This is a genomic window from Marinobacter sp. B-12 (genome assembly GCF_056857915.1).
In genome coordinates this window covers 171,083-225,775 of record NZ_JBSXOB010000062.1, presented here as the reverse complement: position 1 = coordinate 225,775, position 54,693 = coordinate 171,083, and the positions used below count along the sequence as shown (strand labels likewise).

The following is a 54,693-nucleotide window of genomic DNA, read 5'->3' as shown; positions in this document are numbered from 1 at the left end:
CCGCCATCCGCACGCGGCGGAAGCTGGCAATGGCCGATGAGGCACCAAGCGCGCGCGTCAGCACATTACGGAAAGGCACATGGGGCACGTCATCAGGGCGGATGCTGCCGTCATCCAGCATGTTCTGTACCACGGTGTCGTCGCGGGTCTGGCATGCCAACTCTCGCCCTTGAACGAGATAGCAGCGGGAATCCCCCAGATGTGCAATGTGAGCTTCACCGTCAATCACCCAGGCCATAACCAGCGTGGTCCCCATTTTGGCCAGATCCGCGTCGGCAGCCCTTTGATCGGCAATTCGCTCACTGGCCAGGTTGATCGCAAACTGTATGGCGTCGTCCGGCTCCTCCGGCACTCCCTCGTCCGGCGACAACCAGGGCACCAGCACTTCCATCACTGTGTCCACGGCTATGCGGCTGGCCACTTCCCCGCCGTGGTAACCGCCCATGCCATCGGCAACCACAAGCAGCACCTGCCGGTTGTCCTCACTGACCCGCCAGTCGATGGCGTCCTGATTGGCTTTACGCAACGCCCCTACATCCGTTATGCCAGCCACATGGGGGTTCATCACGATGCTTCCTCCCTTGCCTCACGGCTCGCCTGTCTTCGCAACGCTTCTGCCATGGTGGCGGCACTCAGGAAGCGTTTGTCAGGCTCCCGTTGGATGGCTTTATTAATCAGACGGACAACACCGTTGGGGAGTTCCGGGTTGAACTCGCGGACGCTCCGCGGGCGCTTATTCAGAATCTGGTAGGTCAGGTTGGCCAGGGTGTCACCCTGATAGGGTGTCTCCCCGCACACCAGTTTGTACAGCGTGATTCCCAGACTGTAGGTATCGGTGGCGCCAGTTACTTTCTGCCCCTTGAGCTGTTCCGGAGACATATAAAGTGGGCTGCCCATGACACTCCCGGTGCGAGTCCGCGAGTCGTCCGAGATCTTGGCAATGCCGAAATCGGTAATCTTGATCTCACCGTTGTCCGGGTTGAAGATGATGTTACCCGGTTTGATATCGCGATGGATGATCTTTTGACGATGCGCGTAATCGAGGGCATCCGCCACCCGAGCGACGATATCCAGCACCTTCGCCAGCGGCAGTAACCGCCCCGGCTTGCCAAACTCACTAAGCGGCCTGCCCTTTGCGTAATCCATGGCGATAAACGCAAGGTCGGCCTCTTCCCCGACGTCATACACGGTGACAATTGCCGGATGGCTGAGGCGGCCCGCTGCCTCGGCTTCCCGAAAGAAACGTGATTTCAGGTCCCGCAGCTCGTTGTTCTCAAAGGCCTGGTAACTGAGCGTCTTGATGGCCACGGTACGGGCTATTTTGGGGTCCTTGCCGAGATAGACCACGCCCATGGCGCCTCGCCCTATCTCGCGCTCGATTTCGTAGCGGCCCAGGGTGGGCCGGCTGACGCTTTGCTCGGGCATGACCAGGGTTCGCGTATTGTCATAACCACTCGGGGAAACAACGGTTGCCTCGGCAGTCAGGCTCTCAAGAGCCGCCAGGCGTTTTTCCACGTCCCGGTACTTCCGCTTCTGCTGAAGAATCTGCTGGCAGGTAGCGGACGCCCGGTCGTACTGCCGCTTGCGCTCCTGCTGAATGGCAATGTCATATTGCAGTGCCAAGGTGTCTTCGGTGGGGGGGCATTCGGCCAGCACCTCGAGCGCCTCATCGGACTGCCCCTGTTGTAGCAACAGACGGCCAAGGCGGGTGCGGGCTGCACGAACGTTCTCAGACAACGCGACAATATCACGCCTCGGCTGCAGCCAGAACAGCATGATGACGTAACCGACCATCAGCAGGGTGACCACTTCACCCAAGGGCAACCAGGCGCTCTGATAGAACATGAGCGCCGCTTGTAGAACCACCAGAGCCCCGGCAACGAGCAACAGCACCGGTAGAGCAACCGCGCCTCCCATTTGGGGAACCGCAAGCACCAGGATCAGTGCCGACGCCATCAAACCGGCGCGAATCGCCAGCGCCGACCACTCGGGTTCGACAAGCCCCCGGGCCTGCAGCGCCGTTGCGAATGCGGCCGGTGACATATCCACAACCTTAACGGCGTCCTCAATGCCCGCAGGGTTGCCAAGAGTGCTGAACAATACCCGATCCAACCAACCCAGCAGTGGCAAGGCGTCGCCCACAAACACACAGGCCAACGCCAGCACAACAATAAGCAGGCGCAAACTGAACAGATGGGAACCAATTAGAGCCAGTGAATTCACAAGAATCGTTGTCGTAAATGATTGATACGACAAGTTTAGAAAGTGAATGCCGGCAGCGATAGCTCAAGACGGACCTTTTTTGTAAGTGTTTGTTTAGCTGGGACCAGGATCACGTCGCGATCATTATTAATCCAGGATGACAAGGGTGTAAGGACGACACAGGTTCCGGTGCAGTATAGTTTCGTCTTTGGACTCTTTCCGTCAGGAAGTACGACGATGACAGTGAAGTTACTGATCGGCTTGGTTATTCTGGCCGTTACAACAACCGGCTTTTACCACACATTGAAGCCCCTGCCACCCGGGTTCGGTTACGAGGGCACTTCCCATCCTCTGACAAATGCCAGGCTGCTCACCGACAGAACACTGCACTTCGGCAACGAAGAGCCTCGACTGGACCACGAGATTTTCGACGAGGCCCTCGATATGGTTTCGAACGCCCGCCGCTTCGTACTGGTGGACATGTTCCTCTTCAACGGCACCCGTGCGGAAGGCAGCCGTCAGCGGCCATTGGCACAGGAACTGACTGACGCCCTGCTCAAGCAACGTAAGGCGAATCCGGATGTGCGTATTGTTGTTATTTCCGACCCCATCAACACCGTATACGGCGGCACAGTCTCGCCCTATTTCCAGCAACTCAGGCAGGCAGGCATTCCGGTAATAGAAACCAGGTTGGAGCGCCTTCGTGACAGTAACCCGACCTGGTCCAGCCTGTGGCGCTTCTGTTGTCAGTGGATGGGCAACTCGGCGACCGGTGGCTGGCTACCGAATGCACTCGGTGAACAGCCGGTCACCCTGCGCAGCTACCTGGCACTCCCCAATTTCAAGGCCAACCACCGCAAAGTCCTGATCACCGACAACGCTGAGGGCTTTCACGCCCTGGTGACCTCCGCCAATCCACACGATGGCAGTAGCCGGCACAGCAACATCGGCCTGCGATTCGGAGGGCCAGCCGTGGCCGATTTGCTGCTCAGTGAGCGTGCCGTTCTGGCGATGTCCGGTGCAGACACCGGGGTGGTGGACGAAATGATCAGCAGCTTGCCTCAAGCCGCGGCCGGCATCGACTCGGTCGGTACCATCCAGGTCGTCACAGAGTCGGCCATACGGACAGTCGCCAGCGACCTCATTGGCACCGCAAAAACGGGCGACAGACTGGACCTCGCCATGTTCTACCTGTCACACCGAACGTTGCTGAAGGAATTGAAAAAAGCCCACGAGCGCGGTGTCGAAGTTCGGGTACTGTTGGACGCCAACAACGATGCCTTCGGCATGGAAAAAAGCGGCATACCGAACCGACAGGCGGCCATGGAGCTTAGTGGCGCCGGCATCACGGTACGTTGGTGTAACACCGAAGGTGAACAGTGCCATAGCAAACTACTGATCAGGCGAGACACCCAAGGCAACGCCCAACTGCTGCTCGGCTCGGCCAATTTCACCCGCCGCAACCTCGACGATCTGAATCTTGAAACCAGCGTGCTCGTGCGCTCCGACGTACACTCGGAGGTCGTGCGCAAAGCGAGTGGCTTCTTCAACGAGCAATGGGTCCACGGCCCGGGTGAGACTCCGGTAATGAGTCTGCCCTACAATGCCTGGGCTGATGAATCCCGAATACGGTATTGGCAATACAGATTGATGGAGGCCACGGGGCTGTCCACATTCTAAGCGTACTTGATCATAAGGAACCTGGCCCCCCGAAAACGCGTGCTAGTATTAGGTCAGCTTGAATGTCGGATGTAGCAGTCGGCTACGTCGCAGGCAGCAGCCGGAAAGACCGCTTCTTGAATGAAAAATAACAGGAGAGTGTAATGCAAACCCTGAGAAACCATCTGCGGTACGTATCGTTTGTCATGGCCATCATGATGGCTTTCGGCTCCGTTTGGGCATCCTCCGCCTCAGCGGGGATGGTTGGAACCGATGAGCTGCTGACCGAGCAACGCACCGATCTGGACCGCCAGTCACTGCTCAATATGCTTGAGCGGGATGAAGTAAAGGAAAAGCTGGCAGAAATGGGCGTCAGTCAGGAACAGGTTGAACAGCGCATCCAGAACCTGACGCCGGAAGAACTGTCTTCCTTTGAACAACAATTGGCCGAGGCTCCCGTTGGCGAGGGCGTTGTCGGGATCATCGTTCTGTTCCTGTTGGTGTTCATTATCACAGACATGCTGTGCGCCACCAACATCTTCCCCTTCATCAACTGCATCCGGTAGCGTGACGACGCCTATCCAGCCGCGCCTGCTGCGAACCGTTGTCGGTCTTGTACTGGCAACGATTCTGGCAGGCTGCGCCAGCCGTCCCCAATGGCCCGATACCACCCTGAACACGGCCGGTGCAGACCAGCGAAAAGTGCTGGATCATGTTCCCTTCCATGCTCAGGAGCTCTACCAGTGCGGCCCGGCGTCCCTCGCCATGATGCTCAATAGCCAGGGCCTGAACACCAACCCCACCGTACTGAAGGAGCTGGTATACCTGCCGGCACGCCAGGGCAGCCTGAAAGTTGAAATGGTGTCTGCCGCCCGGTCCCATGGCTTGCTGGTTTACCCGCTGGACGGATCACTCAAGAGCCTGCTGGAGGAGATAGCGTCTGGCCACCCAGTGTTGGTAATGCAGAACCTGCGATTCGACTGGTGGCCACAATGGCATTTCGCCGTGGTGATCGGTTACGACGCCAACGACCGCACCATCATCCTTCATACCGGTACCCAGGAGCGGCACGAGCAGGCACTGGACGTGTTCATGGCCACATGGAACCGCGCAGACAACTGGGCCACGGTCATCCTGCCACCCAACCAACTACCGGCGACAGCGCAGCCTCTTCGCTATCTGACATCCGCCAACGACCTGGAAACCACCGGCAGGACCATCGCCGCCACTATAGCCTATCGAACGGCCGAACAGGCATGGCCGGACCAACCAGCTGCCATCATGGGACAGGGAAATATTGCCTGGCAACAGGGCCAGGTGGACCTGGCCGCGCAACATTTCCTGAGACTGACCACCAAATTCCCGAACCTGGCCGCAGGCTGGAACAACCTGGCCCACGCACTGGCCACGCAAGGCTGCGCCACGGCATCCAGGAACGCAGCCAGCTGTGCCAGTGCCATTGATCCGAAGCGTTTCGGCGGTAATATCCAGAGCGACAGCGATGGACCCCGTCCCATCAAGTGTCCTGTACTGGACTGCCCTACCCCGATTCGCTAACTCTTCTGGAACAGCGCGACGTCCTTGGCCGGAATTTCCAAGTGCCACCCATGCCTCCGGGCCAACCAGGCCATCGTATACTCGCGGTAAAATACAACGTGGGTTGGGTCCCGCCGGTAATGCCAGTTGGCAAATCGTCGGTCGTCTGTCTGGAAGCAGGTCATCACGCCCAACCAGCCACCCGGTTTCATCAGCCTGTTCAACAGACGAAACGTATCCGCCGGGCGATGAAGGTGTTCCACCACCTCTGTGCAGGTTACGAAATCATACTGGTGTTCCAGAACAGACGTGTCCGAATGAAAGAAGGGATCATAGAGCGCCATGTCCATCCCCGCTTCCCGCAGCATCCCGGCCAGCGCCGGGCCGGGGCCACAGCCAAAATCCAGGCCGCGCACACCCGCCTCCAGTCGCTCGAGCAACGGGCTGGTCAGCTTCGAAAGAAAGCGTCGGTAGCCCTCATCTTCCGGATGATTGTCGTGGAGGTTGTAAATCTCCCATTCCCGGCGCTCGTCCAGCCAGCAAGACGAGTCCATGACCGTCGCCTCACAGATTTCACACCGATAATAAGGTATGTCTTTGATTGTCTGGAAGGGCACCAATGAGCGTGCTTCACACACCGGACAGGGCGCTTTCAATGGCAGATCTCCTGCAGAATCTAACGAATGTTTCATTGTCATTTCCGGCCATCACACCAGAACCGTGACCGGTGAGCAAAATCAACCAGGGCAACCCTGCCTATACTGGGCCAAGACAGAGTAAACAACTGTGCGCTGAACGCGGCAGTTCCCCTTAAACAAGGCTACCTCTCATGGAACGAACGGTGGAAACGTCCAGCCCGATGGCGCTCGAAGTGCCGCTGATCTCGGCGCGCTACGCCCGACAGTTTATTCGGTTTATGGAGCGCAAGGGCGTTCGGCGCCACGCCATCCTTGGAGATACCGACATCTCCAGCGACATGCTGGACGATCCCGATGCGAGCCTGTCCATGGGGCAGGTCCGGCAACTGTTGGGCAAAGCGGAGTGGCTGATGGGCGATGAGCGGGCCGCCTTCCAGTTCGGCCAGCAACTGGACCTTCCGGCCCATGGACTACTTGGCTTCGCCGTACTCGGCCAGGAAAACCCCCGCCGACTGATCAGCATGATTGTACAGTACTTGCGCGTAGGCCTGCCGCTGATGGACATGGACCTCAGCTCAACCGGTTCCACCTTCCGGATACAACTGATCGACAATTGGAGTCTTGGTGACCTGCGCCCCTGCCTCACCAAAATCTATATGGGCAGCATCCATCGGATTTCCTCCCAGGTGTGCAAACACTTCTGTTTCGAGTTCGATTTCGACTCCTCACTGGAGCCGGAGCAGTGGCGCAGCATTGCTGCCGACTGTGAGTTTCGCTTCAACGCCCCTGCGAGCCGGGTCACCATGCCTTTGTCCGGCCGCCCTGTTCGCAACGACGACACCGGCCTGGAGTTCATCCTGGCCAACGCCCGCTCGCGAGAGCGGGAACCGTCGGAACAGGCTGATGAAACCGTCATGCAGGTGCGGGAAATGATCATGAGCCAGCCGGGCCGCCCCTGCACCATGGACAATCTTGCCCGTCGGCTCGACATGAGCCCCCGCACCCTGCGACAGCATCTGTCGACCGCAGGCACCTCATTCAGGACGCTCAGAAACGAGATACGTCAGAACTTTGCCACGCTGTACCTCAGCGGCACAGTCATCCCACTCGACTCCATTGCTGAAAAGCTGGGGTTCAGCGACCAGGCCGGCTTTACCAAAGCCTACCGCTCCTGGACGGGCCAGACGCCCGGCGATATCCGCCGCCAGGCCCGCGACCGCAAGTAACTCCAATCCTTAAAGAGCTCTCATCCTTAAAGAGCTCTCGCCCCTGATAGCCCGCACTGAATGACGCTCGGGATTTGAAGGGCGTCACGAAAACGGAATTTCCCCGGCGCTCTCTCCGCTTTGAACAAAAACCTTGCCGGCCTTAGCAATGACCCGAACCGCTCGGCGACGGCCTAATGGCACTGCGTGGAGATAGTAACCTCCGCGCAGTCATAAAGGGACACATTGCAAGACCGATACAGCAGTCCTCATCGGTGATTTCTGCATACCCACACAACAAAGATTGAAACCCTAGAGGACGAACTCATGAAACTCAGGAATCCCAACAAAAGCGTCCGCACGCTCGGTACTGCGATAGCAGCCGCGACGCTTATGTCCGGTGGTGGCAATGCCTTTGCCGAACCGGTGTCACTGGAACTGGAATTCACCTGCCCGTTCCCGTTGATTGGCGAACAGCCCATTCGAGCGCAGATCAGTGCCGATGTACCCAGCCAGGCAACGGTGGGGCAGCCCACACCGGAATTCACGGTGGATGCCCTGACAACGGTGAATGAAGATTCGAGGCTGGGCCTCAAGCTGGTGGGTTCTGCCACCATTGAAGGCACCGCTACCAATGAAACCATTGTTGTCACGCCAAGCCGTGAGATTGATCTGACGGTACCGCTGACCATTCCCCAGTCGCCCATTCCCGATGAAACCGGTGAATTTACCGTTCCGGCTCAAGGCACCTCCCCCGCCATCACCTTCACCGAGGATGATGTTGGTGAGGCGGTCATTACCATCGGTGGCCTTACACTCGACATGATCGCCCGTGTCGAAAACGGCGATATTGCGCCTGCGCCCATTGGTGAGTTCACCTCCGAGTGTGTCCAGAACGCTGGCCAGGACAACATTCTGCAGACCGTGCAGGTAGTCCCCGACGAACAGTTTGAACCCCGTATCGCCGTCAGCCCGGAAAATATCGACTTCGGCAACGTGCAGGCCGGCACCACCGCGGAAGAGGTGGTTACCATCTCCAACACAGGCCAGGCCGAACTTGGTATCAACAACATCAGCCTTGGTGGTGCGGACGCAGCAGCGTTCACCCAGACCAGCAGCTGTACCACCGTCACTGCCGGTGAGAGCTGCGACGTGAATGTCACCTATATCCCCGACGGCGAAGGTGACCAGAGCGCTACTCTGAGCATTGAGTCCGGCGATGCCGGAAACCCTGTGGTCGACGTACCGCTGACGGGCACCAGCGTGCTCGCGCCCGTGCCGGAAATCAGCGTTACGCCCGCTGACGTCAGCTTTGGTTCCGTGATGCTGGGTGAAGCAGCCACCGCACAGGTCACCATTGCCAACGAAGGCAACGCATCGCTGATGATCAACGCCATCGAGATCGCCGGCACCAACAGCAGCGATTTCACCCAGACCAACGACTGTACAACCGTGGTACAGGATGGAAGCTGTACCGTTGAAATCAGCTTCATGCCTTCGGCCGCCGGTGGGCGCAGCGCGACACTCAACATTGCCTCTGACGATCCGGAAATGCCAGGCGTGACCGTGGCACTGAGTGGTCAGGGCAACGATGGCAGCGACGACGTGCTTGAGGTTCTTCTGGATCTGGAAGGCCAAACCGACATCAAGGCGTCTGGCAGCTCACTGCCGCTGTCAGGCAGCATCGCCACCCAGCTCGAACTGGCAACAGGCATGTTCGAAGCAGACCTTGCGCTTGCTCCCACCCAGGGTCAGTTCAAGATTCCCCTGCTGTTCAAGAGTCTGACCGCCAATGCAAAAGTGACATTCGAGCAAGCGGACGTAACCACTGGCACGTTGATCAATGGCAACCTCACGGCCAATTCCTCGCTGTATGTGGAGGTACCGAAGGTAACCGTACGCCTGTTCGGCCTGAAGATTCCGGTGGGTGGTGGCAAGGACTGCCGCACGGCGGATCCGGTCAACATCGAGTTGGCTTCGGTGGAAGGCACCAACTTCTCGCTGTCCGAGGGCGGTGATGTGACAGGCAACTACACACTGCCACCCCTGCAGAACTGCGGTCCGCTGACCGACGTTCTCAACCAGTTCCTCGCTGGCCCGGACAATGGCATTGATCTGACATTGACCCCGAACCTCTGAGGGAAATAAGGGAGGCTCCCAGAGGCCTCCCGGTTTGCCGGTAGCCGCAGCTTCGGGTGCCGGCAAACCACCATAACAACACCAGGAAGGATGATAACAATGAAAAGCCTGAAGCAATCAGCGTTAGTGTTAGCCATCGCGGGCCTGCCCCTGAGCGGGTATGCCGAACTCAAACCACTGCACGACGCCGACATGGGCCAGATTACCGGCCAGGCGGGCGTTACCATTGAACTCGAAACCCAGGTCACCATGGACGAGTTCACCTACACCGATGAGGGCACGCTGGGCATCAGCGACATCTTCATTGGCGGTGCGGATCGCATCGACATGTTCGAGGAATTCACCTCCGGGCGCGATGCCATTTTCGGCACCAGCAGCACGGATCTGATCGACAACATCAAGATTGAACTGGATGTCGCTGACGATGGCGATGCCATTATTAACGTATTCCCGATCACCGCGCGCCCTGTGGACTTTGCCGTGCGCACCGGCGCCTGGGAGCTACGGGGCAATGGCGGCGAAAGCACGTTGCTGGCGGACAACTTCTCTGCGGAAGGTCTTATACTCCAGGCCCAGGCGACCGTGGATACCGACACGGACACCCTCAACCTGACCACCCGGTTTGCCATTGACGAGCTGGAACTGGATGTGCCCTTTATGGCAGTGGGGATTCGTGACATGCGGATTACCGGCGCTGGTTACGACCCCGACACCCCCTCACTGTTGCCACTGTTCACACTGGTGGACATGGACATCTACAAGGATGCCAATGCCGTGGGCACCGACAGCCTGGCTATCGATATCAACACCTTTGAAGCCGATATGTCCATCGGCCAGGTGCTGGTGGGAGGCACGTCCATCGGATCGGTGGGATTGGATGACCTTGCTATCCGCAACACCGCCATGCGGGTTTACGGGCACTGACACCGGGAATCACTCTCCGGGCGCATGCCCGGGGAGCCCCCTATCCCTGACCTGTCGTCACAAAGCGCCAAAGAGCACCACCATCACGACCGCCAGGAACAACAGAAACCAGGTGGCGTAACGGTTCGCCCGATCTTCTCCATGGGCAGAAGCACTCTCGGGGGCATTTGCCGATTCGTATTCAGAGACCAGAGTGCGAGCCAGAACGTAATCTTCATCCTCGACATGGACATTGGTAAATCCAGCGGCACCGATCTCACCCATGGCGCCTTGCAGATAATGACCGCCAACATGGCACTCGATACCTCTGGACTGCAGGAGGCCGGCGACGATATGGGCTTCGGCCAGATCTCGGGCGCGATAAGCTATTTGCATTGGCAAGCTCCTGTCACTTCCAGGGATGTCTTAATTAAACCCTAGCCTGCTTCATGACATTCGTCGATTCCCGCGGGGTTATTTTGGCAGTCGACCGGTTCTCTCCAGCCGCTCACCCACCCAGCGGTGATAAAGCTTTGCGAGTGCAGGGCGAATCACCGGCAAGCCAACCAGCCAGGCCAGTGGCTTCAGCAGCCACACCCGCGACATCAGCAAAATGTAGGCATCCAGTTCCCGATGAATGTTACCCCGGCCATCTTCAACATGCAGTTCCTGAAGCGCTGCAACCGGGTCAATACCCAGCTGTTTCAACTCGTCGTCGCGGCCGGTGATATCGACCCACTCGACAGCGTCTCCGGTTTTGCCCGCCAGCCGTTCATAGAGTTTGCGATCCCTCACACAGCTTGGACAGGCGCCATCATAAAACACGCGAAGCCGATCTTCTGATTCAGTCATAGCCCTCTCCATTTGTTGCATCGCATTCACTTGATTACACGATAAAACAATGATTATTGTTATCAAAACAATCAGAAAATCGCCGCAAGGGACCAGGTGTAGCGACCATGACCATAGCCAGCCGTATCGACACGATTTACCAAACCGAGTCACGCCGGGTGCAGGCCACACTTATTCGCCTGCTTGGCGACTTTGACCTGGCCGAGGAGTCCATGCAGGAGGCCTTCGCCGCTGCCGTGAAACAGTGGCCTGGACAGGGCATTCCCGATAATCCTGCGGCCTGGCTGATCAAAACCGGCCACCGACGCGGCATTGACCACATTCGCCGACGACAGACCGCCAGGGACAACCTTTCACGCGTCGCCGAGGACGAGCCCTACACCCCGGAGCCAAACACCGACCAAATTGATGACGACCTGCTGCGGCTGATTTTCACCTGTTGCCACCCAAGCCTCGCCATCGAGGCGCAACTGGCACTGACGCTACGCGAGATATGCAGCCTGACCACCGAACAGGTCGCCAGCGCCCTGTTGCAAAAACCCACCACTACAGCGCAACGAATTGTCCGTGCCAAGCGCAAGATACGCGAAGCGAATATTCCCTACGAAGTTCCGGAACGAAAGGAGCTCCCTCAGCGCCTGCAGAGCGTCCTGAAAGTCGTATACCTGATCTTCAACGAGGGTTATTCCTCCAGCGAAGGCAACACCATCGTCAACATCAGTCTCGCCTGCGAGGCCATCCGCCTGGCCACGCTACTGGCCGAACTGCTGCCGGATGGGGAAGTCTTCGGCCTGTTGGCGCTGTTGCTCCTGCAAGATTCACGGCGGCATGCTCGACAGGATGCGAAAGGCGAACTGATAACCCTTGAGGACCAGAACCGCTCCCTTTGGGACCAGGAGCAGATTCGCTCCGGACTGACCTGGCTCGCCCGAGCCCTGGAACTGACACCAGCGGCACCCTACACCCTCCAGGCCTCCATCGCGGCTACCCATGCCAAGGCCGCCACCTCATCGGATACCGACTGGGCTCGTATTGCCAGGCTATACCAGGCTCTCTATCAGCGTCAGCCCTCCCCGGTCATCGCCCTGAACCACGCCGTGGCAGTGGCCATGCGAGACACACCGGAGGAAGGCCTGAAGCTGCTCGACCAGTTGGCCGGCCACAAAGCCATTCAGAGTTACTACCTTTATCACGCCGCCCGCGCCGATCTCTTTCGCCGTTCTGGCAATCTCGCAGGTGCCCGCACGGCTTATCAAAGAGCATTGACCCTAACACAGCAGGGGCCGGAACAACGCTACCTGAGCCGGCGGCTGACGGCTCTCGACAGCGCGCGATAAAAAATTATCCCCGGCTGTCGATTCAGCCACCTTCCGGACGACATACAGATAACCAAAGCAAAAAGGGAGATTCACATGAAGTACGTGGCTCTGGTGTACTACCAGGAAAGCATCATCAACAACATGACTGAACAGGAGTGGCACGACCTCAATCAGGAGTGTATTGCCGGCGTGGAGAAGCTCACCAGTCAGGGCAAGTTTGTCACAGGCCAACCTCTGCAGCCTATCGACACGGCTACAACGGTGAGGGTCCGGGATGACGAGGTGCTGATCTCAGACGGCCCGTTTGCCGAAACCAAGGAACAACTGGCTGGCTTCTACCTGCTGGATGCCAACGACCTGAACGAGGCCTTGCAACTCGCAAGCCGTATTCCCCCTGCGCGCTTCGGCAGCATTGAAGTCAGGCCCGCGCGCGAATTGCCTCCCAAGGACTGATACCAGGAGATTCAACATGACGTATGTCGACGGATTTGTAGCAGCGGTCCCCACCGCCAACAAAGAGCAATACATCAAACACGCCAGCGATGCGGCCGTGGTGTTCAAGGATCACGGCGCCCTGAAACTGGTGGAATGCTGGGGTGACGATGTGCCTGACGGTGAGGTTACATCGTTCCCCATGGCGGTGAAGTGCAAGCCCGATGAGACGGTGGTGTTCTCCTGGATACTCTGGCCGTCACGCGAGGTCCGGAACAGGGGCATGCCAAAAGTGATGGAAGACCCCCGTATCCAGGCGGATGTAAATCCCATGCCCTTCGACGGGAAGCGCCTCATTTATGGCGGATTCGAAACGGTTGTGGACGAGTAGTCTACTCCGGGCGTTTCAACGCGTTTTCGATTGCCCCCGCCCAACCATCCGGAGTCTCTTCCCTGAACCCGGACGTGCCAGTAAATGCACTGGAGATAACCACGTCCGGTTTCAGGGTGCCCAGTAACCTCACGCTGCGAGCCAGCTCCTCCCTGTCACCCAGAAATCAGTCTGGGTGCGCCGCACCGTTTGCTCCTGCTGTTATGCGAGGTTCGACAGAAATTTAAAACCTAAAGTATACTTGAGGTCAACAAGCCCGGTGATTGGTGTCGACTATGGCAGGCATAGAAAACGGAGAAATCAGAACCGCCCTGAGCGTTGGCGAGGTTGCTGAACGCAGTGGAGTCGCAGTCTCAGCCATACACTTCTATGAGAAGAAAGGACTGATCGACAGCTGGCGCAATGCCGGAAACCAGCGACGTTTCCATCGGGGCGTGTTGCGTCGAATCGCCGTTATAAAAGTAGCGCAACGGCTTGGCATTCCGTTGTCAGAGATCGGCGAAACCCTGGCAACCCTGCCAACCGACCGCACCGTGACATCCCACGACTGGCAGCGACTCTCCGAGCAATGGAAGTCCGATCTGAATCACCGCATAGAGCTACTGGTCGGACTTCGGGATCAACTCACAAGCTGCATCGGCTGCGGCTGCCTGTCTATCGACGCCTGCCGGCTACGCAATCCCCGGGACGAACTGGGTAATGAAGGGCCAGGTGCGAGATTGCTCGATAAAGACGAGTAGCCGATGGCAGGGGCAGGGCTAAAGAGAAACCTTCCCCCGCAAGGCCTTGGTTTTCCCCTTGCGGGTCTTTTTGTCCACGCGCCGGCGCTGTGATCCCTTGGTGGGGCGTGTCGGCCGGCGGGCTTTCTGCTGCTTTACCGCTTCCTGAATCAGTGCTTTCAGGCGTTCAAGGGCATCTTCCTTGTTCAGCTCCAGGGTGCGAAATTTCTGAGCCTTGATGACAATGACACCTTCCTTGCTGATGCGCTGGTCGGACAGCCGCATCAGCCGTTCTTTATAAAACGGTGGCAAACTGGAATTGAGGACGTCGAAGCGCAGGTGAACGGCGGAGGCCACCTTGTTGACGTTCTGGCCACCGGCGCCCTGGGCCCGGATCTGGGTGAGCTCGATCTCCCAGTCCCCCAGTTCCACCGCATTGGAAATTTTCAGCATGACGGTTCCGTTTTCTCGATGGATTCACGCAAGCTGCCATCCAGTTCGTCGACGTCCAGGCTTTGCTCGCTAATGACCTCGATACGGGACAGTTCTCGTGGCTCGCACTCGGACACCGACAGCGCGCCGTCCGCCATATTGATCGTCCGCCAGCCATCACTGGTTCGAGCCACTGCCTTGAACCGGACAAAACGGCTATCGAGCGACAATGCCAGCAGTGCGGTTTCTGAAAAGACCGTGTCCGGATGGACGCGCCAGCCCACGCTGAAATGCCCCTGCCCCCGGTTGCTGACCCGCTGCCACGGTTCGTCCTGGATATCGGGAATCGGCGCAGCTTCCGAAGAGTCATGGTGATGGTGCGCGTGGGGCGTACTGACCTCGGAGAGCGCAGTCTCCCCATCGAGCCAGCCAATGTCCAGTTGGCCTAGCCGGGTGTGGAAAACGGCCGTCTTTTCCGGCTGCAACTCGGCCACCCAATGATCAAACCGGGCGACCTGCTCCAGTGTGCAAAGGTCCGTTTTATTGGCGATAACAATATCAGCTGCCGCAACCTGATCCTGGAACTGTACGTTTTCCAGAACCTTCTGCTCCTCAAGCCTTCTAGGGTCGACCAGGCAAAGCACGGGGCCCAGCTCAAGCACATCCTGATAATGCTCGCCCGTCAGGGTTTCAATAATCTGGGAGGGATGCCCAAGACCCGTGGGTTCAATCAGTAACCGGTCTGGTCGGGCTTTGTGAATCAACTGGTTGAGTCCGATTTGCATCGGTAACCCGGCCACGCAACACATGCAGCCTCCCGGCACTTCCCGCACGAAAGCACCTTCGGTTTCCAGCAAGGCGCCATCAATACCCACTTCACCAAACTCATTCACGAGAACGGCCCACACCTCACCTTCCGGCTTTTTTTTCAGCAGGTCCAGTATGGCAGTGGTCTTTCCCACGCCCAGAAAGCCGAGCACCAGATTGGTGGGTATTGGTGAAGTCATAGATCGCCCGTGTGGTTCATTGAAAAGGTCGGCATAACACAGTGTTATAACATAACACTGTAGTATTCCCCTAATACCCGCTGCGATTCGCCCGCTGATACTGTAGTCAGGCTACCACCAACAAGCACAAGGAGACGGGTATGAACGGTAAAAAAATACTGATGATCACCGGTGATTTCACCGAGGACTACGAAACCATGGTGCCCTTTCAGGCACTTCAGGCCGTTGGCCACACGGTGCACGCCGTCTGCCCTGACAAAAAGTCAGGAGACACCGTGGCCACGGCCATTCATGACTTTGAGGGCGACCAGACCTACACCGAAAAGCCGGGCCATCGGTTCGCCCTGAACGCCGATTTCGCCGGACTCAACCCCGCGGATTATGACGCGCTTGTCGTACCCGGTGGTCGCGCCCCGGAATACTTACGTCTGAACGACGACGTCAAGAAACTGGTCCGCCACTTCTTTGAAACCGAAAAACCAGTGGCGGCCATTTGTCACGGCGCACAACTGCTGGCCGCGGCCGGTGTGCTCGAAGGCCGCGAATGCTCTGCCTACCCGGCTTGCCAACCGGAAGTGGAACTGGCGGGAGGCCGCTTCGCCGCCATCGACGTTGACGCTGCGGTCACCGATGGTAATCTGGTGACAGCACCGGCATGGCCAGCTCACCCGCAGTGGTTGGCACAGTTTTTCAAACTGCTGGACAAGTGACGGAAACGGGGCTGCCAATGCAGCCCCGGATTCACGAGGATCACACCATGTGTAAACTCTTCGTCCACGCGGATTCCGAACTCTGGATCAGCCGTACCCATTCTCTGCGCATCGACGGCATGGTCACCAGCATTCGCATGGAGAACGCGTTCTGGAACGCACTCACAGAAATTGCTGCCCGGGACGGCATGAACCTGCCCCAGATGATCACCAGGCTTTACCACGAATCTATTGATGCAGGGCATGACCTGGGCAATTTCACCTCGTTTTTGCGTGTATGTGCCATGCGTTACGTCGCCCTGCAGCTAAGCGGCGATATTCCCCGCGACACCCAGATACCCATTGCTTCCCTGGATGCCGACAAAATCCTAGCCAGGAACATGGATCAGAAGCCCGCCAGCGAAACCACGCACTAAAAACGCAAGTATGAGGGCTCTTTTACCAATTTCAGGTAAGATGCCCCTATACACGCTGGTCGACACCCGATGACCCGCCAGGCCCAACCAGCCGACCGAAAGGATCTATGAAGATACCCAAACGATTGCAACCCCTTGTCGATGACGGCATGGTGGATGAAGTGCTCTACCAGTTGATGAGCGGCAAGGAGGCCCAGGTGTTCGTGGTCCGCTGTGGTAACAGTGTTCGCTGCGCCAAAGTGTACAAGGAGGCTCAGAAACGCAGCTTCAAGCAGGCCGTTCAGTACCAGGAAGGCCGCAAGGTTCGTAACAGCCGACGCGCCCGCGCCATGGGCAAGAAAACCCGCTACGGACAAAAGGAACAGGAAGACGCCTGGCTGAACGCCGAAGTGGATGCCCTTTATCGTTTGGCAAGCGCTGGCGTGCGCGTACCGGAACCGTTCGGATTCGTGGATGGCGTGCTGCTGATGGAGATGATTGCCGACGAAGACGGCAAAGCCGCGCCTCGCCTGGACGACGTCACACTTACGCCAGAACAGGCCCGGGATTATCACAGCAAAGTCATTGCTGACGTGGTACGCATGCTCAGTGCCGGCCTGATCCACGGTGACCTTTCAGAGTTCAATGTGCTGGTCGATCCTACTGGCCCGGTCATCATCGACCTGCCACAGGCGGTCAATGCCTCTGGCAACAACAGTGCCGAAAGAATGCTGGAAAGGGACGTGGACAACATGCGCCGATATTTTGGCCGTTTCGCCCCTGAACTGTTGAATACGGATTATGGCAAGGAAATCTGGGCACTCTACGAGTCCGGCGATCTGCACCCTGATAGCCGGCTGACCGGGTGTTTCGAGCACGACACGGAAAGCGCAGATGTGGACGAACTGATGGCGGTTATTGATGCCGCGAAAGAGGAAGAGCGCGAACGCCTGGAACGCCTGAGGGATGCCGAGGCCGGCGACGACTAACCCACTTTCTCCACAAACCGACTTGCCACACGGTCTGACAACATCAGGTGGGCCAACGCCGGGTACGGCAGGTAATGGCTAAGCAGGAACAGTACTCCTGAAGAATCCAGCCCGGCAGACAGACCCACATAAGCACCCCAGGCCACGAACAATGCGCCGAGAAAGCCGCCATAGGCCCACAGCACGCGCCCGCGTTCTTCACTGGTCGGCACCCGTTTCAATACCCGGGCCACCGACCAGCCGATGTAGGCCGCAATCAGTGCTGCGATCACCACGGAAACCACTACCCCTGTCAGCCCGAACAGGAAGCGCGCCAGATAGTTGGTGAGAAAAAACAGCACAACTGCGCTGACGGCGACAATGGTTACCCGCGAACGCTTCAGATCTTCCATACACAGATTCCCGGTCAGTTACATCACAAGGTCTGCACTGTTTTAACATTCCGGGCGCTTAGAAGCGACTTTGCTTCCTGTACCTGTTGTGTGTTTTCTGCGTGCACGGCCAATACGTACTGTCCCTTGCGCAAGGCGGACTGCGCCTTCATCAGGTAAGGGGTATGGTCCGGACGGATCGTTACGCCCCCTGCGAGCAATAGCCCGAGCATCAAACCAAGCGCAGTGAGCGCAAATGCTGAGACCACAGCGTTCTGCGAGATAAAACCAATGCCAAGGGCGTTCAGTATCACATAGACGATAAAACCCGATACGGCACCGCCGACACTCAGGCCCACATGGGAACGAACAAGCGTCTGCCAGATGCCCTGGTCCTCAGATTCAAGTTCTCTTCCCTGGTGCCGGTCTGCAGGGCTCAACACCGATACCTGATCGTCGGTCAGGCTTGTCTCGGCACGCAGTGCTTTTGCCGTTCCGTTGGCGTCTGACTCTGTCTCGAAAACGGCAGCCACTTTGTGGCCTTCGTGCTCACCGGTCAAACTCATTGAGGGTTTCATAACAATACCTCCTGAGTCTTTCAGCGAATGGATGGGGCTTTCGCTCTGGAGCATCGGCCCCCTACCCATAAACATACAATACACATACCTGTATTTCGAATGACCATCCGGCAATAAGGCCCTCGGAGGGATTGCTCTACCAGGCCAGCCAGATGACGTGGCGCGCGCCCTTACCCGGGCGCAGAGCCCTGACCGTCACCGGCTCGACGGAAAAGCCTGCGCGGCGCAGTCTTTCGGTGAATGCGTGCTCAGGGCCGGCGGACCAATAGGCCAGTATGCCGTCGGGGCTCAGTGACTTCTGGGCAGCTGCGATACCCTCTGGAGAGTAGATCCAGTTATTCTCCTTGCGGGTGAGTCCTTCCGGGCCGTTGTCCACATCCAACAGGATGGCATCCCAGTTGCCATCGCCTTCTCTCAGCAACTCTGCCACATCACCCACATGAACACTGGCGCGAGCATCGTTCAGTGGATACCCGGCGGCAGCGCCCAGCGGCCCCCGGTTCCAGTCCTCGACCTCCGGCACCAGCTCCGCCACGGTTACCCTGGCATCCTCTGCCAGAGCCGACAACGCCGCAGCCAACGTGAACCCCATGCCCAGTCCACCAATCAATACCCGGGGCCCAGCCACGCCGCCGATACGCTCGCAGGCAAGCGTGGCCAGCGCGTCCTCCGAGCCATGCAGGCGGCTGTTCATCAGCTCGCCGGTGGTACCGGCAATCTTGATAGAGAACTCATCATTGCGTTGCAGCAGTCGCAACCGCGTCCCGTTGCCGGGAATCGTCGCTGTACCGATTTCCTGGAATCGGCCCATCTATTTTTTAACCCACTGACCATCCTTCAGGATGTACTGCCCCGATGGTGTTTTTTCCAGTGCTTTCTGGCCGGCCACCGTTTCCACCTGGGTGACGGGAATATCGTGTTTCTCCGCAATGCGGGCATATTCATCCCGACGGGCCTGGTTGATGGCGTCGACAATTCCCTGGGCATTTCCGCTTGCCTTGACCACGTCCAGATAACCCGTTGGGGTTTCCCCTACCAGTCCTTGCTGTTTGGCGGTATCCAGCTGGCTTTTGGCCTCCTGCAGCCCCATGGCTGCGGCCGGCACAGCCAGGCAAAGCACAAGGATAAACGCACCGAGTTTGGAAAACCGTTTCATGAGTGACTCCCTGGGTTCAGAATTGACCATCAGAACAACCCCTTCTCGCCGAAGAGTTCATCCACCTCTTCATCCACCTTCACGTAGATTTCATGCTGGATCTTGACGTTCAGGTTCACAGTGATGGGCTCTTTGGGCGCCTCCATCCTGACCGTAGGCGTGCAGGCCGCCATACCCAGGGCCAGTGCCAGCAGCACCAGCGTGTAACCACGTTTTCCGGACAAACCGCCCTGCCCAAATGCGACCATATGCCTGACTCCTGATTGTTTTGCGTCCCGGTGGATTAACGTTGCGATTCCCGCTCCCGTATCAGGTTACGCACTTTTTCTGTCACGGCGTCATTGACCCGTCCACTCAGTTGAAGGCTGGTCAGCAACGCAGGAATGTCCTCTTCCAGGTTGATATTCAGGACAATCGGATGACCATCTTGCACTTCGGGACTACCACCTTCCAACCGCAATCCCAGCATAAGGGTACCATCCTGAGCGTAGTCTATCGTGCTGTTGAGAACGGAGTAGTGAAAGTTTTCCATGGCCTGGACCACCAGTGCCATCGCCTGGTTACCCTGTGCCATACCCTTCAAACGATCGGCGGGTAACTTCAGCGTTCCGCCAGGGGCCACCGCGTGGACCTGCCCGGCATCGATGCTCACACCCTCCGGACCGACCCGGACCGGAATAGCGCCCTGAAGCAAACCACTGCCCGCCAACCCTTCAGCGGGGTATACCTGCATCAGTTGCGACAGCTCAATGCCGCTGAGCTCAAAGGGAACCCGCAGCGGCATGTCAGTGAGTTGCCATTCCCCGGGTGTGATCCGAACCTCGCCTCCCAGAAACTCGGATGAAGCCCGGTCCAGAACCAGGGTACCATTGGCAACCAGATTCCGGGGCGCGCGATAGAAGCCGGCAACCCGCACATCGCGCAAGGCGATGCCTGGATTGAGGGTATCCAGTGTCAGATCGGATGTCCGAACATTTACGTGGTCATTGTCCAGGTTCAGATTCACCCTGCCGTCGAGACCGCTCCAGGCCGTCCGGGCGTACAGTCCACCAAGATAATCGAAATCAATGTCCCCCTGAACGCGGACGCCCTGGGATGGGAAGCGCGCACTCAGGACCGCCTCGACGCGACCGTCACTCACCTCCAGCGCCGCTGGCCAGGCGGTGAACGTATCCGCCAGCGCGCGACCGCCACTCGCGCCCCCAGCATTCATGCTCACCTCAAGCGCCGGCACGCCTTCGAACGGGTAGTTCATGTGCGTATCGGCAACGGCGCCGGCGTCCGACGATAGCCTGCCGTCGATCTTCAATTCGGTAAGGGTGCCGTCCAGTTGCCCATCGAATCGCCAGGGCTGGGGAATCAACTGGGCGTTGTGAATGGTGGCGACGGCCGCTTCAAACGGACCCTCAACCGCAAGACGCTCCAACGCCATGGGGGCCAGCTGATAGTCCCCGACCAGAGTCACACCGGTCAGGTTGAACCCGAGGTCATCCAATCGGGAATCCTCACCGGGTGCGGCAATATCGTCGAACTCGACACGGCTTTGTTCGCCGAGAGTCAGTGTTGCAGACCGCTCGCTGGCTTTACCGCTGACCGTCAGGTTTATCCGGCCTTCACTCATGGCCCAGCCAGCGATGTTCCGTTCGGCCAAGCGCCCTTCGATCTTCATGTCGTTGGTGGTGAGCTGCCGTTTATCGGGTTCCAGGGGACTTGAGATTGTCAGATCGCCCTCGGCATGGAGACCTTGCGGTAGAGTCAGTGCCAATTGATCGATGACAATGGCCTCGGGCACTGGGCCATACCAGTGCCAGCTCCAGGCCAGCGACAGTTGCTTCCCCACCATGTGATAGCGCTGCCCTTCCCGGCTCTGGGTCGCCGACAAACGGTCCAGCCGCAGGCCCGCCCACGAGACGTCACCCCATTGCCATTCAAGATTGCTGATGCCGTTTGCCTTCCGCCAGGTCTCCCACGCCACAAGAGCGTACAGGCCACCCGCCATCGACAACATGACAATAAGGCTCAGAAGCAGCAGCAGGCATCTGCGTAATGTCATGAAAGCAGCCATCAATGGGTCAATGTCCGCGCCAGTTCACCGTGTACAGGTCATGGCGGCGATCCTTGAGGTTTTTCACGGTACCACTGTTGCGGGCGGTAAGAAGCGTTTCTGGCCGTAGATCGGCAAAGGCGACGGTCTCCACATTCGGCGTGGTATCCGCGGCGATGCCATCACGGGCAAACGGAAAATCACAGGGTGTCAGGATGCAACTCTGGCCGTACTGCAACTCCATGTTGGGCACATTGGGCAGGTTGCCGACATTGCCGGACATGATCACGAACAGCTGGTTTTCCACAGCACGGGCCTGACAGCAATACCGTACCCTCAGATAGCTCTGGCGCTCATCGGTACAGAAAGGCACGAACAGGATCTGGATGCCCTGGTCCACCAGGTGACGCGTCAGCTCGGGAAACTCCGCGTCGTAGCAAATCAGCACACCAATGGGCCCGCAGTCGGTTTCAATAGCGGTGACACGGCTACCACCGGTGATATTCCACCAATAGGCTTCATTCGGCGTGGGGTGAATCTTGGGCTGAGAGAACACCTGCCCATCCCTCAGGAAGACGTAGGCAACATTGCGAACCCGGCCGTCCTCTTCCTTGACCGGCGTGGAGCCACCAATAATGTTGATGTTGTGCCTCAGGGCCAGATCTCGCATCAGGTTGCGGAAAGGTTCGGCGTATTCCGTCACCGCTTCGATGGCTTCCGCAGGGGTACCCTCACGGCTTTCAATGGACAGCAACTGCAGCGTGAACAGCTCCGGGAACACGACGAAATCACCTTTGTAGGTGGACACCACATCCACAAAATACCGGACGATGTCGCTGAACTCCTCGAACGATGCCACCCGGCGCTGCTGGTACTGGACAGTGCCGATCCGAACGGTGTCCGGCATTCGCCGACCGTATCGCTTGCGTTTGCCGTTGTCGCCGTTGCGAGCCACCTTGGGATTCCGCCAGGTCAGGTGAATACCGTAGCCCAGGGAAGCGTGGTCAGCATCCAGGTAGTGCGGAATAATGCCGTGAATTTCAAAACCGTTGTGTAACTGGAATGAAAGCACCGGATCCCGCTGCTTTTTCGATTTCACCGCCTCCACGTACTCTTCCACCGATTCAAACTTCTTCAGGCGCTTGGCCAGCGTCGGCAACCTGCCTGCGAACACAACTCCCTGCAACGCCAGCGCCTGGCAAAGCGTTTTACGTTCGTTGTACAGGCGCTCACCAATGCGGTAGCCACGGCAGTCGGGGTCTACACACACCTCCATGCCGTAAAGCCACTCCCCTTCCGGGTCATGGCGCGAGGCGTAGCCGTTGCCGGTGATTTCGGTCCAGTCGTGAGGCGTCAGCGCCACGTCTTCTCCAATGCGAAACGTGGCGCAATACCCCACCACGCGATCACCCAACATGGCGACAAACTGGCCTTCCGGGAAGGTGTTGAGCTGTCCGGTCAGGGGGCCAGCGGTGTAGCCGTACATCCCTGTGCCCGCATACACCCGACGACTCAGGGTAATGATTCCCGGTATATCGCCAAGGGTGGCGTTTCTTACGTACAGGCGCTGTGTCTTGTCCGAAAAGGGAGGACTCATAGAAACCTCGGAAGCTGGAAGCCTAAAGGCATAGTTCGCGAAATGTGCTTGAGCCGTCAAGTGGCCTCTGCAGAAAACAAATCGAAGCAAACTTTAACCTGACAAACCGACACCAGGCCTTTTAGAGTAGGCCCAAATAGAACGATTAGAGGTTTTCCCATGAATCGGCGCCCAGTGCTTCCGATGCTCGCAATCCTGATGGCCCTCGGTCTGGTGGGCTGCGCCAGCAATCAGAGCCTGCCTCCAGCGAGTGGCACCACCTGGCAATCCTCTCACAGCGCCACACCGGAGGATACGGCAACAGCGGATCGGTTATGGCAGGTATTCGAGCGTTACGAAGGTACGCCCTATCGCTATGGCGGCACGTCAGCCAATGGCTTCGATTGCTCTGGTTTCATCGCCACTGCCTTCGATGAAGCCCTCGGCCGCCAGTTACCGCGTACAACCTCGCAGATGCTGGCATCCGGTGACGTGGTCGGGCGTGACCAACTACGTGCAGGCGACCTGGTGTTCTTCCGTATCAAAGGCAAGGACCAGCATGCTGGCATCTACATGGGTGGTGACAGCTTCATTCATTCCTCGACCTCCGTCGGCGTTACCCGCTCGTCCCTCAACGGATACTACTGGCGGGATCGTTTCAGCCAGGCAAGACGGTTTGATTAGCCCGCCAGTAGCAGCACCACGCCTAGCAGATAGAGAACCATGATAACCACGCTTTCTGTACCGATCTGACCGATACCGTGGCGCTCACGGCGGATCAGCCCCATCATCAGCACACCGGACATCAAGAGGGTGAGCGCCGCCCAGAATACCGAATCCTCCGGCATGGCATGGTAGATCGACCCGTCCCGGTAGGCGATATCGGAGGCTGCAGTAAACAGCGTGTCGAACGCGTTGCCGCCAATAATACCGCTTACGGCCAAGGTCAGCGCGCCTCGGCGAACCGCGGCTATGGACGTCACCAGCTCAGGAATCGACGTACTGATCGCCGTCAACATCACGCCAACAATCGTCTGACTCAGGTTAGCCCTGTCAGCAATCACCGTCGCAGCTGGCTCCAGCATCCAACCTGCAATGCCGAGTACCAGCATCAGCGCCAGGAATTCAGTCCAAAGCCGCAGCAGCGGCGGCATGGCTGTTACGTCGTCAGGCTCGTCTTCCCATGTTTCCCTGGTTATTGATGGCCGCCACATGGGCGATTCCGATGCGTCCTTCACCAGGTAAATTCCGAAGATGTAGGCACCCAGCAGAACCGGCGTGACCGGATGAACACCGAAGAACGTCACGTCCGGCAGGTGGGGCGCGAACAGGATCAATGCCAGCAGGCAGATCAGCAAGCCATTCTGCATCATGTTCGGGACCGACGCGGCCGCATGCTCGAGATTGGCGCGACGATAAACCATGTCCGCCACCGCGAGGAAAAACGTCTGGACAGCAATGCCACCCAAAGCGTTGCTCACGGCCAGTTCCGCGTTGCCTTGCCAGGCTGCAGTCACCGATAGCACCGACCCACCCAGGGATGTCGACGCCCCCAGAAGTACCGCACCCGCAGCGGCCTCTCCTATTCCAGTGCGGTCAGCGAGTTGGTCCACAACCCGTGTGATACGCGTGCCGGCCAGCGCGATAATGGCGGCACACACGAAAAACACGAGACTACCCTGAAGAAGGGTCCAGCTTCCGGGAGACGATAGCTCCACGTTAAAAGTCTCCTTGGATAAGAGGGAATGGCGCCTATCTGCGCGAGCGAGGCGGAAACCACCACCAGGTAGCGACGACCAGAAGCCCAAATACCGTATAGGCGGCTATGAACACCCAGGCAGGCGCATCGTAATAGAGAATCTGCTGCAGCCAATGCTCGATAAAGCTGCCGGTGTAGCCATCAACACCGGCTTTTGACCGTAACCATATTTCCAGTGTGGTCAACGGGCAGACAATGCCAAGCCAGGCCTCCGCAACCACGATGGCAATCGCGCCCAGATGAGCCAGCCGGAACCACAAATTGTTCACCCAGCGCCAACCCAGGCCGTTGCCCGCCAACACCAGAATCAACCCGAACAGAACGAAGGCCACCACAAGCACATGAATGGTCAGGACGGTATCGGCGAGAATCTGATAAACGTTGTCCATGACGGTTGTCTACTCTAACAAATTGCCAGAGTCCAATGATCACGCCAGATAACATCGGTTGGCAAACGTGGACGCCCGCACGGAATGCACGATAATATCTGTAGCAAATACCTACAATCTTCTGTGGTTATGTCGGCGCGCCAAGCGCGTTCGCAATAAACGGAATTACAAACGCTATGGACCCAGCACCCGGAAATCACCTCCAAGCCGTCAAAATAGAACTTAACCGCCTTGAGACCTACCGGCGGCGCACCTATCTTGGCGTACTGGCCCTGACCGTGGCTATCATGATGCTCAGTTGGGCCTTCCGGGAACAGGGCGACCCATTTATCACCATCGCCTACCCCGTTTTTTCCGTCATTCTCACCATTCTTGGCTTCGCATTCTGGCGCCGATCCTTGCAGCTCAGAACCATGGAAATCACCCTCGTCGCCATGGTCGGGACGATGATTCTCAGCCGCCTCGCATGGCATTTTGCGGTTGGCGACCCGCTCGGCGAACACCTTCTTCTGCTCACGGGCGGGCACTACTGGGCAGTGGGTATCATGATCGTTGGCGGTTTTATCGCGCTTGGTTTTCGGGGCGGCATGGTGACAGGTGTCGCGACCTTGCTGTTTTCGGGCGCGCTGACCGCTCAGGAAGTCTCTCAATGCTTCCTGGCAGCAAGCGATCACTGTCAAAACTGGGTATACCTGCTGCGCATCCATCTGTTCCTCACCGTTCTGTTGGTGCTTACCAGCGCCGGAACGCTGCTGCGTGAACGCTCCTGGAGTGCCTTTGCGCGAGCCGAAACCCTGCACCATTGGGCGAACACAGATCCGCTATGCGGCCTGGCGAACCGCCGGGGCGCTGACCGCTTCCTGTCAGCCGAAGCTGCCCAGGCAGACCGATACCAGCGCCCTCTGACCATCATTCTGATTGATATTGACGAATTCAAGAGCATCAACGATGACTACGGCCACGAAGTCGGTGATGCGGTGATTCGCGGATTTGCAGACATCCTTTCAAAAACCGTTCGTGAAGTGGACCTCGCCGCACGTTGGGGCGGAGACGAATTCCTCGTAGCCACACCGGGTGTGGACCTTCGCAGCGCCCGCCACGCCGCACAACGCTGCCGCCGCGCCATTGAGAGGGCACCCATCGCGGGTGTCTCCGTGACAGCAACCATCGGTATTGCCGAGTACCTTCCGGGACAGGGCATCGAGGATGCCATCAGCCGGGCCGACGCCATGCTCTACCGCGCCAAGGCCGCTGGCCGGAACCGGGTGATTACCGAAGCCTGCGAACTGACCTGAACGCTACGCGAACATCTCTGCCGTTTTTGGACGACTTGGTGTCGTATTGGATTTACCACACTTGACCAATCCGGGCCACATTGAATCAAGGCCGCGCACGCGGCTGCCATTGTAGGTATAGGGGGATCGAGATGGCACAACTACCGAAACGTGCAAAAGTCGTCATCATTGGCCAGGGCGGTATCGTTGGCTCATCGGTAGCCCACCACCTGATCGAACAGGGCTGGGACGACATCGTAGGGCTGGAGAAGTCGGCCATCCCCTCGGATATCGGCTCTACCTCCCATGCCTCGGACTTCTGCTTCACCACCTCCCACGACAAGCTGAACATCTATACCACCAAGTACAGCCAGGCTTTCTATGAGAAACGTGGCAACTATGTAAAATGCGGTGGCATGGAAGTGGCCCGCGCCGATGACGACGAGCGCATGGACGAACTGCGCCGCAAGGTCGGTTCCGGCAAGGCGTTCGGCACCAACGTCAGTATGATTTCACCGAAACAGGCGAAAGAACTGTTTCCCCTGCTGAACGAAGACTGTATCCAGGGCGCCATGTGGGACCCGGACGCGGGGCTGGTGGTGCCCCGCTCTCAGAGTGTCGCGGGCGATCTGGTTGAAGAAGCGGTAGCTACCGGCAAACTGCAGGCCTTTGCCTACACACCGGCCATCCGCATCGACGTACAGGACGGCCAGGTACGGGGCGTTGAAACCCACAAGGGCTATATCGAAACCGAGTACGTGGTGCTGTCCATGGGCATCTGGGGGCCCCTGATGGCCAATACCGCCAACTCGCCCCTGCCGCTGATGCCGCTGGAGCACCCACTGCTGTTCTTCGGCCCCTACGAGGAGTTAGCCGGCACCGGCAAGCAGATTGTCTATCCCTTGTTCCGCGACCAGGGCAACTCCGCCTATGTGCGTGACACCGGCGACCCCACCACCACCGAAGGCGGGCGCATTGAATGGGGCTACTACGAAGCAGAAGACCCCAGGCTGGTCTACCCGGGCGCTATTGCCGAGCCCGGCGAGGCACGGATGTCGCCCTCCATGCGGGACCTGACGCTGGATCAGGTTATGGACGCCTACGAAAAAGCCATCGAAATGACGCCGATCCTCGGCGAATTGGGTTGGGAGGAAAAGCACTCTTTCAACGGCCTGCTGTCGGTGACACCCGACGGTGGATCACTGATGGGGGAATCCCCGGAAGTGCGCAACCTCTGGTTCTGTGAAGCAGTCTGGGTCAAGGACGGCCCCGGTGCAGGCAAGGTACTGGCGGACTGGATGACCCATGGTTCTCCGGAAATGGACCCCCACAGCATCGACATCGCCCGCCACTATCCGCTGCAGAAAACCCCCGACTACGTGTACAACCGCTGCTACGAGACCGCCAAGAAAATCTACACCCCGGCGGTTCACCCCCGCGAGCCCTACATGACTGGTCGAAAGATGCGCACCAGTCCCTTCTATCTGCGGGAAGTCGAGCTGGGCGCCTATTTCATGGAAGCCGCTGGCTGGGAGCGGGCCCATGGCTACGCTGCCAACGAGTCCAGCCTGCTGGCGAAGTATCGTGACCGCATTCCGGTACGGGAACATGAATGGGATGCCCGGCATTTCTGGGAAGTGTCCAACGCCGAGCAACTGGAAATGAGCGAATCGGTGGGCATGATCAACCTTTCCCACTTCGCCATTTTCGATATCTCCGGTGATGATGCCGAAACCTTGCTTGAGTATCTGTCCGTCGCCAAGGTGGGCGGCACCGTTCCTCATGGCAAGGGTGTCTACACCCACTTCCTTGATGCCCGTGGCGGCATCCGCTCAGATCTGACCATCATCCGGCGGGGCGACAACGATTACCGGGTTATCTGCGGGGGCGACACTGGCCATCGGGACCATTGCTGGATCAAACGCATCGCACGGGAGAAAGGCCTGGATAATATCCGCCTGCAGGATCGCACCGATGAACTGGCCACCCTGGGGCTTTGGGGACCGAAGGCGCGGGAAACGCTGGCACAGTTTGTCACCAACCCGGACGAATTGTCAGCAGAGAATTTCCCATTCGCCACCGCCCGTGAGCTGAACATTCATGGCGTGCCCGTGTGGGCGTTCCGGATATCCTACGTGGGCGAGCAGGGATGGGAACTTTATTTCCCGTTCAGCTACGGCCTGCGCATCTGGGACCTGCTCTACGACGCTGGTGTTACCCCCGTGGGCATCGAAACCTACGCCAACACCCGACGCCTGGAAAAGAGCCTGCGGCTGCAGAACGTGGATCTGGAAACGGAATACAACCTTTACGAAGCTGGGCTGCAACGGCCCAAGGTCAAGGAAGCGGATTTCCACGGCAAGGCCGCCTATCTGGAGCAGCGGGAATGGCCTCAACAGGCCGCCTACCTGTGCACCATGACCATGACAGACCACCGGGACGCCAACGGCGTGCTGCGCTATCCGGTGGGCCAATGGCCCATCCTCGACCCGCAAACCGGCGAGGTACTGATAGACAGACACGGCCGCCGTTCCTACAACACCAGTGCGGTCTGGGGGCCTTCTGTGGGGCGGATTATCCTGCTGGGCTACGTTCCCGTGGAGTACGCCCAGGAAGGGCGGGAACTGATGCTGGAATACTTCCTGGAGCACTACCCTGTCCGCATCGAGGCGGTGGGCTACCGAGCGCTGTTTGATCCGGACAACGAAAGGGTGAAGTCCTGATCAGCGTCAAGTTTCGCTATCTGGCGGTCAGCATTCGATGATGTTGACCGCCAGCCCGCCCCTTGAGGTTTCCTTGTACTTGTCCAGCATATCGTGGCCGGTTTCCCGCATGGTGTGAAGCACCTTGTCGAGGGAAACGAAATGCTTGCCGTCGCCTCGCAGGGCCATAATGGCCGCATCGATGGCTTTCACCGACGCCATGGCGTTGCGCTCTATACACGGAATCTGCACCAGCCCTCCGATGGGGTCACAGGTCATACCCAAATGATGCTCCATACCGATTTCGGCGGCGTTTTCCACCTGCTCAGGTGAGCCACCCGTGGCAGCAGCCAGGCCGGCAGCAGCCATCGCACAGGCCGATCCCACTTCGCCCTGACAGCCCACTTCCGCCCCGGAAATGGACGCATTTTCCTTGAACAGCACACCAATCGCCGCTGCTGTCAGCATAAATCGGATAACACCATCCTCATCCGCCTGGGGGCAAAACTCCCAGTAGTAATGCAGCACCGCAGGAATAATGCCGGCGGCACCGTTGGTCGGTGCGGTCACAATCCGCCCACCGGCCGCGTTCTCTTCATTCACGGCAAGGGCATAGAGATTCACCCAGTCGAGCGCGCTCAATGACGGCGATATCAGGTCCACTCGCGTTTTATCCATCAGCGAGCGATACAGCGACGCCGCCCGGCGCCGAACCTTGAGGCCTCCGGGCAATTCCCCCTCATGGCGAATACCGTTTTGCACACACTCACGCATCACCCGCCAGAGCTCGAGAATGCCCATTCGAATGTCATCAGGCGTACGCCAGGCCTGCTCGTTGGCCAACATAATGTCGGCGATGGTGAGCTTGTGTTCCTGGCAAAGGGCCAACAGGGCTTTCCCGCTGTTGAAGGGATAAGGCATCGGCGTGTCGTCTGCACGGATTTCCAGGCTGCCATCAGCGTTCGCCGCCACCACAAAACCACCGCCTACCGAATAATAGGTATGCTCACACAGGCACTGCCCGTCCTCGTCAAATGCCTGACAGACCATGCCGTTGGGGTGTTCTGGCAGGGATTTCCGCCGGTAATACACGATATCGGTGCTCTCGCGGAAACGAATCAGACGCTGACCGGCAAGACAGAGGGTTTCGGTGCTTCGAATACGCTCAAGCCGACCCGGCATTTGCTCGGGATCAATCCGCGCCGGCCGCTCTCCTTCCAGCCCCATCATCACAGCCGGGCCAGTGCCATGACCCTTTCCTGTAGCACCTAAAGAGCCATACAGGGATATCTTCAGCCGGTGCACGGAAGCTAGCAGGCGTTCATCAGCCAGGCCACCTGCAAACCGGCGCGCGGCCTCCATGGGCCCGACGGTATGGGAACTGGACGGGCCAATGCCTGCCTTGAACAGCTCAAACAGACTGACAGCCACTTTTCAGACTCCTACCTTAGGGTGTGCTTCAAGGATAGCGCCTTCAGCGATCCGCCGCCTGCTTGCTGACGACATTCGAACGATGGTTTACGACAGTTCTGAGCAATCGGAACAATGGCATAAACGTCGCTTCTGGATCATTCTGCAAAGTCCCGTGTCGGTTGTGGACCATTCGCTACCGAACCGCCAGCATAGAATGAGATCACATTGGAACTGATCACTTATTGCACTATCAAAAGGCAACAACTAGTGTTCAGGTTAAGGTAATACAATTGGTGTGACAGCCAGACATTGCCGCGACAGGCCCAGGCGGGGCAAGGGGGTTTACCATGACCGCTGACACAGGCTCACACACAGACAAGCCCGCCCAAGAACCCTATCGGGTCGGCTTCCTGTTGATCGATAATTTCACCCTGATTGCCCTCGCCACGGCCGTTGAGCCACTGCGCATGGCCAACCAATTGGCTGGTACTGAACTCTATTCCTGGAAGCTGCTTACCGCCGAAGGCGAACCCGCTCGTGCCAGCGATGGCATTTCCATGTTGCCGGATGCGTCTATCCAGGAAGAGCATCGTTTTGACCTGGTGATTGTGGTGGCCGGTATTGATGTCACACGGAGTTTCTCCCGCAAGGAGGTGATCTGGCTGAAGCTGATGGCGCGTCGCCATGTCCTCCTTGGAGCCGTCTGCACCGGGCCCTATGTCCTCGCCAGCGCAGGCCTTCTGGACGGGCACGCCTGTAGCGCCCATTGGGAATGCCTGGAGGCCATGCAGGAGGGCTTTCCACGGGTGCAGACCAACAACCGCCTGTTTACTGTCGAGCGGGAACGTATGACCTGTACCGGTGGCACCGTCCCCATGCACATGATGCTCAGTTTTCTGGCACGGCGTCACGGCCAGGAACTCAGTAATGCAGTTTCCCACATGTTTGTGTGCGACCGGGTGCGCGAGGAAAGTGAACAGCAGCCCATGCCCATGCACCCGCGACTGGCGTGCGCCCAACCCAAACTCGCGGAAGCGGCCCAGTTGATGGAGGCCAATATCGAAGAGCCCATCGAACTGAAGGAACTGGCAACACTGGCCGGCATTTCACGGCGGCAACTGGAACGGCTGTTCCTCAAGCACATGGGCTGCACACCGTCGCGCTATTACCTGCGGGTACGCCTTAACCGGGCCCGACGGCTGCTCAAGCAGACGTCCTGCTCGATTGTGGAGATCGCCTCCATGTGCGGGTTCGTATCCGCCACCCACTTCAGCCGATGCTATCGCAAGACCATGGGACGCGCGCCCAAATACGAGCGAATGGAGATTTATTCCCAGGGCTCTGGCTCTCCCAATACGGTTCTTACCGATTCCATGGCCAGCCTGCCGTCCTCCTCCCAGCAGGCATTGAGGCGCGCTCGCGCCGAGCCAACCTATGGTATTTTTGAGGGTACCGGGTCAGGTTAATCCCATCACCAGGCCATTATCATCTAACGCAATGTCCAGCGCCGCGGGATGACGTGGTAAACCGGGCATGGTCATGATGTCACCGCACACCGCCACCACAAAGCCGGCGCCGGCTGCCAGGCGCACCTCCCTTACCGGCAGTGTATGGCCGGATGGCGCTCCCTTCACCGACGAATCCGCTGAGAAGCTGTACTGGGTCTTGGCAATACATACCGGCAGGTGGCCAAATCCCAGGCTTTCGTATTCCTCCAATTGCCGCTTCGCCACCGTGGTGAATTCCACGCTTCCGGCGTAGTAAATGCGCGTGGCGATGGTACGGATTTTATCCGCCAGCGGCAGACTGTCTTCATAGAGAAAGTTCACCTCCGGTGTGCCTTCGTCCATCTGATCAAGCACCGCCTGAGCCAGTTCGGTGGCACCCTCACCACCCAGGGCCCAATGGTCGGCAGGCACTGCACGCACACCCAGCGACTCACTGATGGATTGCACCAGTGACATTTCCTCCACGGTATCGTCCGGGAAACGGTTGATGCACACCACTGGCGTCAGCCCGAACTGCTGCAGATTACGAACGTGCCGTTCCAAATTGGCGGCACCGGCCCTCAAGGCGGCGAGGTCGGGAACGGAGAGTTGGCTGCGAGGGACCCCACCCTGCATCTTGAGCGCCCGAATGGTACAAACCACCACGGCGGCGTCGGGCCGCAGGCCTGTGTGCCTGCATTTGATATCAATGAACTTTTCAGCCCCCAGGTCGGCGCCAAATCCCGCCTCGGTGACCACGACATCGTTCAGGGCCAGGGCCGCGCGGGTGGCAGTGACGGAATTACAGCCGTGGGCGATATTGGCAAACGGCCCACCGTGGATGAACACCGGATTGTGTTCCAGACTCTGAACCAGATTGGGCTGCAGCGCCTCTTTCAGAAGCACCGTCAGCGACCCTTCCACACCCAGGTCTCGAACCGTCACCGGGGTCATATCCGAGCGCCTGCCGACGATGATATTGCCCAACCGCTGTTTCAGGTCCGCCCGGCCATCCGCGAGGCACAGGATTGCCATAATTTCCGATGACACCGTGATATCAAACCCGGTTTCCCTAGGTACGCCGTGAGCAGCCCCGCCCAAACCACAGACCATGTTTCTCAGGGACCGGTCGGTTATATCCATGACTCTGCGCCAGCTTATATAACGCGGGTCCAGCCCGGTTTCGTTACCCCAATGAATATGGTTGTCGATCAGCGATGCCAACAGATTATGGGCCGTGGTGATGGCGTGGAAGTCCCCATTGAAATGCAGGTTTATGTCTTCCATCGGAATTACCTGTGCCCGGCCCCCGCCGGCTGCGCCCCCTTTCATGCCAAAACAGGGGCCCAGAGAGGGCTCCCGCAGGCACACGGACGAACGTACCCCCAGGCGATTGAAGCCGTCGTTTAGCCCCACACTTGTGGTGGTCTTGCCCTCCCCCGCTGGGGTGGGTGTAATGGCGGTCACGAGCACCAGTTTGCCTCGGGGCGCGGTATCGGAGGTATCCACATAGGCCATGTCCAGTTTGGCCTTGTAGTGGCCGAACGGCACCAGGCTCTCCCCCGGCAGACCGAAACGCTGTTGGGCCAGCAGCAGAATGGACTGAGGCTGGACCGAGCGGGCGATTTCAATGTCGGGAGTGCCCGGCGGAGGAAAGTCGGATTCCGGTGGTGTTGCGGGTGTCAGCTTACTGTACTGAAGACTCATGAAACTGGCCTCTCTGGCCCTCAACGGACCCACTGTGTTCTTGAATCCATTGCGCCGATTGGCGCAGGCCACCGAATGGGAAAAGATGAATACCCCGTAGCAAGGTATCCGGGTTGTCCAGGCAATACTGGACCAGCGCGCGCACCATTCCGTCCGGCGTCCACGCACGTAGCAGTTTGGCGCTGCCAGGGCGTCGCAGCATCAGACGGGCCGATGCCCCCACCCCGCATTGAGCCGCATAGCCAATGAGCGTTTTCACTCGCGTCGGGCCGGCCATGCCAATGTATACCGGCACTTCTTCCAGGATGTCGCCCAGGCTTTGCAGCCAGTCGATGACCACGTTGGCGTCAAAGGTGAACTGAGTAACCACCCAGAGCCTTGTGGACGTCGTGCGCGCGTATTCGCGTTTGATGCCAAGGGCCTGGATGAGGGTGGCCCGGTCCGCCATCGGATGCCCGTCCGGATGGGCAGCGACACCGATACCATGGAATTGGAACTGGGCCAGCAGGCCGGACTCCAGAACCGCCAGCGTGTCCGGAAAAGGTCCGGCGATCGCATCGCTGTCGCCGGCAATCAACAGCAACCGGTCAACACCAGCTTCATCCAGTTGCGAGAGCCAGTCCCGCAGTTGCCCGCGGCTCTCGGCCATACGTGCGGGTACGTGAGGAATCGGTTGCATACCGACAGAAAGGAGATGTCGGCAGGCCTGCAGGGTGTCACTGAACTGCCCCTTTGGCAGGAAGGGCACATAAACGCACGTGCCCACAGGCAGCAAATCCGGCAAATGCTCCAGCGCCAGTATCTGGCGGGGCGTTGCCTCAATGGACGCGAATTTCACCAAGGCTCGCAGCCGTACAACGGCTTCCTCTTCGCGGGCACTGAACGGCTGTTTGTCACTCACCAGTTTCATAAACCACGCCCCCATTGCTACTCATGTGCACTCGGCAGGTCAGGCCACACCAGCCACCTGACCTGCCGTTACGCTAGTCGGCGAAATCGATACCTTTCGCCCGGGCCCGCTCGCGGGCATTGGGGTTCACCGAAGGTCGGAAGGGCACTTCCACCACTTCCGCCTCGACAGCCGTTGAACCATCCGCGGCTGCGTATTCCACCGGCAGATGGACCGTCAGGCGGGTGCCAACGGCACGTAGATCAAAGGGTACATAAGCCAACCCGATGTTGGTTTCCAGCTCGGGCGAGTACCAGGGCGAGGTAACATAACCCTCCGGCTCGCCGCCGTCCGGTCCGCTGACCAGCCAGAAGTCGTTGGCATAGTCGGTTACCTGGCCACCGCCAAAACGGATGCCCACCATGATGTGGCTGAACGGCGGTCTGCCTGCGTCCAGTTGCTCGCGGACTTTCTCAAGCTTCTGTTTACCGATGTAATCCGCGTCCTTGTTGCGAGGCACCTGATACGCCAGATTGCACTGGAATGGCAGGGTTTCCTGGTCAACATCCTGCCCCCAGGAAAGGATACCGGCTGCAATTCGGCGGTGATGTGCCGGCGCAATCACCCTCAGGTTGTGGGCTTCACCGGCGGCAAGCACGGTGTACCAGAGGTCTTCGGCGTATTTGGTGGCTTCTTTGAGGTAGATTTCGTAGCCCTTCTCACCGGTAAAACCGGTCTGGGAGACAATCACGTCATGGCCGGCCACCTGGCCCTCCATCAGGCCATAGTACGGAATATCCTTCACTCGCTCACCGAACAGGTCAGCCATGAGCGCCTCAGATCTGGGGCCCTGGATCTGCACCGGCGCTACATCGATTTCCGCGATGGTGACGTTGAAGCCCATCCCGATGTTGACGCCCCGCAACCAGAATTCCAGGTCGCTATCGGAAAGGGAGAACCAGAACTCGTCCTCGGCAACACGAAGCAGAACCGGGTCATTCAGAATACCACCCTCTTCATTGCACAGAATGACGTACTTGCCACGCATGGGTTTTATCTTGGTGGCATCGCGAGTGATCACATAGTTCACGAAGCGTTCCGCATCCGGGCCCTTGACCTGAATCTGGCGTTCTACGGCCACGTTCCACATGGTGACGTCATGAATCAGCGACTCGTATTCCACCATGGCGCCGCCATCTTCCGGACGGACATAACCCCGAGGGTGATACATTCGGTTGTAAACGGTTGCCCGCCAGCATCCGGCTTCGTACGCCAGGTGCCAATAAGGCGACTTGCGCACACGGGTGGAGATCAACATCTCCACCGGCGTTGGGCCGGACTGGCGCAGGTTGATGGGAACCCGACGATCGGACTGATCAACACTGTCAGGCTGGCGGGCGGCGCCCGCCCGTTGTTGCGGATAATCCAGAAGTGCTTGCTCAAATTTAACGGCCATTGCTATCTCCCCCTACCGGGTTGTCGATAGCTCTAATGTGACCCTGTTTTCAGTTATCAGGTTGAACCAATACGACACCGGCACAACCAAAAACGTCAGAGGTAATGGCTATCTGGATTGATACCCACGTATGGCTCTAAACTACGATGGTTTTATCGGTACTGGTGGGAACCCATGAAACACATTGTCGCGGTCTACGGCTCATTGAAGCGCGGTTACAGCAATCACCACCTGCTCGAAAAAGCCTGCTATATTGGTGCGGACACGCTTACCAGCCTGACCCTTTATGATCTCGGCCCTTACCCGGGCGCACTGGCCAAACCGTCTGAGGGCGTAAAGGTGGAAGTGTACGCGGTAAACGACCCACTTCTGGCAACCCTGGATCGCCTTGAGGACTACGATTCAAAGGCCAGAAAGACAAGTCTTTACCTCCGTGAAAAGGTCCACACCTGCCATGGCCAGGCATGGGTTTATCTCTACAACAGGCCGGTTCGAAATGACCAGCGTATTGCCCGTGGCATCTGGTAGTTATTAAGCCCGATTCCCCCGTCTGCACAAATCAAGGAGTCAATGTTGACACTCACCACCCCTGCCCTTCTTTTTCCGGCCATTTCATTGCTACTGCTGGCCTACACTAATCGCTTTCTTGTTCTGGCCCAACTGATCCGCCAGCTTAAGCAAATGGATACGGAAGAAGACCATGCCCTTATCGTCCGCCAGATCGGCATGCTGCGCAAACGCATTGTGCTGACCAAACGGATGCAGGCATACGGCGTGCTCAGCTTTTTTGTCTGCACCATGTCCATGTTTGTTCTGTTTGTGGGGGCTCAGCTTGCTGGGGCCATTGCGTTCGGCATCAGCCTGATATTGCTGTCGGTCTCATTGCTGTATTCGCTGTACGAAATCGTGATTTCGACCAACGCCATCAACGTTGAGCTTGAAAACTTCGAAGCCAGGAAACGAGCGGGGGAGTAACACGCAAACGGTCAGAAAACCGACAAGACTGATCACGAAACACTGCACACTACCTCACCTGTTTTTGGGGCTGACAATGGCCAGTGTCACCGTTGCCTTGGAGACAAGTCGCATGTCGCCAGCCTTGCCACAATACACCTCAGACTCTACAACAGTTAACGTGGAACCTGCCTTGAGCACAGTGGCAACACACTCGATATGTGTCCCGCTGGCTGATCTCAGCAGCTTCAGTGAGAAATCCGATGTCAGGACCATCTGCCCGGATTTAACAGCAGAAGCCCCGGCTGCACCGGCCGTGTGATCCGCGACCGTTGCCTGTACCCCAAAGTGGACGAAACCGTCCTGCTGCAGGTGCCGTTCCGCCAGCACAAGCCGGGAGCGGCATTCACCGGTTTTGACAGACACCAGTTCCAGACCAATATCCGCAACAAACGGTGCCGATGAAAAAATCCGTTCCACTTCGTTATTGTTAAGCTTGTCCACGTTGTCTCCGGAACTGTTGTTGGCTAACCGGCGGCTTACGCCTCGAAAGCGTGCCCTGCAAGCTCGCTACGAATCGCTTCAGGGATTGGGACCGACTTTTGAATCTCATAGTCGAAATGAATCAGCACGGTAACACCGCGCGCAACTAAAGCGCCATTTTGCCGGGCTTCCTGGATAACCTCGAAGGAAGAGTTGCCGATTTTGCCAATGCCGGAGCGAACTTCCACAGGCGTGGACCAGTAACATTGGGCTTTCAGATCTATTTCCATCCGGGCGAGTATCAGGGGCCAGCCTTTCGGCTCCAGGGAAGGATGGAATATACGGAACACCGGTGTTCTCGCCTGCTCAAACCAGACCGGGTAAACCGTGTTATTAATATGGCCAAGTGCGTCGGTGTCGCTGAATCTTGGTTCGGTTTCGTAGTGGAACATAAGGGCACCTTCGTTGTGTGAACGACGGAATCTTACCGGAATTATTCTTGCGGCGGGATTCAATCCCTTCCTGCCCCGGCCAGAGGAACTCTCTCGATGGCCTGATAGACAGACCCTGTGGCACCCGGAGTGCTTTCAAACAGCACAACGCTGCACACTGAAAATGTCCCTATGGGTTGCTGTTCTTGAGACTCAAGCAATTCGGCGACTGACCCGCGCTGCCTCTTGAAACGAGCCAACGTGATATGAGGGCAGAACGGGCGCTTTTCCTGCTCAAACCCGGACATGCAGAGCCTCTGGTTAAGCACCTCGTGAAGCTCTGCCAGTTTATCCGCTGGCTGAACTCCGGCCCACAGATTTTTTGGAGAGTCCGGTCGGCCGAAGCAGCCCAGGCCGCAAACCGTAAGATCAAATCGTTCAACTGGCAGGTTTCGGGCGGCATCACATACATCCGGCAACCGTTGTCTGGCCACACTACCGAGAAATACCAGTGTAAGATGCAGCTGATCCGGTCGCTGCCAGCGCGCCCCAGCGACCGGTTGCTGGATCGCCACCAGACGCCGTTTCACCGAATCGGGGATTTCCAATCCGAAGAACAGACGACGTGTTTCTGGTTTATCCAACCCGCACCCCAAACCATTCTGGAAACCGGCGCAGACAATACAGCGCTATCATGTCATAAACACCATGCCAGACCATCACCAACAACAAACTGTCCGTCAGTGCATAAGCTGCCCCCAACACCACTCCCAGCCCCGTCGCCAATAGAAAGTAGGTGAACGAAAGATAATGCACCATGCCAAACAGCACCGACGCAGCCGCTATCGCAACCGCATCGTGGGTGTGTTGGGCCAGCCAACCCTGGACCGCCCCACGGAACAGCAATTCTTCACCGACTCCGGCGAAGACTGCCAAGGCTACCAGCACCGGCCAGGAATACTCGCAGGCGAAACGGTGCAACCGCTCCAACTGGGATTCCAGAGAGTCGCGAAGCCGGCCCGGAAGCCAGGTCAGCATCATGATCACAACGTACGTTGCCACACTGCCGGCCACTCCCCATAGAACGACCGAGCCAGGACTCAAACCATCGTACTGAACCGGTATACCGAATAGAAAAATCGCCAGCAGCCCCACCACCCCAATGCCCGCCTGGAATCCCAATGCGGCCATGGATGAGATCTGCGGGCGTTTTCGAGCCATGGCCACTCACCTACCTCGCTTGCCAGACGGCATCACTACCCACTCAGGGTCCTCGAACTCGCCAAGCGGCGTAATCTCGCAAAATGGTGCGGCGCTGCGGATGATTCGGGCCACTTCCGGGTTATGCTGCCCTTCCATGGCGTCCCGCTGCTCTTTACTGTCCCAACTGGCGATGGCAATCAACACGTTTGGGTCACCAATTTTCCGGTGCAACTCCGTTCCGCTCGCACCCGGCGCCTGCTGGATAATCTCGCTGGCGCGAACCCAGGCATCCGCGTATTCCTCTGCCGTGTGCCCCTCTCGTATGCGTACCTCGAAGATGTATTTCATGAGTTCACCCTCGTTCCAAACGGCAATTTCCCAAATAACGGGCCTCTGACCCCCAGAGTAATTGTTTTGATTTTGGATCGCATCGGTAAATGCCTACAAATAAACTTGGCAATTTCGGGGACATAGGAGTAAGGTTCGTTTCGTAGGAAAGATTTAGCACAGCATTTCACGAATAAGACGCATCTCTGTTGTTTTGGTAGTTGTCCGTCCTGTTTTTGATTCCGCGCGTTTTTTGTTTCCGCACAACGCTGATCAGTCATCGTTTAAGATGGTCTGGCGGCACATTAAATTATCGATTTCAGGATTATGATTATGTCGACTACTACCGGTACTGTTAAGTTTTTCAACGAAGCAAAAGGCTTTGGTTTCATCACTCGTGAAAGCGGCCCTGACGTATTCGTTCACTACAGCGCTATTCAAGGCGGCGGATTCAAGACTCTGGCAGAAGGCCAGCAGGTTGAGTTCACCGTAACTGACGGCCAGAAAGGTCCTCAGGCAGAGAACGTTGTTGCTGTTTAAATAACAGCCAGCACGTTTGAAAAAGGCAGCTTCGGCTGCCTTTTTTCGTTTTGGTTTTCTCCCCAACACGTCCTTACCAGGGCAATTCCTCACCATTGCTGTGCCAGAACGACCCTGAATTCTCCAGGTTGAGGCCTTCAATTCTCGCTGCCAGCCCCTTTGCTGACTCCTCGGGTGTAATCAGACCGCCGAAGTTCACCATCCGAGTTTGCACATAACCGGGATGGAGCTGAGCTACTGCGATGCCCTTCGGTTTAAGATCCATCGCCAGAGACTTGCCAAAGGCGTTCAGCGCCGCCTTGGACGCACGATAACCATAGCGGCCGCCCGAGTCGTTATCCGAAATGGAGCCCATCCGGCTGGTGATATTGGCAATCTTGCCACCGTACGGTATCTGGGACATGAGCGCTTCCGCCACCCGCAGCGGCGCGTAGGCGTTGATTTCCATCTGGGTACGAATGGAATCGAAATCGATGCTTCCCAGTTTTTCATCCTGCAGCAGGCCGGCGTTGTTGATCAGCAGCTCGATCGACTCGCCCTTCAACCCATCAATCAAAGTCTGAAGTCCGCTTGCCGTGGTGACGTCCACAGATTCAATAACTCGAGTCGCCACTTCCTTGAGTTCCGGGGACGCTTCCCGGCAAACACCAATCACGTCGCAGCCTTCACCCGCGTAGTGACGGGCCAACTCGAGGCCGATGCCGCGATTGGCGCCGGTAATCACAACGGTTCTTTGTTCAGGCATGAAAGCCTCCTGTTGTTTGGGTAAGGGTCCGTTATACCGACTCATCACTGTATGGTTCAACCCGCGAACTGGGAAGTCGTTGCCAGAGCTCCAACAGTTGACTCTTGCGGGCAGCCCTTCCACTATTCGGGAAAACAATAAGGCAAAACCCGTGACTCAGAGTACTTTCAAGGTCGTTATATTTGGCGCCGGCAGTATCGGCTGTTACCTCGGCGGCAGGCTGCTATCTTCTGGCGTTAACGTGGTCATGGTAGGCCGAAAGACCATGCAGGAACGCCTTCGAAGCACGCCGCTGACGGTCACCGACTATGGGGGCTTTCGCTTCCACAGCCAACTGGCCGATCATCAGTATGTGACCTCTGCCGAGGCGGCGGGCAACGCGGATCTTGTGCTGGTAACAGTCAAGTCCGCAGCCACATCAGAAGCCGGTAGACAGCTCGCTCCCTGGGTGGCGGATGGCATACCGGTGGTCAGTCTGCAAAACGGAATCTCCAATGCAGAGCACCTCCAGGCCGGGCGCCCAACAGAAATTGACTGGATCAACGGCGAAGTCGTGAAACTGGCTGAAAAGCTGGGCACCGACGCTCCGATTAATCGGAAACTCGTTCAACTGATGCATGAGCGCGAAAAGATACCGAAGGCCTGGGGCGCCCGAGAGCTGCTGTTGGCACTTATGATCAAATAACAAGGCCACGGCCAAAATGCGTCCTGTAAGGATTAACACCTGGATTTATAATCGGTGAACATTCCGGGAGGGATCATAGCGTGTCGGTTTCTCGGCTACCTGACCATTCAGCGCGACCCTGAAGAACTCCAGCACCTTTTTGTTGTTCAACGGCTTATCCTCGAAATAGGCGTGTGAATCCCCCACATGAGGCTGGCTGGTAAAGTCCATATAGGTCGCTACCCTGGAGTCCAGCCGCCGCAGGTAGTGCCCGAGCCGGGCTTTTTGCTGTTCCCCCATTTTCAGGCGTGAGGCCTTCAGGGCACCGTCGTTTTCGTTAATGGTGATATAGAGGCGGTTGCGGTAGGGAATTCGGTCCACCCACTCAGCGTGGTTTTCATTATTGGTATCCGCGGCCACCATAACAACATTGTCAAACAGCAGGCGATCACCGCTGTAAACTGAACTCCCCAAAAGATGCTTGTAGAGATAGTTCCCCATACTGTGCAGCATCAGATTGACGGTAAACGGGCAGCGCTTCTGGACCTCCTTCGCAAAATAGCGATCCCAGGCAGCCGCATTGTCCGCATACCTGGTTTCAGCCCGCACTTGAAGTTCCGCCACGTACTGGGCGTGAAATTCGATCACCAGGGCCTCCAGTTTCTCCAGCACCCGATTGAACGCCCCCACCGAAGCAAGGGCGTCCCGCTTATCGCTTTTGTAGCTCAGAACGCCATGCAGGCCTCCTCCGTTCGCTGGCCAACTGAAAACAATCACTTCAATATCAAAGTTTTTCTCCAGCTTTTCGACCCGATCAAGCACGTCGGTCATATCGTTGTTGTAGCCATGAACAAACAACAACAGGTTTCGTCCGGATTTCTGCGCGCTGGCGCCGTGGCCGGATTTTTCGATCAGCTTGCGTGCCACATAGGCGCTCGCCGGGTAGGTATTATCGGAATTGAGATCGACGCTTTTCGCCATTGTCGGCGTGATCTGGTCAGGCAGAATGTTGATATGCCACCGGTTTCCCCGTCGGGTTGCTTCCGCCAGCCGCAATTCATTGGGGCCCTCAATGGGCTTGCTACCAAACGCTTCGTTTTCACTGTGTTTGCTTTCATCGACGGTTCGATTGGTCACGATATACATGGAGCAGATTCCTTTATGCTTCCATGCCACGAACGAACTGGTGGCCACTACTGATAGGAAGTAACGAAAAGTTCCCTGACGGCCGCCCTACAACCCCCTATGATGAACGGCATCAGAATTCAATCACGATGCGGGAATGTTGCTACCCAACACCTAATTCATTAGCAAACTGAAGTAAAATGTCAAATCACCACACAGCCCCGGAGCCTTGCCAATGCTGATCTACACTCTCTGCGCGCTGTCCGTGATTGCCGCCTCGGTTTTCTATCTGTTCTTCTACCGTAACTGGCGCCGCGAGAGACAGCTTCAGACCCCCTTTCCGGAGAACTGGCGTGCGACACTCGAGTCCCAGGTGCCCCTGTTCCCCGGGCTGCCGGCCAAGCTCAAACGACAACTGGAGCAACATGTACAGCTGTTCCTGGCGGAGAAATCCTTTTACGGCTGTGATGGGTTCGAGGTGGACGACACCGTACGCCTGACCATCGCGGGGCATGCCTGCCTGCTCATCGTGAACCGCAGCTATTCCGACTTCGACGACATCCGCAGTATTCTGGTCTATCCGGATGCCTATCATGTCAGGGATATTGAGCATGATGGCCCGGTGGTGAGCGAGAGTAACGAGATTCGAGCGGGCGAGGCCTCAAGTTATGGACAGGTGGTTCTGGCCTGGACACAGTGCGAGGAAGGTGCAGTCAACCCTGATGGTCACCATAACGTGATTCTTCACGAATTCGCCCACCAGTTGGACTACCTGGACGGCACTGCGGACGGCGCTCCGCCACTCAGTGGCGAACAGGCAAGACATTGGCAGGAAACGATGACTCAGGCCTATGAACACTTGAGACAGTCACTTCAACATCACCAGAAGCCCTGGCTGGACCCATACGGCGCCACCGAGCCCGCCGAGTTTTTTGCAGTGCTGACGGAAGCCTTTTACCAACAGCCTGGGCATCTGAAAGCGGAACAGCCGGACGTCTACGAGGCGCTAAGCCGGTTTTACCGGTTGGACCCATTATCGTTGTCGGTGTCATAACGGCACTGAATAATTCGAATCTGGCAACATACTTCTCAAACACCGTTTAGGTTGGACACGGAGGCAATGCCCGATGGAGAGCGGCGAACAGACAAAGCGTGATGAGTCGGGAGCAGACAACAACTCCCAGAATAGTCAGGCGCTGATTGACGCCATCAATATGCGCAGCATGTCGCTTATCACACTCACCAGTATCGCAACCCTCTATTTTATTGACTGGGCCCAGGCGGTGTTGCTGCCATTAGTGGTGGCCGTATTAATCAGCTACGCGCTTGAGCCGCTGGTCGCCGCAATTAACCGGTTGAAAGTACCCCGTCCATTGGCGGCGGCTGTGGTGCTGATTCTGCTTATAGGTATCATCGCCGGAGCCAGTATTCCCCTGAAGCAGGAAGCCATGGCTATGCTGGACAAGATACCGGTGGCCATCGAACAGTTTCAGCAGAGTGAAGCCAGACGCCCCAAGGACGGGGAGAGCATGATGGAAAAAGCGCAATCCGCCGCGAAGAAAATTGAAGCGACCGCCAGCCCCGATCAGGGTAACGGAGACGCATCGCGATCGGGTGCAACACCCGTGCGCGTGGTTGATGACCCTCTCGAGATCAAAGATTACGTACTTCAGGGTTCCCCGGCGGCCCTGGTGCTGATTTCCCAGTGCTTCTCGGCATTATTGCTGGTGTATTTTGTGCTCGCCATTGGCTCACTGTACAGACGCAAGATCGTCAAAATATCCGGGCCATCCTTCGCTCGAATGCGCAAGGCCGCCCGAATCATGAACGAGTTCCATCGCAGCGTACGGCGGTTCCTGTTTGTGATGTTTGTAGGTGCCGTATTCGTGGGTGTGCTGACCTGGCTGGCGTTTTTGGCCTTGGGCGTTGAGCAAGCCGGTTTTTGGGGCGTTCTGGCCGGCATCGCCAGTGCCGTTCCGTATCTGGGGCCGTTCCTGGTGCTCGTGGGCACGGGTATGGCCGCCTTCATACAGTTTGGTGAATTGGAAATGTCGATCATTGTTGCCGGTACGTCGCTGGCCATCACCAGCATTCAGGGCTATCTGCTGACGCCCTGGCTCACCAGCCATATTTCCAGCCTCAACGCGGTTGCCATTTTTATTGGCCTGCTGTTCTGGGGCTGGCTTTGGGGCCCCGTGGGGCTCGTGGTTGCCACTCCAATCCTGATGATCGTCAAATCACTGTGCGACCATGTTGTTAATTTGCGCCCAGTGGGTGAATTGCTGGGTAAATAGGCAGGTAAACCGCTCAGCGATCAATAGTCCGGAGGCTGAATTTGATGAATATCTGACAATTCCCTGACCTGAGACTGACAAACCATCCCTTACTCTACGTTTCCATTACTCGGCCCACAGAGTGTTCCCTCAAACGTAGAGTCCTGTTATGCCAACTTCATCGCCGGCAAGAAACGTTTCACTGCCTGAAAGTGTGTATCGCTGGTTCAGATGGGCCGGCGCCTATGCACCAATACTCATGCTGTTCTGCACCATTCTTCTTATAGGAGGACTGTCCCGGTCTTTGTTGGTGGCCTGGCAATTTGATCGGGTCGAGACGACCTCCGTCTGGCCCGGTATTTTTCTTCACGGCCTGCGGGTAGATCTGATCATGGCTGGCATGGTCGTGGCGCCATTGGTGCTGCTCCTTCCGGTTCTCGGCCATAGGTATTGCTGGGCGGTCTGGAAGCGTCTTACTTTTCTCTGGGCACTGGTCGTGGTTTGCACGTTCCTCTTCATGGAGTTGTCCACCCCGACTTTCATAGCCGAATACGATGTTCGCCCCAATCGGCTGTTTATCGAATATCTGAATTATCCCAGGGAAGTACTGAGCATGCTTTGGGAGGGCTATCTGACCACCGTCGTCCTGGGCGTCCTGATTGTGATTACTCTGACATGGCTATTCGCCCGGCTGATGAAACCATGGCTGAAGGAAGCCAAACCCGGCAATTACCGCAAAGCTTTAATGGTATGGCCAATTATCGTGCTCCTGGTATTTATAAGCGTTCGATCCACAACAGGCCACCGGCCGGCGAATCCCGCCATGTTTGCACTAACCTCCGATGCACTGGTGAACTCGCTGATTCTTAATTCGACCTGGTCCGTGGCGTTTGCGATCTACAACCTTAAACACGAGGCAGAGGCCAGCGATAATTACGGTTCCATGGCTATGTCCCGCATTCTGGACGAAGTACGGAATGAGCCATGGCTGAGCAACGCCGAATTCGAGTCAGAACGGTTTCCAACGCTGCACCACCAAACCCCGGCCCGGACACGATCAAACCCGCTCAACCTGGTGATCGTGCTTGAGGAAAGCCTGGGTGCGACTTTTGTGGAATCGCTCGGTGGAACACCCGTCACCCCACATCTGGAGGCTCTGAAGGACTCTGGCTGGTGGTTCGAAAACCTGTATGCCACCGGCACAAGATCCGTGCGGGGCATCGAGGCCGTCATTTCAGGCTTCCTGCCGTCTCCCGCACGCAGCGTGGTGAAACTATCCCTGTCCCAGACCGACTTCTTTACCCTCGGCGAGCTGCTGAAAGGAAAAGGCTATGACACGGGCTTCATATATGGTGGGGAGGCCCACTTTGACAACATGCGCAGCTTTTTCACCGGCAATGGCTTCGACACGATTGTCGACCAGCAGGACTACACCGATCCGAGTTTTACCGGTAGCTGGGGCGTCAGCGATGAAGATCTATTTGAAAAAACCCATGATGAGCTGAAGCAACTGCATACCTCGGGGAAACCTTTTTTCCGTCTGGTTTTTTCGTCCTCCAACCACACACCGTTTGAGTTTCCTGACGGACGTATTGAGCCATACGACGACGAGAAAAACACCGTCAACAATGCCGTCAAATACGCGGATCACGCCCTGGGTGAATTCATGGAATCTGCTCGCAACAGCGATTACTGGAAGGATACGCTGTTTCTGATTGTGGCCGACCATGACGCCAGGGTTTGGGGTGATGAACTGGTGCCTATCAAGAATTTCCAGATTCCGGGGTTGATTCTGGGAGCCGACATTGAAAGCCGGAAAATCCAGACCGTCACTAGCCAGATCGACCTGGCGCCAACGCTGTTGTCTCTCATGGGCATCGCCAGCGAGCACCCCCTGATGGGTCGCGACCTGGCGGCGTTCCCGGACGCACCCGGTCGGGCGATGATGCAGTTCAATGATTACTACGCCTGGATGGACAACCACTTCAACGTGACGGTGCTACGTCCCGACCAGCCACCTCTGGCCGGCGTTTACTCCAGAGACCGGGGGCAGACCCAATACCTGGAACAGGCGCCATCCGAAACCCTGTCCAACAGAGCCCTTGCCCATGCCCTGTTGCCGTTAAAACTCTATAATAACCGCTCGTATGGCCTACCCGGTAAATCACCAGGGCCCATTCATGATTAGAGAGAGTGAAACGACAAACCGTCAACTCCGATTATCAATCTCAATCAGGAACTCGGTACCCCGATCATCCGATTGGGCAACTCTGATCCCCCAACCCAATCGTTCACATACCAGGCGAACAATGAGCAATCCGAACGTTGTGTTGTTGAGTTGATCTGTTTTGGATATGACGCCACTGGGTTCATTCGATAATCTGAGAGTCTCCACCGCCGTCTCGGGAAGACCTGAACCAAAGTCTTTTATCAGGATCCCGTTCCACAGGATATGGACCTCAATATGAGACTGAGTGTGACGCAGCGCATTCTGCAAAAGGTTACGCAGCAACATACGCACCAGTACAGGGTGGGCTCTGACCCTGAGATCCGGACTGTCATCCAATATCGTGATGCGACCAGCCTGAGCCTGGTGCCCATGCTCCAGGTCATCAATCGTATTCTGGATGATGTCCTTCACCACAATGATCCTTGCATCGTCGCTGGAAGCCTCACTGCGGGCCAGTTCCAACAGGACTTCTGTATCATCGCGCATTGTTTGCATTGCCCGACGGAGGCGGTCCAGAGTTTTCTGATCAGCCTCCGATAGGCTTTGGCGCTGTTCCAGTACGTTCAGCGCACCGCTCATCACTGCCAGAGGCGTACGAAGTTCATGGCTGGCAAGCTTTACAAAGGACTTTTCCCGTTCGATATGGGTCTCAAGCTCTGAGAGGAAACGATTGAATGCATCGGCAATGTCGCAAAACTCCTGGTCGCGATAGTGGGTGGCAATTCTCGGCATGGAAGATCCTGGCTCCGTGCCCAGCACCTCGCGAGTCAGCTTCTTGAAAGGACGCACAAGATAGCGAGCGCCCGCCCGAGCAATAAAATAAGCGACCAGGAGCATACCGGCTGCGACACCAACCAGAACAAGCTGAACGAGGAACTCACGGTTCTCCATGATGGTAATATCCTGGGCCAGGAAAAGCTTACCACCGGGTTCATTCAGCTGTTCGCCGACAATCAACAGCGTTGTCTCACCCACCTCGACTTCCCGGGAGAATGGCAGGGTGCGGCCCTGGAAATAGTCCGGCAGAACCGCTTCCGCCTCTCCCTCCGGTAGGAAGACTGCCTCCAGGCGCCCCGTTTTTACCGGCTGGAATCTATCTTCGAGAAGCTGTTGCTTGAAATAGTCCGCATCTGCCTTTAGTTCAAGGTCCAGGATGGTGTCTTCAATGTCCTCAACAAACTGCTCAACAATGAACATTGATACCGCCGCAGTGGCGGCAATCAGGGCGAACAGGGTTCCGGTCAGTCGGGCAGTCAGCGATGACTTCATGGTGTAGTCCGATCTGTATCTTCCGGCGACTCCAGTCGGTAACCCCTGCCGTGTATCGTTTTTATCAGGCCGTTGCCAAGGCTCCCCTGCAAGGATTTCCTGAGGGTGTAGATTTGAGTCCGCAAGTTGTTGCCCTCTGCATCTCCATAACGAGCGCCACCCCATAAGGCATCAGTCAATGCCGTATGGCCAAGAAAGTTCGGATAGGCTCGCATCAGCAGTTCGAACAATCGTGACGACGTGCCAGACAGAGTTGTTTTCAGCCCGTGCAACTCAACTTCCAGAGTGCCAGGATCAAATCGGATCTCTCCAGCCTGCAGTACCGGCTTCAACGGTGAGTGTCGCCGGTGAAGCGCCTCAATTCTCAGTTGCAATTCTCTCAGTTCAAACGGCTTCACGAGATAGTCGTCCGCACCGCAATCGAATCCTTTTTCTTTGTCGTTCAGGGCACTGAGGGAGGTCATTAGAATGATGGGAGTCTGGCATCGCAAATCCTCGCGAATACGCCGGCAAACATCAAAGCCGTTCACACCGGGTAGCATCAGGTCGAGAACGATGACGTCGTAGCTTTGCGTGGCCAGCAAATGCAACGCGGTCAAACCATCGGCAGCAAAGTCGAGGCAATAGCGATCTTCCCCCAGGAACTCGAAAAGATTTTCCGCAAGGTCTACCTGATCTTCCACTATCAGCAGTCTAAGGGGCGGTCTATCAGCTGTCATTCCATCGAATTCCATTGGTGTTGAAGGGCGTTCGTTTACCCTCTTGTCTGAAACCATCGATCATTACTGAACGCATAGGTTAGCAGCCTATTATCAGATCTTTGTCGGAGTTTTATAAGGAAATTGTCAAAATCAGAGAAACCGCTGTGAAGTCATGACACGACAACGGTCGAGAGCCCCACCACCCACTGGATCATCGGCGAGGGATAAACGCCCAGCACCAGAATCAATACGGCCACAACCAGCAGCGTCAACCCACCGATACGGTTGCCCCAGTCGTTGGTGGCATCCATCCGGCGCATGCCGGGTTCCGGCAGGTACAGGGTGACCATCACTCTCAGATAGTAGAACAGCCCAATGGCGCTGCCTGCGACGATACCGCCCACCAGCCACCAGCGGTTTTCGGCAACCCCCAGTGCCAACACATAGAACTTGCCGATAAATCCTGCAGTGAGCGGAATGCCAGCCAGAGACAGGAAGCTCACGGTCATCACTGCAGCCAGCCATGGACGACGCCAGAACAGCCCACGGTAATAATGCAGTCCGGCGGCATCTTCACCACTAAACGGGCTGGACAGCTGGGTAACCACGCCGAAGGCTGCCAGTGTGGTGACCAGGTAGGTCACCAGATAAACCCCCACGGTTTCTACCGCCAGAGCTCCACCTGCAACGATGGCCACCATCAGGTAGCCAAAATGAGCAATGGAGGAATAGCCAAGCAGTCGTTTCAGGTTGGACTGGAACAGCGCCAACAGGTTGCCCCCCAACATGGTGATCAGGGCCAACAGTGTTATCAGTGTGTTCAACCAGTCGTTGTTAAACACCGGCGCAACTGTCACCAGACGCAGCAACAGCACGAACACCGCCAGCTTGCTGACCGTGGCCAGGAAAATGGTGGCCGGCGCTGGCCCGCCCTGGTAAACGTCCGGCGTCCAGAGATGAAAGGGAACAATGGAGAGCTTGAAGCCAAGCCCTACCAGCATTAGCACAGCCCCGGCGAGCGTCCATGCATCGGAGGTGCTTGCCAGCCCCGTCGCCAGGCCCGCCAGGTCCAGATGCCCGGTGCGGGCATAGATCAACGCCATGCCAAACAACAGAAACGCCGTCGCGGCCGCAGACAGAACCAGATACTTGATGCCGGCTTCCAGCGACCGTTCTGCCCGAAAGCTGTAGGCCAACATGCCGTAGAGGGGCATCGACAACAGTTCCAGACTGATGAACAGGGTCGCCAGGTGATCGCTGGCCACCAGTCCCAATGCCCCGGTCACGGCACACAACAGCAACAGGTAAAACTCTTCCTTCGGGCCGATATAACCGGTCAGGTAATGATGACTCAGGGCCACCGTGACCAGCGCACACAACAACACCAGCACGCTGCCCATTAACGCCAGCCCATCCACAGCCATCAGTGGCGGCGATGACAATGCTGTTGAGGCCACAGGCACGCAGGCCAGAGCCAATGCCAGCCCAATGGCCGAAACCAACGCCGTGGCGCCATGGTGCCGCTGCCAGGCTACACCAAGCATGACGATCACCGCCGTGACACCAACAACGATCAGTGGTGCGAGTGCAACCAGATTTGCCAGGGTCAGCATCAGTTCACCTCCCCTGAACGGCTTGCCAGTTCTGCTCCGGCTTGCTGAAACAGCTCGGCAGCCGGGCCCGCTATCGGCGCGGTAATGTCGAGTATTGGCTGAGGATAGAGCCCCACCATTACCGTCAGCACAAGCAGCGCCAGCATCATGCCGTACTCCCTCGCGTCCGGCCCTTTCAAGGCGCCCTGGCGGTATTCCGGACCATAATGCACCCGCTGCATCAGTAGCAGGGAGTATATCGCCGCCAGCACCAGCCCGACGCTGGCAATCACCACGACGACCGGTGCATTGGGGAAGGTGCCAAACAGCACCATGAATTCGCCCACGAAGTTGGCCGTGGCTGGCATCCCCAGGGAGGCGGCGACGAAACACAGGGTAAAACCGGGCAGCACCGGGATTCGCCCCCATAAGCCGCCCATGATCCGCATGTCACGGGTGTGAATGCGCTCATACAGTTGGCCGCTGAGAATGAACAGCCCGGCACTGGAGAAGGCATGGGCCACCATGAGGATAATGGCCCCCTGAATCGCCAGTTCCGAGCCCGAATACAAGGCAATCAGCACGAAGCCCATGTGGGAGATACTGGTATAGGCGATCAGGCGCTTTATGTCCTGCTGGCCACATGCCAGTACGGCGCCGTAGATAATGCCCACCAGCCCGAGTGTCATGGCGACAGGCGCAAACGCCTGAGACTCTTCCGGGAACAGCGGCAGCGCAAACCGCAGGATGCCATAGGCAGCGGTTTTCAACAGAATACCGGCGAGGTCGACACTGCCAGCTGTCGGCGCCTGGGCATGGGCATCCGGAAGCCAGCCGTGGAATGGGACCACCGGCAGCTTCACGGCAAATGCCACGAAAAAGCCCAGCATCAACCAGGGCGCCAGCGCATCGGGAACATCGGTGCCCAGCAAAGTATCGTAGCTGAAAGACAGTTCGCCGGTGTTGGAGTAATGAACGAACACCAGTGACAGTATCGCCACCAGCATCAACAAGCCACTCGCCTGGGTGTAGATAAAGAAACGGGTCGCAGCGCGAATCCGGGTCTGCCCCGCTGAGCCACTGTGCCCCCATAGCGCGATCAGGAAGTACATCGGCACCAGCATCATTTCCCAGAACAGGAAGAACAGGAACAGGTCCAGCGCCAGGAATACACCCACAACACCACCGAGGATGAACAGCAGGTTCAGATGGAAGAAACCCACACGGTGGTCAATCTCGTGCCAGGAACAGAGCACGGCCAGTGCGCCTAGGAAGCCAGTCAACGCCACCAGGATCAGCGACAGGCCATCCATCGCCAGATGAATCTCAATACCGAAACGCGGGATCCAGGACGTTCTCCATTCCAGCAGCCAATGCCTGGTGACCTCGCCCGGCAACGCAAAATCACCGGTTACCCAGAGCACCAGGCTGATGATCAGAACAAACAACATGGTAGCCAGCGCTATCCAGCGAGGCGCCCGATCGCCCCACCGGTCCGCCTGCCAGCACAGCAGCCCACCTATAAATGGGATCAGGATCAGCCATACAAGGATCATGCGTTCCCTCCCGGCAACACCGCCAGAGCCAGCAGGATGATCGTGGCGCCCAACACCATCACCAGGGCGTAGTTACGCATGCGACCGTTCTGGCTTTTCACCAGCCCGGCATTAAGCGCACGCGCCAACAGCGCCGGCAAATTCATCACCAGGTTCACCAGATCCACCCTCAGAACCTTCACCACCCACTGCCAGGGCTGCACCAGCACCCGGTCAAACAGGGCGTCAAAACCCCACGCATGGTGCCAGAGTGTCCACAGGCGGGCGCCTATACCCTGCCCGGTCTTTTTTGTGAGCCATTCCCTTTGCCGCAGGAACAGCCATGCTGCCAGCAGCAAACCCGCAACAGCGGCGCCCATGGCCAGTACCTGCAGCAGGGTGTGGCCGGTTTCCGCTGCTTCTCCGGGTGCGTCCGGGAAGAGTTCACCGAGGCCGGGATAAAGCCAGGCGCCAACAAAGGTGGACAGCACCGCCAGCACGATCAACGGCAGGTGATGAGTCAGTGGGTTGGTGCCGGGCTCCGGATGTCGGGCGTGGTCGCTGCCCGGCTCGCCATGGAAGGTGCCGAGAATCAGCCGAACCGTGTAGATGCCGGTCAACGCCGCGCCCAGCAATCCCACAATCAATAGGCCGGTCTGGTCAGCCGCCATTGCCTGCCACAGGATTTCGTCCTTGCTGAAAAAGCCAGCCGACACCAGTGGCAATGCCACCAGTGCCGCACCGCCCGCGAGGAAGCCACCATAAGCCACGGGCAACTTGCGCCAGAGACCGCCCAGCCGACGCATGTCCTGTTCATGGTGGCAACTGATGATCACCGCCCCGGCAGACAGGAACAACAGAGCCTTGAAAAAGGCGTGGGTCACCAGATGAAAGATCGCAGCATCGAATGCGCCTACGCCTAACGCCACGAACATGTAGCCAATCTGGCTCATGGTGGAATAGGCCAGTACGCGCTTGATATCGGTCTGTGCCAGAGCCGCAAAGGCCGCCAGCAGCAGAGACACAGCCCCGATCACACCGACCAGCAGGAGCACATCCGGGGCCAGAAGGAACAGGCCATTGAGCCGGGCAATCAGGTACACGCCCGCCGTGACCATGGTCGCCGCGTGGATCAGCGCAGACACCGGCGTAGGGCCGGCCATGGCGTCGGGCAACCAGGTATGCAGCGGCACCTGAGCCGACTTGCCAAGGGCACCGCCAAGTACCAGCAGCGCCGCCAGGTTGGCGGTTGTACTGCCTTCCTGCCACTGCTGCGGTGCCAGGGCCAGCAATTGCTGGATATCGAGTGTGCCCAGCTCCATGAAGATCAGGAACAGCCCGAGTGCCAGGAACACGTCGCCAATGCGGGTTACCACAAACGCCTTGAAGGCCGCCCAGCCATTGGCGCTGCCCTGATAGTAATAGCCAATCAGGCCATAGCTGCAGAGGCCGACACCCTCCCAACCTAGGAACAACAGCAGCAGGTTGTCTCCCAGCACCAGCAGCATCATGCTGAATACAAACAGGTTCATCCAGGCGTAGAAGCGGGTAATGCCTTCCTCACCGGTCATGTACCAGGCGGCGAACAGATGAATCAGGAAACCGACTCCGGTAATCACTGACATCATCACCAGTGCCAGGCCATCCACTGCCAGGCCGATGGTGGGCTGGAAATCCTCGACGGCAATCCAGGTCCAAAGGGTTATACCTTCACTACCGCCGGAATGAGCCATCATTGCCCACGCCGTGGCCAGCGCCGCCAGCCCTACGCTACCGACGCCCACCACGGAACTGGCCAACGCACCCAGGCGTCCGCCGCTGAACGCCAGGATCAGTGTGCCCGCCAGAGGCAACAGAAACGAAAGAGTCACTGCCATCGCCATCATCCACGCATCCTGCTAACGGCATCCAGATTCAGGGAGCGGAACCGCTGGTAAAGCTGGATCATCAGCGCCAGCCCAACGCTGGCTTCCGCCGCCGCCAGGGTAATCACCAACAGGAACATGGCCTGCCCATCCGGCTGGTTCCAGGCTGTGGCTCCCACCACAAATGCCAGCGCCGCCGCATTCAGCATGACTTCCAGGCTCATCAGCACAAACAGCATGCTACGGCGCAGCATCAGCCCCAGCAGCCCCAGACTGAACAGAATAGCGGCCAGGATCAGCCCATGCTCCATGGGAATGCCCGTCATGAGCGGCCTCCCTGGTTTCGGTTATCCATTGACGTCTGCTTTCGCAAGGGGTTTGATCGCCGGCCCACATGGGAAGCCGTCACCAGGGCGGCCAGCAGGAG

General features: G+C 57.6%; 59 protein-coding genes (2 of these 59 only partly in view). 24 read left to right on the top strand and 35 right to left on the bottom strand.

Going from position 1 to position 54,693, the window contains the following annotated elements; all coding sequences use genetic code 11:
• Positions 1-565: the 5' portion of a PP2C family protein-serine/threonine phosphatase gene (locus tag AC13D2_RS17330; protein WP_482938963.1), read on the bottom strand. 179 nt of this gene lie to the left of the window's left edge; the window shows 565 of its 744 coding nt (coding positions 1-565); it begins with the start codon at positions 563-565; its stop codon lies beyond the left edge, outside the window.
• Positions 565-2,223, bottom strand: coding sequence for a serine/threonine-protein kinase (locus tag AC13D2_RS17325; protein ID WP_482938944.1), 1,659 nt, complete (start codon positions 2,221-2,223; stop codon positions 565-567). The genes AC13D2_RS17330 and AC13D2_RS17325 overlap by 1 nt, the downstream gene beginning before the upstream one ends.
• Positions 2,224-2,439: 216 nt before the next feature.
• Between AC13D2_RS17325 and AC13D2_RS17320 the strand changes: the two genes are divergently transcribed.
• The 3 genes from AC13D2_RS17320 (at position 2,440) to AC13D2_RS17310 (ending at position 5,418) form a co-directional block, all read left to right on the top strand.
• Positions 2,440-3,882: a phospholipase D family protein gene (locus tag AC13D2_RS17320; RefSeq protein ID WP_482938943.1), complete on the top strand. Its 1,443-nt coding sequence runs from the start codon at positions 2,440-2,442 to the stop codon at positions 3,880-3,882.
• 143 nt (positions 3,883-4,025) lie between these two features.
• Complete coding sequence (locus tag AC13D2_RS17315) at positions 4,026-4,427, top strand: PA2779 family protein (RefSeq protein ID WP_007151911.1); 402 nt, start codon at positions 4,026-4,028, stop codon at positions 4,425-4,427.
• Between the two features lies 1 nt (position 4,428).
• A complete protein-coding gene (locus tag AC13D2_RS17310; protein ID WP_482938942.1) occupies positions 4,429-5,418 on the top strand; it encodes a PA2778 family cysteine peptidase in 990 nt (329 codons plus the stop codon).
• Here AC13D2_RS17310 and AC13D2_RS17305 read toward each other — a convergent pair.
• Positions 5,415-6,089: a class I SAM-dependent methyltransferase gene (locus AC13D2_RS17305; RefSeq protein ID WP_482938941.1), complete on the bottom strand. Its 675-nt coding sequence runs from the start codon at positions 6,087-6,089 to the stop codon at positions 5,415-5,417. The two genes, AC13D2_RS17310 and AC13D2_RS17305, sit on opposite strands and share 4 nt — an antisense overlap.
• 137 nt (positions 6,090-6,226) lie before the next feature.
• Here AC13D2_RS17305 and AC13D2_RS17300 point away from each other — a divergent pair, with 137 nt between their 5' ends.
• From AC13D2_RS17300 to AC13D2_RS17290, 3 genes are all read left to right on the top strand, one after another.
• On the top strand, positions 6,227-7,261 hold the full coding sequence (locus AC13D2_RS17300; RefSeq protein WP_482938940.1) for an AraC family transcriptional regulator: 1,035 nt from the start codon (positions 6,227-6,229) through the stop codon (positions 7,259-7,261).
• 306 nt (positions 7,262-7,567) lie between these two features.
• Entirely contained in the window at positions 7,568-9,379 is a 1,812-nt protein-coding gene (locus tag AC13D2_RS17295) for a choice-of-anchor D domain-containing protein (RefSeq protein WP_482938939.1), read from the top strand.
• Positions 9,380-9,478: 99 nt separating this feature from the next.
• A complete protein-coding gene (locus AC13D2_RS17290) occupies positions 9,479-10,303 on the top strand; it encodes a DUF6160 family protein (RefSeq protein WP_300496890.1) in 825 nt (274 codons plus the stop codon).
• A 57-nt stretch (positions 10,304-10,360) separates the two neighbouring features.
• Here AC13D2_RS17290 and AC13D2_RS17285 read toward each other — a convergent pair whose 3' ends face one another.
• Complete coding sequence (locus AC13D2_RS17285) at positions 10,361-10,678, bottom strand: putative signal transducing protein (RefSeq protein ID WP_007151917.1); 318 nt, start codon at positions 10,676-10,678, stop codon at positions 10,361-10,363.
• A 78-nt stretch (positions 10,679-10,756) separates the two neighbouring features.
• Positions 10,757-11,134, bottom strand: coding sequence for a thiol-disulfide oxidoreductase DCC family protein (locus AC13D2_RS17280; protein WP_007151919.1), 378 nt, complete (start codon positions 11,132-11,134; stop codon positions 10,757-10,759).
• Between the two features lie 107 nt (positions 11,135-11,241).
• On the opposite strand from AC13D2_RS17280, the gene AC13D2_RS17275 reads away from it, so the two are divergent.
• The 3 genes from AC13D2_RS17275 to AC13D2_RS17265 all read left to right on the top strand — a co-directional run bounded on the left by AC13D2_RS17275 (position 11,242) and on the right by AC13D2_RS17265 (position 13,276).
• The gene (locus tag AC13D2_RS17275; RefSeq protein WP_300496895.1) at positions 11,242-12,471 is read left to right on the top strand and encodes an RNA polymerase sigma factor; all 1,230 of its coding nucleotides are present in this window, start codon (positions 11,242-11,244) and stop codon (positions 12,469-12,471) included.
• A gap of 75 nt (positions 12,472-12,546) precedes the next feature.
• Complete coding sequence (locus AC13D2_RS17270) at positions 12,547-12,906, top strand: YciI family protein (protein ID WP_007151921.1); 360 nt, start codon at positions 12,547-12,549, stop codon at positions 12,904-12,906.
• Between the two features lie 16 nt (positions 12,907-12,922).
• Positions 12,923-13,276 carry a DUF1428 domain-containing protein gene (locus tag AC13D2_RS17265; protein ID WP_292048346.1) on the top strand — a complete coding sequence of 118 codons (354 nt, stop codon included), beginning with the start codon at positions 12,923-12,925 and terminating at the stop codon, positions 13,274-13,276.
• A 1-nt stretch (position 13,277) separates the two neighbouring features.
• Here the strand turns inward: AC13D2_RS17265 and AC13D2_RS17260 are convergent, their stop codons facing one another.
• Positions 13,278-13,409 (bottom strand): hypothetical protein, encoded by a 132-nt coding sequence (locus AC13D2_RS17260; protein ID WP_300496899.1) that lies wholly within the window; start codon positions 13,407-13,409, stop codon positions 13,278-13,280.
• 142 nt (positions 13,410-13,551) lie between these two features.
• Here AC13D2_RS17260 and soxR point away from each other — a divergent pair, with 142 nt between their 5' ends.
• On the top strand, positions 13,552-14,016 hold the full coding sequence (gene soxR, locus AC13D2_RS17255) for a redox-sensitive transcriptional activator SoxR (protein ID WP_300496902.1): 465 nt from the start codon (positions 13,552-13,554) through the stop codon (positions 14,014-14,016).
• 18 nt (positions 14,017-14,034) lie between these two features.
• Here the strand turns inward: soxR and arfB are convergent, their stop codons facing one another.
• Both arfB and AC13D2_RS17245 read right to left on the bottom strand, forming a co-directional pair.
• Positions 14,035-14,448 (bottom strand): alternative ribosome rescue aminoacyl-tRNA hydrolase ArfB, encoded by a 414-nt coding sequence (gene arfB / locus AC13D2_RS17250; RefSeq protein ID WP_292048349.1) that lies wholly within the window; start codon positions 14,446-14,448, stop codon positions 14,035-14,037.
• Complete coding sequence (locus AC13D2_RS17245; RefSeq protein ID WP_300496906.1) at positions 14,442-15,434, bottom strand: CobW family GTP-binding protein; 993 nt, start codon at positions 15,432-15,434, stop codon at positions 14,442-14,444. The genes arfB and AC13D2_RS17245 overlap by 7 nt, the downstream gene beginning before the upstream one ends.
• A 140-nt stretch (positions 15,435-15,574) precedes the next feature.
• On the opposite strand from AC13D2_RS17245, the gene AC13D2_RS17240 reads away from it, so the two are divergent.
• The 3 genes from AC13D2_RS17240 (at position 15,575) to AC13D2_RS17230 (ending at position 17,528) form a co-directional block, all read left to right on the top strand.
• Positions 15,575-16,144 carry a DJ-1/PfpI family protein gene (locus tag AC13D2_RS17240; RefSeq protein ID WP_041335849.1) on the top strand — a complete coding sequence of 190 codons (570 nt, stop codon included), beginning with the start codon at positions 15,575-15,577 and terminating at the stop codon, positions 16,142-16,144.
• A gap of 47 nt (positions 16,145-16,191) precedes the next feature.
• Positions 16,192-16,560 (top strand): ribbon-helix-helix domain-containing protein, encoded by a 369-nt coding sequence (locus AC13D2_RS17235; protein ID WP_300496913.1) that lies wholly within the window; start codon positions 16,192-16,194, stop codon positions 16,558-16,560.
• 107 nt (positions 16,561-16,667) lie between these two features.
• Positions 16,668-17,528, top strand: coding sequence for a PA4780 family RIO1-like protein kinase (locus AC13D2_RS17230; protein WP_300496916.1), 861 nt, complete (start codon positions 16,668-16,670; stop codon positions 17,526-17,528).
• Here the strand turns inward: AC13D2_RS17230 and AC13D2_RS17225 are convergent.
• The 7 genes from AC13D2_RS17225 to AC13D2_RS17195 form a co-directional block, all read right to left on the bottom strand.
• Complete coding sequence (locus tag AC13D2_RS17225; RefSeq protein WP_292048355.1) at positions 17,525-17,920, bottom strand: hypothetical protein; 396 nt, start codon at positions 17,918-17,920, stop codon at positions 17,525-17,527. The two genes, AC13D2_RS17230 and AC13D2_RS17225, sit on opposite strands and share 4 nt — an antisense overlap.
• Before the next feature lie 23 nt (positions 17,921-17,943).
• Positions 17,944-18,477, bottom strand: coding sequence for a hypothetical protein (locus AC13D2_RS17220; RefSeq protein ID WP_300496919.1), 534 nt, complete (start codon positions 18,475-18,477; stop codon positions 17,944-17,946).
• 136 nt (positions 18,478-18,613) lie between these two features.
• Positions 18,614-19,288, bottom strand: coding sequence for a polyamine aminopropyltransferase (locus AC13D2_RS17215; protein WP_300496922.1), 675 nt, complete (start codon positions 19,286-19,288; stop codon positions 18,614-18,616).
• A complete protein-coding gene (locus tag AC13D2_RS17210) occupies positions 19,289-19,633 on the bottom strand; it encodes a YdbL family probable chaperone protein (RefSeq protein WP_482938938.1) in 345 nt (114 codons plus the stop codon).
• A gap of 29 nt (positions 19,634-19,662) precedes the next feature.
• Entirely contained in the window at positions 19,663-19,881 is a 219-nt protein-coding gene (locus tag AC13D2_RS17205) for a YnbE family lipoprotein (protein WP_300496929.1), read from the bottom strand.
• A gap of 35 nt (positions 19,882-19,916) precedes the next feature.
• Positions 19,917-21,686, bottom strand: a complete 1,770-nt coding sequence (locus tag AC13D2_RS17200; RefSeq protein WP_300496932.1) for an intermembrane phospholipid transport YdbH family protein — start codon at positions 21,684-21,686, stop codon at positions 19,917-19,919.
• 19 nt (positions 21,687-21,705) lie between these two features.
• Entirely contained in the window at positions 21,706-23,274 is a 1,569-nt protein-coding gene (locus AC13D2_RS17195) for a carbon-nitrogen hydrolase family protein (RefSeq protein WP_300496935.1), read from the bottom strand.
• A gap of 159 nt (positions 23,275-23,433) precedes the next feature.
• On the opposite strand from AC13D2_RS17195, the gene AC13D2_RS17190 reads away from it, so the two are divergent.
• A complete protein-coding gene (locus AC13D2_RS17190; RefSeq protein ID WP_300496938.1) occupies positions 23,434-23,937 on the top strand; it encodes a C40 family peptidase in 504 nt (167 codons plus the stop codon).
• On the opposite strand, the gene AC13D2_RS17185 is transcribed toward AC13D2_RS17190, so the two are convergent.
• Together AC13D2_RS17185 and AC13D2_RS17180 are read right to left on the bottom strand one after the other, a co-directional pair.
• Positions 23,934-24,971 (bottom strand): sodium:calcium antiporter, encoded by a 1,038-nt coding sequence (locus tag AC13D2_RS17185; RefSeq protein ID WP_300496940.1) that lies wholly within the window; start codon positions 24,969-24,971, stop codon positions 23,934-23,936. The genes AC13D2_RS17190 and AC13D2_RS17185 overlap by 4 nt on opposite strands.
• Before the next feature lie 34 nt (positions 24,972-25,005).
• The gene (locus AC13D2_RS17180) at positions 25,006-25,401 is read right to left on the bottom strand and encodes a DUF2784 domain-containing protein (protein ID WP_300496943.1); all 396 of its coding nucleotides are present in this window, start codon (positions 25,399-25,401) and stop codon (positions 25,006-25,008) included.
• A 176-nt stretch (positions 25,402-25,577) separates the two neighbouring features.
• On the opposite strand from AC13D2_RS17180, the gene AC13D2_RS17175 reads away from it, so the two are divergent.
• Together AC13D2_RS17175 and AC13D2_RS17170 are read left to right on the top strand one after the other, a co-directional pair.
• Positions 25,578-26,696 carry a GGDEF domain-containing protein gene (locus AC13D2_RS17175; RefSeq protein ID WP_300496946.1) on the top strand — a complete coding sequence of 373 codons (1,119 nt, stop codon included), beginning with the start codon at positions 25,578-25,580 and terminating at the stop codon, positions 26,694-26,696.
• A 131-nt stretch (positions 26,697-26,827) separates the two neighbouring features.
• Positions 26,828-29,398 (top strand): GcvT family protein, encoded by a 2,571-nt coding sequence (locus AC13D2_RS17170; RefSeq protein ID WP_482938937.1) that lies wholly within the window; start codon positions 26,828-26,830, stop codon positions 29,396-29,398.
• Positions 29,399-29,425: 27 nt separating this feature from the next.
• Here the strand turns inward: AC13D2_RS17170 and AC13D2_RS17165 are convergent, their stop codons facing one another.
• The gene (locus tag AC13D2_RS17165) at positions 29,426-30,808 is read right to left on the bottom strand and encodes an L-serine ammonia-lyase (protein ID WP_482938936.1); all 1,383 of its coding nucleotides are present in this window, start codon (positions 30,806-30,808) and stop codon (positions 29,426-29,428) included.
• A gap of 329 nt (positions 30,809-31,137) precedes the next feature.
• Here AC13D2_RS17165 and gbdR point away from each other — a divergent pair, with 329 nt between their 5' ends.
• Positions 31,138-32,256, top strand: a complete 1,119-nt coding sequence (gene gbdR, locus AC13D2_RS17160) for a choline metabolism transcriptional regulator GbdR (RefSeq protein ID WP_482938935.1) — start codon at positions 31,138-31,140, stop codon at positions 32,254-32,256.
• Here gbdR and AC13D2_RS17155 read toward each other — a convergent pair.
• The 3 genes from AC13D2_RS17155 to AC13D2_RS17145 all read right to left on the bottom strand — a co-directional run bounded on the left by AC13D2_RS17155 (position 32,248) and on the right by AC13D2_RS17145 (position 36,329).
• Complete coding sequence (locus AC13D2_RS17155; protein WP_420390795.1) at positions 32,248-33,984, bottom strand: formate--tetrahydrofolate ligase; 1,737 nt, start codon at positions 33,982-33,984, stop codon at positions 32,248-32,250. The genes gbdR and AC13D2_RS17155 overlap by 9 nt on opposite strands.
• Positions 33,965-34,894 carry a methylenetetrahydrofolate reductase gene (locus tag AC13D2_RS17150; protein ID WP_421910413.1) on the bottom strand — a complete coding sequence of 310 codons (930 nt, stop codon included), beginning with the start codon at positions 34,892-34,894 and terminating at the stop codon, positions 33,965-33,967. The genes AC13D2_RS17155 and AC13D2_RS17150 overlap by 20 nt, the downstream gene beginning before the upstream one ends.
• Before the next feature lie 73 nt (positions 34,895-34,967).
• Positions 34,968-36,329: a glycine cleavage T C-terminal barrel domain-containing protein gene (locus tag AC13D2_RS17145; protein WP_292048378.1), complete on the bottom strand. Its 1,362-nt coding sequence runs from the start codon at positions 36,327-36,329 to the stop codon at positions 34,968-34,970.
• A 174-nt stretch (positions 36,330-36,503) separates the two neighbouring features.
• On the opposite strand from AC13D2_RS17145, the gene AC13D2_RS17140 reads away from it, so the two are divergent.
• Both AC13D2_RS17140 and AC13D2_RS17135 read left to right on the top strand, forming a co-directional pair.
• The gene (locus AC13D2_RS17140) at positions 36,504-36,857 is read left to right on the top strand and encodes a gamma-glutamylcyclotransferase family protein (RefSeq protein ID WP_292048380.1); all 354 of its coding nucleotides are present in this window, start codon (positions 36,504-36,506) and stop codon (positions 36,855-36,857) included.
• Positions 36,858-36,899: 42 nt separating this feature from the next.
• On the top strand, positions 36,900-37,304 hold the full coding sequence (locus tag AC13D2_RS17135; RefSeq protein ID WP_292048381.1) for a DUF2721 domain-containing protein: 405 nt from the start codon (positions 36,900-36,902) through the stop codon (positions 37,302-37,304).
• Between the two features lie 54 nt (positions 37,305-37,358).
• On the opposite strand, the gene AC13D2_RS17130 is transcribed toward AC13D2_RS17135, so the two are convergent.
• From AC13D2_RS17130 to AC13D2_RS17110, 5 genes are read right to left on the bottom strand one after another with little or no spacing between them, the layout of a single operon-like run.
• Entirely contained in the window at positions 37,359-37,787 is a 429-nt protein-coding gene (locus AC13D2_RS17130; RefSeq protein ID WP_292048382.1) for a PaaI family thioesterase, read from the bottom strand.
• 35 nt (positions 37,788-37,822) lie between these two features.
• Positions 37,823-38,218 carry an acyl-CoA thioesterase gene (locus AC13D2_RS17125; RefSeq protein WP_292048383.1) on the bottom strand — a complete coding sequence of 132 codons (396 nt, stop codon included), beginning with the start codon at positions 38,216-38,218 and terminating at the stop codon, positions 37,823-37,825.
• A 59-nt stretch (positions 38,219-38,277) separates the two neighbouring features.
• Positions 38,278-38,841 carry an RNA 2',3'-cyclic phosphodiesterase gene (gene thpR / locus AC13D2_RS17120; RefSeq protein WP_300493037.1) on the bottom strand — a complete coding sequence of 188 codons (564 nt, stop codon included), beginning with the start codon at positions 38,839-38,841 and terminating at the stop codon, positions 38,278-38,280.
• Positions 38,834-39,418 (bottom strand): CPBP family intramembrane glutamic endopeptidase, encoded by a 585-nt coding sequence (locus AC13D2_RS17115; protein ID WP_300493040.1) that lies wholly within the window; start codon positions 39,416-39,418, stop codon positions 38,834-38,836. The genes thpR and AC13D2_RS17115 overlap by 8 nt, the downstream gene beginning before the upstream one ends.
• Before the next feature lie 6 nt (positions 39,419-39,424).
• Entirely contained in the window at positions 39,425-39,748 is a 324-nt protein-coding gene (locus AC13D2_RS17110) for an antibiotic biosynthesis monooxygenase family protein (protein ID WP_292048386.1), read from the bottom strand.
• 312 nt (positions 39,749-40,060) lie between these two features.
• Here AC13D2_RS17110 and AC13D2_RS17105 point away from each other — a divergent pair, with 312 nt between their 5' ends.
• Positions 40,061-40,267: a cold-shock protein gene (locus tag AC13D2_RS17105; protein ID WP_007151952.1), complete on the top strand. Its 207-nt coding sequence runs from the start codon at positions 40,061-40,063 to the stop codon at positions 40,265-40,267.
• A 73-nt stretch (positions 40,268-40,340) separates the two neighbouring features.
• Here AC13D2_RS17105 and AC13D2_RS17100 read toward each other — a convergent pair whose 3' ends face one another.
• Entirely contained in the window at positions 40,341-41,012 is a 672-nt protein-coding gene (locus tag AC13D2_RS17100; protein ID WP_292048387.1) for an SDR family oxidoreductase, read from the bottom strand.
• Positions 41,013-41,163: 151 nt separating this feature from the next.
• Between AC13D2_RS17100 and AC13D2_RS17095 the strand changes: the two genes are divergently transcribed.
• The gene (locus AC13D2_RS17095) at positions 41,164-41,697 is read left to right on the top strand and encodes a 2-dehydropantoate 2-reductase N-terminal domain-containing protein (protein WP_292048388.1); all 534 of its coding nucleotides are present in this window, start codon (positions 41,164-41,166) and stop codon (positions 41,695-41,697) included.
• A 45-nt stretch (positions 41,698-41,742) separates the two neighbouring features.
• Here the strand turns inward: AC13D2_RS17095 and AC13D2_RS17090 are convergent, their stop codons facing one another.
• Positions 41,743-42,822 (bottom strand): alpha/beta hydrolase, encoded by a 1,080-nt coding sequence (locus tag AC13D2_RS17090; RefSeq protein ID WP_292048389.1) that lies wholly within the window; start codon positions 42,820-42,822, stop codon positions 41,743-41,745.
• 214 nt (positions 42,823-43,036) lie between these two features.
• On the opposite strand from AC13D2_RS17090, the gene AC13D2_RS17085 reads away from it, so the two are divergent.
• The 3 genes from AC13D2_RS17085 (at position 43,037) to AC13D2_RS17075 (ending at position 47,262) form a co-directional block, all read left to right on the top strand.
• A complete protein-coding gene (locus AC13D2_RS17085) occupies positions 43,037-43,855 on the top strand; it encodes a M90 family metallopeptidase (RefSeq protein ID WP_300493053.1) in 819 nt (272 codons plus the stop codon).
• 73 nt (positions 43,856-43,928) lie between these two features.
• On the top strand, positions 43,929-45,095 hold the full coding sequence (locus tag AC13D2_RS17080) for an AI-2E family transporter (RefSeq protein WP_292048391.1): 1,167 nt from the start codon (positions 43,929-43,931) through the stop codon (positions 45,093-45,095).
• A 148-nt stretch (positions 45,096-45,243) separates the two neighbouring features.
• Positions 45,244-47,262 (top strand): LTA synthase family protein, encoded by a 2,019-nt coding sequence (locus AC13D2_RS17075; RefSeq protein WP_292048392.1) that lies wholly within the window; start codon positions 45,244-45,246, stop codon positions 47,260-47,262.
• A 21-nt stretch (positions 47,263-47,283) separates the two neighbouring features.
• On the opposite strand, the gene AC13D2_RS17070 is transcribed toward AC13D2_RS17075, so the two are convergent.
• The 7 genes from AC13D2_RS17070 to nuoJ form a co-directional block, all read right to left on the bottom strand.
• On the bottom strand, positions 47,284-48,573 hold the full coding sequence (locus tag AC13D2_RS17070; RefSeq protein WP_292048393.1) for a HAMP domain-containing sensor histidine kinase: 1,290 nt from the start codon (positions 48,571-48,573) through the stop codon (positions 47,284-47,286).
• A complete protein-coding gene (locus AC13D2_RS17065) occupies positions 48,570-49,292 on the bottom strand; it encodes a response regulator transcription factor (protein ID WP_292048394.1) in 723 nt (240 codons plus the stop codon). Before AC13D2_RS17065 ends, AC13D2_RS17070 begins: the two co-directional genes overlap by 4 nt.
• A gap of 152 nt (positions 49,293-49,444) precedes the next feature.
• On the bottom strand, positions 49,445-50,890 hold the full coding sequence (gene nuoN, locus AC13D2_RS17060; protein ID WP_292048470.1) for an NADH-quinone oxidoreductase subunit NuoN: 1,446 nt from the start codon (positions 50,888-50,890) through the stop codon (positions 49,445-49,447).
• A complete protein-coding gene (gene nuoM, locus AC13D2_RS17055) occupies positions 50,887-52,422 on the bottom strand; it encodes an NADH-quinone oxidoreductase subunit M (protein WP_292048395.1) in 1,536 nt (511 codons plus the stop codon). Before nuoM ends, nuoN begins: the two co-directional genes overlap by 4 nt.
• Positions 52,419-54,287, bottom strand: a complete 1,869-nt coding sequence (gene nuoL, locus AC13D2_RS17050) for an NADH-quinone oxidoreductase subunit L (RefSeq protein ID WP_292048396.1) — start codon at positions 54,285-54,287, stop codon at positions 52,419-52,421. The genes nuoM and nuoL overlap by 4 nt, the downstream gene beginning before the upstream one ends.
• Complete coding sequence (gene nuoK / locus AC13D2_RS17045; RefSeq protein ID WP_292048397.1) at positions 54,284-54,592, bottom strand: NADH-quinone oxidoreductase subunit NuoK; 309 nt, start codon at positions 54,590-54,592, stop codon at positions 54,284-54,286. The genes nuoL and nuoK overlap by 4 nt, the downstream gene beginning before the upstream one ends.
• On the bottom strand, positions 54,589-54,693 hold the 3' portion of the coding sequence (gene nuoJ / locus AC13D2_RS17040) for an NADH-quinone oxidoreductase subunit J (protein ID WP_292048398.1). The gene runs 438 nt beyond the window's last position; 105 of the gene's 543 nt are visible here — the last part of the coding sequence; the start codon falls outside the window, past its right edge — the gene reads right to left on this strand; the stop codon is at positions 54,589-54,591. Before nuoJ ends, nuoK begins: the two co-directional genes overlap by 4 nt.

Excerpts from the sequence above, each read along its gene's own strand:
- AC13D2_RS17320 (WP_482938943.1), top strand. The coding sequence starts at position 2,440 with ATGACAGTGAAGTTACTGATCGGCTTGGTTATTCTGGCCGTTACAACA.
- AC13D2_RS17315 (WP_007151911.1), top strand. The coding sequence starts at position 4,026 with ATGCAAACCCTGAGAAACCATCTGCGGTACGTATCGTTTGTCATGGCC.
- AC13D2_RS17305 (WP_482938941.1), bottom strand. The coding sequence starts at position 6,089 with ATGAAACATTCGTTAGATTCTGCAGGAGATCTGCCATTGAAAGCGCCC.
- AC13D2_RS17300 (WP_482938940.1), top strand. The coding sequence starts at position 6,227 with ATGGAACGAACGGTGGAAACGTCCAGCCCGATGGCGCTCGAAGTGCCG.
- AC13D2_RS17295 (WP_482938939.1), top strand. The coding sequence starts at position 7,568 with ATGAAACTCAGGAATCCCAACAAAAGCGTCCGCACGCTCGGTACTGCG.
- AC13D2_RS17290 (WP_300496890.1), top strand. The coding sequence starts at position 9,479 with ATGAAAAGCCTGAAGCAATCAGCGTTAGTGTTAGCCATCGCGGGCCTG.
- AC13D2_RS17285 (WP_007151917.1), bottom strand. The coding sequence starts at position 10,678 with ATGCAAATAGCTTATCGCGCCCGAGATCTGGCCGAAGCCCATATCGTC.
- AC13D2_RS17280 (WP_007151919.1), bottom strand. The coding sequence starts at position 11,134 with ATGACTGAATCAGAAGATCGGCTTCGCGTGTTTTATGATGGCGCCTGT.
- AC13D2_RS17275 (WP_300496895.1), top strand. The coding sequence starts at position 11,242 with ATGACCATAGCCAGCCGTATCGACACGATTTACCAAACCGAGTCACGC.
- AC13D2_RS17270 (WP_007151921.1), top strand. The coding sequence starts at position 12,547 with ATGAAGTACGTGGCTCTGGTGTACTACCAGGAAAGCATCATCAACAAC.
- AC13D2_RS17265 (WP_292048346.1), top strand. The coding sequence starts at position 12,923 with ATGACGTATGTCGACGGATTTGTAGCAGCGGTCCCCACCGCCAACAAA.
- soxR (WP_300496902.1), top strand. The coding sequence starts at position 13,552 with ATGGCAGGCATAGAAAACGGAGAAATCAGAACCGCCCTGAGCGTTGGC.
- arfB (WP_292048349.1), bottom strand. The coding sequence starts at position 14,448 with ATGCTGAAAATTTCCAATGCGGTGGAACTGGGGGACTGGGAGATCGAG.
- AC13D2_RS17245 (WP_300496906.1), bottom strand. The coding sequence starts at position 15,434 with ATGACTTCACCAATACCCACCAATCTGGTGCTCGGCTTTCTGGGCGTG.
- AC13D2_RS17240 (WP_041335849.1), top strand. The coding sequence starts at position 15,575 with ATGAACGGTAAAAAAATACTGATGATCACCGGTGATTTCACCGAGGAC.
- AC13D2_RS17235 (WP_300496913.1), top strand. The coding sequence starts at position 16,192 with ATGTGTAAACTCTTCGTCCACGCGGATTCCGAACTCTGGATCAGCCGT.
- AC13D2_RS17230 (WP_300496916.1), top strand. The coding sequence starts at position 16,668 with ATGAAGATACCCAAACGATTGCAACCCCTTGTCGATGACGGCATGGTG.
- AC13D2_RS17225 (WP_292048355.1), bottom strand. The coding sequence starts at position 17,920 with ATGGAAGATCTGAAGCGTTCGCGGGTAACCATTGTCGCCGTCAGCGCA.
- AC13D2_RS17220 (WP_300496919.1), bottom strand. The coding sequence starts at position 18,477 with ATGAAACCCTCAATGAGTTTGACCGGTGAGCACGAAGGCCACAAAGTG.
- AC13D2_RS17215 (WP_300496922.1), bottom strand. The coding sequence starts at position 19,288 with ATGGGCCGATTCCAGGAAATCGGTACAGCGACGATTCCCGGCAACGGG.
- AC13D2_RS17210 (WP_482938938.1), bottom strand. The coding sequence starts at position 19,633 with ATGAAACGGTTTTCCAAACTCGGTGCGTTTATCCTTGTGCTTTGCCTG.
- AC13D2_RS17205 (WP_300496929.1), bottom strand. The coding sequence starts at position 19,881 with ATGGTCGCATTTGGGCAGGGCGGTTTGTCCGGAAAACGTGGTTACACG.
- AC13D2_RS17200 (WP_300496932.1), bottom strand. The coding sequence starts at position 21,686 with ATGACATTACGCAGATGCCTGCTGCTGCTTCTGAGCCTTATTGTCATG.
- AC13D2_RS17195 (WP_300496935.1), bottom strand. The coding sequence starts at position 23,274 with ATGAGTCCTCCCTTTTCGGACAAGACACAGCGCCTGTACGTAAGAAAC.
- AC13D2_RS17190 (WP_300496938.1), top strand. The coding sequence starts at position 23,434 with ATGAATCGGCGCCCAGTGCTTCCGATGCTCGCAATCCTGATGGCCCTC.
- AC13D2_RS17180 (WP_300496943.1), bottom strand. The coding sequence starts at position 25,401 with ATGGACAACGTTTATCAGATTCTCGCCGATACCGTCCTGACCATTCAT.
- AC13D2_RS17175 (WP_300496946.1), top strand. The coding sequence starts at position 25,578 with ATGGACCCAGCACCCGGAAATCACCTCCAAGCCGTCAAAATAGAACTT.
- AC13D2_RS17170 (WP_482938937.1), top strand. The coding sequence starts at position 26,828 with ATGGCACAACTACCGAAACGTGCAAAAGTCGTCATCATTGGCCAGGGC.
- gbdR (WP_482938935.1), top strand. The coding sequence starts at position 31,138 with ATGACCGCTGACACAGGCTCACACACAGACAAGCCCGCCCAAGAACCC.
- AC13D2_RS17155 (WP_420390795.1), bottom strand. The coding sequence starts at position 33,984 with ATGAGTCTTCAGTACAGTAAGCTGACACCCGCAACACCACCGGAATCC.
- AC13D2_RS17150 (WP_421910413.1), bottom strand. The coding sequence starts at position 34,894 with ATGAAACTGGTGAGTGACAAACAGCCGTTCAGTGCCCGCGAAGAGGAA.
- AC13D2_RS17145 (WP_292048378.1), bottom strand. The coding sequence starts at position 36,329 with ATGGCCGTTAAATTTGAGCAAGCACTTCTGGATTATCCGCAACAACGG.
- AC13D2_RS17140 (WP_292048380.1), top strand. The coding sequence starts at position 36,504 with ATGAAACACATTGTCGCGGTCTACGGCTCATTGAAGCGCGGTTACAGC.
- AC13D2_RS17135 (WP_292048381.1), top strand. The coding sequence starts at position 36,900 with ATGTTGACACTCACCACCCCTGCCCTTCTTTTTCCGGCCATTTCATTG.
- AC13D2_RS17125 (WP_292048383.1), bottom strand. The coding sequence starts at position 38,218 with ATGTTCCACTACGAAACCGAACCAAGATTCAGCGACACCGACGCACTT.
- AC13D2_RS17115 (WP_300493040.1), bottom strand. The coding sequence starts at position 39,418 with ATGGCTCGAAAACGCCCGCAGATCTCATCCATGGCCGCATTGGGATTC.
- AC13D2_RS17110 (WP_292048386.1), bottom strand. The coding sequence starts at position 39,748 with ATGAAATACATCTTCGAGGTACGCATACGAGAGGGGCACACGGCAGAG.
- AC13D2_RS17105 (WP_007151952.1), top strand. The coding sequence starts at position 40,061 with ATGTCGACTACTACCGGTACTGTTAAGTTTTTCAACGAAGCAAAAGGC.
- AC13D2_RS17100 (WP_292048387.1), bottom strand. The coding sequence starts at position 41,012 with ATGCCTGAACAAAGAACCGTTGTGATTACCGGCGCCAATCGCGGCATC.
- AC13D2_RS17090 (WP_292048389.1), bottom strand. The coding sequence starts at position 42,822 with ATGTATATCGTGACCAATCGAACCGTCGATGAAAGCAAACACAGTGAA.
- AC13D2_RS17085 (WP_300493053.1), top strand. The coding sequence starts at position 43,037 with ATGCTGATCTACACTCTCTGCGCGCTGTCCGTGATTGCCGCCTCGGTT.
- AC13D2_RS17080 (WP_292048391.1), top strand. The coding sequence starts at position 43,929 with ATGGAGAGCGGCGAACAGACAAAGCGTGATGAGTCGGGAGCAGACAAC.
- AC13D2_RS17075 (WP_292048392.1), top strand. The coding sequence starts at position 45,244 with ATGCCAACTTCATCGCCGGCAAGAAACGTTTCACTGCCTGAAAGTGTG.
- AC13D2_RS17070 (WP_292048393.1), bottom strand. The coding sequence starts at position 48,573 with ATGAAGTCATCGCTGACTGCCCGACTGACCGGAACCCTGTTCGCCCTG.
- AC13D2_RS17065 (WP_292048394.1), bottom strand. The coding sequence starts at position 49,292 with ATGACAGCTGATAGACCGCCCCTTAGACTGCTGATAGTGGAAGATCAG.
- nuoM (WP_292048395.1), bottom strand. The coding sequence starts at position 52,422 with ATGATCCTTGTATGGCTGATCCTGATCCCATTTATAGGTGGGCTGCTG.
- nuoL (WP_292048396.1), bottom strand. The coding sequence starts at position 54,287 with ATGATGGCGATGGCAGTGACTCTTTCGTTTCTGTTGCCTCTGGCGGGC.
- nuoK (WP_292048397.1), bottom strand. The coding sequence starts at position 54,592 with ATGACGGGCATTCCCATGGAGCATGGGCTGATCCTGGCCGCTATTCTG.